41 protein-coding genes and 3 tRNA genes (1 of these 44 running past the window's edge) are annotated in these 57,671 nt (G+C 63.8%); 33 read left to right on the forward strand and 11 right to left on the reverse strand.

Features of this window, described 5'->3' with window-relative positions:
- Positions 1-17: 17 nt before the first annotated feature.
- From A8950_RS11725 to A8950_RS11745, 5 genes are all read left to right on the forward strand, one after another.
- Positions 18-8,675: a DUF5801 repeats-in-toxin domain-containing protein gene (locus A8950_RS11725; RefSeq protein WP_208109843.1), complete on the forward strand. Its 8,658-nt coding sequence runs from the start codon at positions 18-20 to the stop codon at positions 8,673-8,675.
- A 192-nt stretch (positions 8,676-8,867) separates the two neighbouring features.
- A complete protein-coding gene (locus tag A8950_RS11730; RefSeq protein ID WP_133613874.1) occupies positions 8,868-10,502 on the forward strand; it encodes a class I SAM-dependent methyltransferase in 1,635 nt (544 codons plus the stop codon).
- A gap of 201 nt (positions 10,503-10,703) precedes the next feature.
- A complete protein-coding gene (locus A8950_RS11735) occupies positions 10,704-13,238 on the forward strand; it encodes a type I secretion system permease/ATPase (protein ID WP_208109844.1) in 2,535 nt (844 codons plus the stop codon).
- Between the two features lie 20 nt (positions 13,239-13,258).
- Complete coding sequence (locus A8950_RS11740; protein ID WP_133613875.1) at positions 13,259-14,587, forward strand: HlyD family type I secretion periplasmic adaptor subunit; 1,329 nt, start codon at positions 13,259-13,261, stop codon at positions 14,585-14,587.
- A 192-nt stretch (positions 14,588-14,779) separates the two neighbouring features.
- Positions 14,780-16,168 (forward strand): TolC family outer membrane protein, encoded by a 1,389-nt coding sequence (locus A8950_RS11745; protein ID WP_133613876.1) that lies wholly within the window; start codon positions 14,780-14,782, stop codon positions 16,166-16,168.
- A gap of 137 nt (positions 16,169-16,305) precedes the next feature.
- Here the strand turns inward: A8950_RS11745 and A8950_RS11750 are convergent.
- A tRNA-Cys gene (locus tag A8950_RS11750) sits at positions 16,306-16,379 on the reverse strand.
- Positions 16,380-16,647: 268 nt separating this feature from the next.
- Here A8950_RS11750 and A8950_RS11755 point away from each other — a divergent pair.
- The 13 genes from A8950_RS11755 (at position 16,648) to A8950_RS11815 (ending at position 29,210) form a co-directional block, all read left to right on the forward strand.
- Positions 16,648-17,319: a protein-L-isoaspartate O-methyltransferase family protein gene (locus A8950_RS11755; RefSeq protein WP_243735619.1), complete on the forward strand. Its 672-nt coding sequence runs from the start codon at positions 16,648-16,650 to the stop codon at positions 17,317-17,319.
- A 10-nt stretch (positions 17,320-17,329) separates the two neighbouring features.
- Positions 17,330-17,671: a rhodanese-like domain-containing protein gene (locus A8950_RS11760; RefSeq protein WP_208109845.1), complete on the forward strand. Its 342-nt coding sequence runs from the start codon at positions 17,330-17,332 to the stop codon at positions 17,669-17,671.
- A gap of 44 nt (positions 17,672-17,715) precedes the next feature.
- A complete protein-coding gene (locus A8950_RS11765; protein ID WP_166645132.1) occupies positions 17,716-19,086 on the forward strand; it encodes a TolC family outer membrane protein in 1,371 nt (456 codons plus the stop codon).
- A gap of 273 nt (positions 19,087-19,359) precedes the next feature.
- A complete protein-coding gene (locus A8950_RS11770; RefSeq protein WP_133613878.1) occupies positions 19,360-20,103 on the forward strand; it encodes a DUF2497 domain-containing protein in 744 nt (247 codons plus the stop codon).
- Between the two features lie 93 nt (positions 20,104-20,196).
- On the forward strand, positions 20,197-22,848 hold the full coding sequence (locus A8950_RS11775) for a valine--tRNA ligase (protein ID WP_133613879.1): 2,652 nt from the start codon (positions 20,197-20,199) through the stop codon (positions 22,846-22,848).
- Positions 22,849-23,030: 182 nt separating this feature from the next.
- Positions 23,031-23,663: a hypothetical protein gene (locus A8950_RS11780; RefSeq protein ID WP_133613880.1), complete on the forward strand. Its 633-nt coding sequence runs from the start codon at positions 23,031-23,033 to the stop codon at positions 23,661-23,663.
- 126 nt (positions 23,664-23,789) lie between these two features.
- Positions 23,790-25,514 (forward strand): dihydroxy-acid dehydratase, encoded by a 1,725-nt coding sequence (ilvD, locus tag A8950_RS11785; RefSeq protein ID WP_133613881.1) that lies wholly within the window; start codon positions 23,790-23,792, stop codon positions 25,512-25,514.
- Positions 25,515-25,529: 15 nt separating this feature from the next.
- Entirely contained in the window at positions 25,530-26,174 is a 645-nt protein-coding gene (locus A8950_RS11790) for a glutathione S-transferase family protein (RefSeq protein WP_133613882.1), read from the forward strand.
- A 15-nt stretch (positions 26,175-26,189) separates the two neighbouring features.
- Positions 26,190-26,804, forward strand: coding sequence for a LemA family protein (locus tag A8950_RS11795; protein WP_133613883.1), 615 nt, complete (start codon positions 26,190-26,192; stop codon positions 26,802-26,804).
- A 3-nt stretch (positions 26,805-26,807) separates the two neighbouring features.
- On the forward strand, positions 26,808-27,047 hold the full coding sequence (locus A8950_RS11800) for a hypothetical protein (RefSeq protein WP_133613884.1): 240 nt from the start codon (positions 26,808-26,810) through the stop codon (positions 27,045-27,047).
- A 2-nt stretch (positions 27,048-27,049) separates the two neighbouring features.
- Positions 27,050-27,820 (forward strand): TPM domain-containing protein, encoded by a 771-nt coding sequence (locus tag A8950_RS11805; RefSeq protein WP_133613885.1) that lies wholly within the window; start codon positions 27,050-27,052, stop codon positions 27,818-27,820.
- Between the two features lie 41 nt (positions 27,821-27,861).
- The gene (locus A8950_RS11810; RefSeq protein WP_208109846.1) at positions 27,862-28,590 is read left to right on the forward strand and encodes a TPM domain-containing protein; all 729 of its coding nucleotides are present in this window, start codon (positions 27,862-27,864) and stop codon (positions 28,588-28,590) included.
- Between the two features lie 23 nt (positions 28,591-28,613).
- Positions 28,614-29,210: a TPM domain-containing protein gene (locus tag A8950_RS11815; RefSeq protein WP_166645133.1), complete on the forward strand. Its 597-nt coding sequence runs from the start codon at positions 28,614-28,616 to the stop codon at positions 29,208-29,210.
- Here the strand turns inward: A8950_RS11815 and A8950_RS11820 are convergent.
- Positions 29,202-30,257, reverse strand: coding sequence for a GGDEF domain-containing protein (locus A8950_RS11820; protein ID WP_166645134.1), 1,056 nt, complete (start codon positions 30,255-30,257; stop codon positions 29,202-29,204). The genes A8950_RS11815 and A8950_RS11820 overlap by 9 nt on opposite strands.
- 131 nt (positions 30,258-30,388) lie before the next feature.
- Here A8950_RS11820 and A8950_RS11825 point away from each other — a divergent pair, with 131 nt between their 5' ends.
- A complete protein-coding gene (locus A8950_RS11825) occupies positions 30,389-31,885 on the forward strand; it encodes a M81 family metallopeptidase (RefSeq protein ID WP_133613889.1) in 1,497 nt (498 codons plus the stop codon).
- Here A8950_RS11825 and A8950_RS11830 read toward each other — a convergent pair.
- Together A8950_RS11830 and A8950_RS11835 are read right to left on the reverse strand one after the other, a co-directional pair.
- Positions 31,882-32,691 carry a class I SAM-dependent methyltransferase gene (locus A8950_RS11830; RefSeq protein WP_133613890.1) on the reverse strand — a complete coding sequence of 270 codons (810 nt, stop codon included), beginning with the start codon at positions 32,689-32,691 and terminating at the stop codon, positions 31,882-31,884. The two genes, A8950_RS11825 and A8950_RS11830, sit on opposite strands and share 4 nt — an antisense overlap.
- The gene (locus A8950_RS11835) at positions 32,688-33,551 is read right to left on the reverse strand and encodes an alpha/beta hydrolase (protein ID WP_166645135.1); all 864 of its coding nucleotides are present in this window, start codon (positions 33,549-33,551) and stop codon (positions 32,688-32,690) included. Before A8950_RS11835 ends, A8950_RS11830 begins: the two co-directional genes overlap by 4 nt.
- Positions 33,552-33,788: 237 nt before the next feature.
- Here A8950_RS11835 and rplM point away from each other — a divergent pair, with 237 nt between their 5' ends.
- From rplM to A8950_RS11855, 4 genes are all read left to right on the forward strand, one after another.
- The gene (gene rplM, locus A8950_RS11840; RefSeq protein WP_133613892.1) at positions 33,789-34,253 is read left to right on the forward strand and encodes a 50S ribosomal protein L13; all 465 of its coding nucleotides are present in this window, start codon (positions 33,789-33,791) and stop codon (positions 34,251-34,253) included.
- A gap of 2 nt (positions 34,254-34,255) precedes the next feature.
- Positions 34,256-34,753, forward strand: coding sequence for a 30S ribosomal protein S9 (gene rpsI / locus A8950_RS11845; protein ID WP_133613893.1), 498 nt, complete (start codon positions 34,256-34,258; stop codon positions 34,751-34,753).
- Between the two features lie 92 nt (positions 34,754-34,845).
- Complete coding sequence (gene argC / locus A8950_RS11850; RefSeq protein WP_133613894.1) at positions 34,846-35,757, forward strand: N-acetyl-gamma-glutamyl-phosphate reductase; 912 nt, start codon at positions 34,846-34,848, stop codon at positions 35,755-35,757.
- An 11-nt stretch (positions 35,758-35,768) separates the two neighbouring features.
- Positions 35,769-36,299: a gamma carbonic anhydrase family protein gene (locus A8950_RS11855; RefSeq protein ID WP_133613895.1), complete on the forward strand. Its 531-nt coding sequence runs from the start codon at positions 35,769-35,771 to the stop codon at positions 36,297-36,299.
- A gap of 6 nt (positions 36,300-36,305) precedes the next feature.
- Here the strand turns inward: A8950_RS11855 and A8950_RS11860 are convergent, their stop codons facing one another.
- From A8950_RS11860 to A8950_RS11870, 3 genes are all read right to left on the reverse strand, one after another.
- On the reverse strand, positions 36,306-37,976 hold the full coding sequence (locus A8950_RS11860) for a methyl-accepting chemotaxis protein (protein ID WP_166645136.1): 1,671 nt from the start codon (positions 37,974-37,976) through the stop codon (positions 36,306-36,308).
- 173 nt (positions 37,977-38,149) lie between these two features.
- Positions 38,150-39,559 (reverse strand): type I glutamate--ammonia ligase, encoded by a 1,410-nt coding sequence (gene glnA, locus A8950_RS11865; protein WP_133613897.1) that lies wholly within the window; start codon positions 39,557-39,559, stop codon positions 38,150-38,152.
- 42 nt (positions 39,560-39,601) lie between these two features.
- Positions 39,602-39,940 (reverse strand): P-II family nitrogen regulator, encoded by a 339-nt coding sequence (locus A8950_RS11870; RefSeq protein ID WP_133613898.1) that lies wholly within the window; start codon positions 39,938-39,940, stop codon positions 39,602-39,604.
- A gap of 363 nt (positions 39,941-40,303) precedes the next feature.
- Here A8950_RS11870 and ilvD (A8950_RS11875) point away from each other — a divergent pair, with 363 nt between their 5' ends.
- Positions 40,304-42,151 carry a dihydroxy-acid dehydratase gene (gene ilvD / locus A8950_RS11875; RefSeq protein WP_133614123.1) on the forward strand — a complete coding sequence of 616 codons (1,848 nt, stop codon included), beginning with the start codon at positions 40,304-40,306 and terminating at the stop codon, positions 42,149-42,151.
- Between the two features lie 61 nt (positions 42,152-42,212).
- Complete coding sequence (locus tag A8950_RS11880) at positions 42,213-45,329, forward strand: CHAT domain-containing protein (protein ID WP_133613899.1); 3,117 nt, start codon at positions 42,213-42,215, stop codon at positions 45,327-45,329.
- A 6-nt stretch (positions 45,330-45,335) separates the two neighbouring features.
- On the opposite strand, the gene A8950_RS11885 is transcribed toward A8950_RS11880, so the two are convergent.
- On the reverse strand, positions 45,336-48,356 hold the full coding sequence (locus A8950_RS11885; RefSeq protein ID WP_133613900.1) for a hypothetical protein: 3,021 nt from the start codon (positions 48,354-48,356) through the stop codon (positions 45,336-45,338).
- Positions 48,357-48,591: 235 nt separating this feature from the next.
- Positions 48,592-49,776, reverse strand: a complete 1,185-nt coding sequence (locus tag A8950_RS11890) for a pyridoxal phosphate-dependent aminotransferase (RefSeq protein WP_133613901.1) — start codon at positions 49,774-49,776, stop codon at positions 48,592-48,594.
- Positions 49,777-50,007: 231 nt separating this feature from the next.
- Between A8950_RS11890 and A8950_RS11895 the strand changes: the two genes are divergently transcribed.
- Positions 50,008-50,084 (forward strand) — tRNA-His (locus A8950_RS11895).
- 614 nt (positions 50,085-50,698) lie between these two features.
- Here the strand turns inward: A8950_RS11895 and A8950_RS11900 are convergent.
- Both A8950_RS11900 and mce read right to left on the reverse strand, forming a co-directional pair.
- Positions 50,699-50,959 (reverse strand): DUF1467 family protein, encoded by a 261-nt coding sequence (locus A8950_RS11900; RefSeq protein ID WP_133613902.1) that lies wholly within the window; start codon positions 50,957-50,959, stop codon positions 50,699-50,701.
- A 27-nt stretch (positions 50,960-50,986) separates the two neighbouring features.
- Positions 50,987-51,391, reverse strand: a complete 405-nt coding sequence (mce, locus tag A8950_RS11905) for a methylmalonyl-CoA epimerase (RefSeq protein WP_133613903.1) — start codon at positions 51,389-51,391, stop codon at positions 50,987-50,989.
- Between the two features lie 311 nt (positions 51,392-51,702).
- Here mce and A8950_RS19480 point away from each other — a divergent pair, with 311 nt between their 5' ends.
- The 7 genes from A8950_RS19480 to tig all read left to right on the forward strand — a co-directional run.
- Entirely contained in the window at positions 51,703-51,864 is a 162-nt protein-coding gene (locus A8950_RS19480; protein WP_166645137.1) for a hypothetical protein, read from the forward strand.
- Between the two features lie 122 nt (positions 51,865-51,986).
- Complete coding sequence (locus A8950_RS11910) at positions 51,987-52,817, forward strand: FecR family protein (RefSeq protein ID WP_133613904.1); 831 nt, start codon at positions 51,987-51,989, stop codon at positions 52,815-52,817.
- Positions 52,818-52,849: 32 nt separating this feature from the next.
- Positions 52,850-53,272, forward strand: a complete 423-nt coding sequence (locus A8950_RS11915; protein ID WP_133613905.1) for a nuclear transport factor 2 family protein — start codon at positions 52,850-52,852, stop codon at positions 53,270-53,272.
- 128 nt (positions 53,273-53,400) lie between these two features.
- On the forward strand, positions 53,401-55,023 hold the full coding sequence (locus A8950_RS11920; RefSeq protein ID WP_166645138.1) for a tetratricopeptide repeat protein: 1,623 nt from the start codon (positions 53,401-53,403) through the stop codon (positions 55,021-55,023).
- A 9-nt stretch (positions 55,024-55,032) separates the two neighbouring features.
- Positions 55,033-56,586, forward strand: coding sequence for an NAD(P)H-hydrate dehydratase (locus tag A8950_RS11925; protein ID WP_133613907.1), 1,554 nt, complete (start codon positions 55,033-55,035; stop codon positions 56,584-56,586).
- 242 nt (positions 56,587-56,828) lie between these two features.
- Positions 56,829-56,913, forward strand: a tRNA-Leu gene (locus tag A8950_RS11930).
- Positions 56,914-57,049: 136 nt separating this feature from the next.
- On the forward strand, positions 57,050-57,671 hold the 5' end (the start) of the coding sequence (gene tig, locus A8950_RS11935; RefSeq protein ID WP_133613908.1) for a trigger factor. The gene runs 725 nt beyond the window's last position; 622 of the gene's 1,347 nt are visible here — the first part of the coding sequence; the start codon lies at positions 57,050-57,052; its stop codon lies off the right edge, out of view.

Consider the following 57,671-nt stretch of genomic DNA (forward strand, 5'->3'; position numbering starts at 1 on the left):
TGCCGGCGGGCGAGCCGGTGGTGCGCATCCAGGTGACGCCGGGCGAGACGATCCAGCTGCCCTTCCCGCAGGACGCGATGGTGGCGCGGCTTGACGACGGCAACGGCAATCTGGCGGTGCGCGTCGGCGACATCACGGTGATCCTGCAGGGCTATATCGCGGCGGTGGGCGAAGCCGACGTGACCCTGCTCGACAATACCGGCCAGCAGATCGACGTGGCCGCGGTGGTGGCGGCGACCGATCCCAATCTCGACATCCAGACGGCAGCCGGTCCGGCCGCCGGTGCGCCGGGTGTGGACAATACCGGCGGCGTGTTCGATCCCTTCGCCCCGCAGGCGGGCCTGGGCGGCCTCAATGCGGTGGGCGGCCTCAACCCGACGGCGCTGCAATACGGCCTGATCGAGCGCGAGGGCATCCTCACCGACGCGGAAGAAGAGGAAGAGGACACCACGCCGATCGTGGTGAACATCACCCAGGCGCCCCCGGTCAACGAGGACGACCTGCATGGCGAGCAGTATGACCGCAACCTGATCAACCGCCTGGAAGGCGAGGGTGGCGAGCAGTCGCCGGAAGGCCCGTCTTTTGAAGCGGCCGCGATCCTGGTCGACCAGGGCGGCGAGCCGAAATGGGTCCTGGCGCATCAGTATTCGGACGGCAACGATCCCTTCGACCGCAAGGACCACGAGGAAGGCAGCCAGACCGACACCTGGTTCGGCAGCCCGGCCGACGGCAAGAGCGGTCTGTTCCCCTTCATCTCCGACGACAATAACGGCCCGTTCCCGGGCGGCATCGACCAGGATCGCGAACCGACTTCGGTGACCGCGATCGTCGAGGCCAATTTCTTCGCCGACCTGCCCGGCAAGCTGGTGCTTGATGCCAATGGCAACGGCATCGACGATGGCGGCGCCGATGTGCCGCTGATGCGGCAGCTGGAAGCGATGGGCCTGACCTCGCATGGCCACGAACTGACCTACAAGCTGCTGCCGGAGGTGCCGGAAAGCGCGCCGGGCGCCAATGACGGCCAGGGCCAGATGGTGGTGGCCTATTATACGGTCATCAAATACGGCTGCCCGGTCAATGTGGTGGTCTTCACCATCGGCGTCGATGACGACGTGGTGAATTCCGGCGAAACCAACCTCGCCGGCAATGCCGAGTTCGGCATCACCTACACGATCTATGGCGTGCTGGACCACCCGGAGAAGGGCGGCGGCACCGAGGTCGGCAACGGCGTCGAGGACATCCTCAAGATCGAGGTGCCGTTCTTCCTCGATGATTCCGACAGCCCGCCGGTGCCGGGCACCTTCCCGGATCCGCTGGTGTTCCAGAACATCGACGACATGCCCTTCCTGGGCGAGGTCTGCTATGCCTCGTTCTGCGGCTTCGACGTGCCGGTCGCCATCGTCAAGGCTGACCTGACCATCGGCCATGACGAGACGCCGGGCGTGCAGGACACCAATTACGACACCAATGGCTGGCTGCCGGGCGGCCAGAACGAGACCGACGATGTCGGCGGCGGCCTGGCCAACTGGCTGGCCTGGATGGCCGACAACCAGCTCGACGGCATCGGCAACGGCTTTGCCTCGGGCGAGGACGTCAACATCGACTACCAGCAGGGCATCCTTGCCCAGCTGTCGAACGAGTTCCTCAACAACGGCAATTTCAAGGCCGACGTGCTTGGCGTCGCCAAGACCTACCTCACCGTCAGCTTCGGCGCCGACGGCAAGGCCAAGGGCAACGACCAGGCCGGCGACACCCTGTTCCGCCACGACAACGACACGCCGACCGACAAGGACGGCAACTATGTCGACGATCCGAACATCGAGGACAACAGCAACTGGAACAACAAGTCGGACGGCACGCCGACCCAGCCGAAGGACGGCACCGACAAGCGCGCCTTCGAACTGTTCATGAAGGACACCGACTGGAACAGCGACACCAAGGGCCAGGTGCTCGACAAGTCGGCCACCAACTGGACCATCAGCATGATGGTCAATGGCGAGCCGGTCGTGCTCACCGTCTATGCCTTCCAGCTCGACGCCAACACCATCATCGGCATGGCCTCGCCGACCGATTTCGAGGGCGGCAATGAAGGCGGCGGCGGCAACGACTATTCCGACACCGCGCGCCTGCTCCAGGGCGGCGAAGGCAATGGCTATGGCTGCGATATCGACGGCGAGGGCGATGGCATCCCCGTATTCATGCTGCGCCTCGATCCGGATACCGGCCAGCTGGTCTTCGTGCAGTACCACCAGATCAACAACCCGCAGGGCGGCAATGCCGCGCATCCGGATTGGGACAATTCCACCAACGACCCGATCCACCTGAAGGACGAGGACGGCAACCCGCTGGTCTTCTTCCAGGCGACCGATTTCGACGGCGACACCGTGACCGCGCATCTGCAGGTCTCGGTCATCGACGACGCGCCGGATGCCAAGGACGACAAGGCGGTCCTCAACGAGGAATCCTATCATCCCGACGGCACGCTGAATTCCGTCAGCGGCAACCTGGTGCTCGGGAAGAGCAATGACGGCATCAACAACGACAACAAGGGCGACAAGCTGTCGGTCGATGGCGACCACACCATCTCGGCGCTGAAATACGGCAACACCGTCATCAGCTTCGACTTCGACAGCGACACCGCGACGCCGACGGTCTATGGCGGCGGCGCCAGCGACGTCTCGAACATCACCTTTGACGGCCATGTGGTCGAGTTCGACACCCCGCACGGCCACTTCAAGGTGGTGGTCGATGCGTTCAATCCGGATCCGGTGGCGCCGGGCGACAATTCGTGGGAGACCCACGAGCTCGGCTATTACGAATACACCGCCAATCCGGGCAATAATTCCGAGAAGGCCTATTACGGCCTTGAGCAGAATGCCGGCGGCACCGAGCTGCCCGGCAACACCAATGCGATCCTCGCCAAGTTCGAAGTGGGCGGCCTCGACATCACCTCGTCGGCCGGCCTCAGCTCGAAGGTCGTCAATGCCGGCGGCAAGACCTATGCCGGCCTCGGCGTCGGCGGCGGCATCGATGGCGGCGAGACCGACGGCAACGAGTGGATCAAGATCAACCTGCCCGAAGACGTGAAGGCGGCCAAGATCACCGTCGGCGCGCTGTTCGACTCCAAGCCGGATGACGGCGTCTCGCCGAACTTCGACGATTTCAACGCCGAGGTGCTGGAATGGATCGCCTATGACGGCAACACCGAAGTCGGCCGCGGCAAGATCTTCGGCGACGCCGATGGTCTGGTGGACTTCTACGTCAATGTCGGCGTCGAGTTCGACAGCATCAAGCTGAAGCCGGTCGACAACGGCCAGGGCAACAGCGGCAGCAACTCGGACTTCCTGCTGGTCGGCGTCAAGACCTGCGACGAGTTGTGCATCGAGGAGAAGCTGCACTACGCCCTCGAGGACGTGGACGGCGACTATGACTGGGCCAAGCTGACCATCGACGTGCTGGATGGCGAGCCGAAGATCAGCCGCCATCACTCGACCCTCGAAATCACCATCGACGAGGACGGCCTGCCGGAAGGCAACAACAACAACACCAAGAACCCGGAAGGCGACAAGTTCGACAACGAAGGCGGCACCAGCAAGGGCGCCGACGAGGATGGCAGCGAAGCCACCGCCACCGGCCATATCAGCTACAACACCTATGCCGACGGCCTGGGCATGATCGCGCTCAGCTCGAACGCCAATCTCACCACCATCGACGGCAAGCAGGTGGTGTTCGCCTGGAACCCGGCCACCAACACCCTGATCGGCTATGCGGCGCCGGATACCGACCGCATCGTGATCACGGTCGAGGTCAGCAACATCACCAATAACGGCCTCGATTTCGAGGTGTCGCTGCTCGAGCCGCTGGATCACCCGGTCAACCACTACGAAGACAACCTCTATTTCGACTTCAAGGTGACCGTCGCCGACAAGGATTGCGACGTCGACATCGTCAACGTCCAGGTCAAGATTGACGACGACGTGCCCGAGATCTGCGCGCCGGGCTGCTCGAACCTGGTGGTCAATGGCAGCTTCGAGGATCTGGGCGGCCAGACCTTCGAAGGTGCGCGCGGCAATTGGGACGTATTCGCCTCGATCCCGGGCTGGAAGTCCGGCCTCTATGACGACCAGAACGGCATCCCCAACGGCGGCAGCTTCACCGGCATGGAGATCCAGGCGGGTGCGGTGACCAAGGCCAGCGACGGCAAGAACGTGCTGGAACTCGACTCCGACTCCACCAACGAGAACCAGCCGGAGCCGCAGAACACCAACACCTATGTCTACCAGGACATCGCCGGCACCAAGACGGGCAACAGCTATCTGCTGAGCTTCGACTATCAGCCGCGCGTCCATGAGCAGGGCACCAACACCAACGACGTCGAAGTGTGGTGGAACGGTGTCAAGATCGGCACGATCTCGGGCGACACGGCCGGCTGGCAGAACTACCAGTTCGTCGTGCCCGGCGGCCCCGGCGACTCCAGCCGACTGATGTTCAAGGCGGTCGGCAGTGACGACACCACCGGCGGCTTCATCGACAACGTGTGGGTCAGCTCCTGCGCGGTGGTCGACGAGGACGATCTGCATGACGGTTCCGACAGCTCGAAGGAGAGCCTGACGGTCCACGGCCAGACCGGCGTCAAGTTCGGCGCCGACGGCCCCGGCGGCTTCGGCAATCTCGGCATCGCCAGCCCGCAGGGCCTGGCGCATAACGGCACGCCGATCATCATGGTGGCGGGCCCGGCCGGCATCTTCTACGGCATGGCCGGTGCGACCAAGGTCTTCACCGTCGAGTTCACCAAGTCCGGCGGCGAATACGATGGCGGCTACAAGTTCACCCTGAACAACGAGATCGACCATCCGGAAGGCCAGGGCGAGAACATCACCAACATCGTTCTCAACTACACCGCCTATGACAAGGACGGCGACGGCGCCCAGGGCCAGATCGGCGTCAAGGTGGTGGACGACCTGCCGGAAGCCAACCTCGAGATCGACACCCGCGGCACCGTCGACATCGACGAGAGCCCGTACAACCAGCGCGACGACCAGAACGATGCCAACGTGCCGGCCAAGTTCCTGGTCCATGGCCCGATCATCGAATGGGCCAGGGACGGTGACTCGGCGGTCGACGTCTTCGCCGACTACAACGCCGACACCCCCGGCACCGCCGTGCTCTCGGTCGAAGTCGCGGCCCCCGGCACGGATTCCGGCATCGATTTCGTCGACCAGAACGGCACCCACCAGAATGTCGTGCTGACCAAGGAAGGCGATCTGGTCGTCGGCCGCGTCGGCGCGGGTCCGGATGCCGGCAAGGTGGTCTTCGCCATCGGCATCAGCGCGGATGGCAAGCTGGAAGTGGCGCAATATGCGCCGGTCCAGCATGACAACACTAAGGACCACGACGACAGCACCGACCTCATCAACAGCGCCCTCAAGATCAAGCTGACGGTGACGGATTACGACGGCGACGTCGCGACCGACACGGTCGATGCGGGCGACCTGGTGAAGTTCTATGACGACGGTCCGTCGGTCGACAGCCGGAAGAACGCGAAGGTCGTGGTCGAGGACGACGATCTGCCGCCGTTCGGCCAGGACGGCGGTCCGGGCGACGACAATGCCCCTTCCAACACCAAGGGCACGCTTGACCACAATTATGGCACCGACGGTGCCGGCACCACCCTGCTGACCTCGGCCAGCCTGCCGGGCGGCATGGGCTTCACCCAGGCGCTCAGCAATGGCGGCAAGACGCTGACCATCAAGCAGAACGGCGTCGACGTCATCCGGATCGACCTCAGCGACGATACCAGCGGCAACTACACGGTCACCCAGCTGGCCCCGGTCAAGCATCCCGACCAGAACAACAACTGGGAGAACAACGTCGATTTCACCGTCAACTATGTGGTGACTGACGGCGACGGCGACACCGCCAATGGCTCGTTCAAGATCGATGTCGACGATGACAGCGTCGATGCGAACTATGACGGCACCCTGGCGATCACGCAGCTCGACGTGCCGCAGGCGGGTGTCAACCTGCTGGCGAATGACGACGTCGGCGCCGACCAGCCGGGCCGTGTTACCGAGGTCAAGCTGGGCAACACCTGGTACGCTGTCGAGCAGGATGCCGATGGCAGCACCTTCAACATCAATGCCGATGGATCGAAGGATGGCGATGACAACTATGTCGGCAAGCTGACCATCGACAAGAACGGCAACTGGACCTTCGAACAGACCGAATCCTCCGAGGCCAATGACATCACCTTCCAATACCGGATGGAGGATGCCGACGGCGACACCGATACGGCGGCGTTCAAGGTCGATCTGCTGGAACGTCCGGATCTCGCCCCGGTTAACTACAACGACGCTGACTCGGGTAACGAGAACGCGCCCCAGAAGAACAACGTCATGATCATCCTGGACCGTTCCGGCTCGATGTCCGACGACATCGACCCGAACACCCCGGGCGACCAGACGCGGCTCCAGATTGCCCGCGCGGCGATCGAGAACCTGCTGGCCAAGTATGACCAGCTGGGCGACGTGAAGGTCATGATCGTGCAGTTCGCGACCGACGGCCAGCGCATGGAGTTCTGGGGCACCCCGCAGGAGGCCCTGGACTACATCAACAACAACGCGCCAACCGGCCAGTACACCAGCTACTCCGATGCGCTCGCCTTCGGCGCGGCTGGCCTCGGCGACGCGGACGGCAAGATCCCGGGCGCCCCGACCACGGTCTACTTCCTGTCCGACGGTGTTCCGACGGCGGATGGTGCCAATTCCGGCACCGACGACAACGAAGACCACTCGCTCACCAACGGCCAGATGACCAACTGGAACACCGCCCTTGAGAACAATGGCGTGACCAAGGTCTATGCGGTTGGCGTCGGCCCGGGCCTCAACGCCAATGACGACGATCTGAACGACGTCGCCAACCCGAACGGCAACGGCAACAACAACCCGGTGGGCGAGGTCATCATCGTGACCGACGAGAACGGCTTGGCGGCCGAGCTCGAGGATACGGTGAATGCCACCTCCATCGAGGGCAACGTCCTCGACGGCAGCCATACCTCGGGTGTGGGTGACACCGGTGTGCCGGGTGCGCCCGGCACGGCGGACACCGCCGGCGACGGTCCCGCGCATATCTATACCTTCAGCCACAACGGCGACGGTTCCGCCTTCGATGTCGAGTTTGCCTGGGATGGCGTCTCGGCCAATGCGACCCAGGTTGGTGTCGGTGGCACCAATGTGGTGATCAGCGGCCTGATCGTCAGCTTCGACACCGAGTTCGGCCGCATGGTCTTCAACATGGGCAATGGCGATTACGAGTTCACGCCGGGCTCCGTGACCGAGACCGAGAATGTCGTGTTCCACTACGGGACCAAGGACTCCGACGGCGATACCGATGCGGCGGGTGGCGACGATGCCGACAACGCCAACTCGGTCCCCGGCGGCGCCGACCTGGTCATCACGATCAACAACGTGAACCAGGCCCCGGTGGCGAATGACGACAACGCCGAGGGTTCGGAAAATGATCCGATCTTCATCGACTTCGCGACGCTGCTCGCGAACGACAATGATCCGGATGGCGATACGCCGCTGACCATCACCGGCGTCAGCAACCCGAGCAACGGCACGGTCGAGATTGTCGGCAACCAGGTGAAGTTCACGCCGAACGCCAACTACTCGGGCCCGGCCAGCTTCCAGTACACGCTGTCCGACCCGCTGGGCCTGACGGCGGTTGCCACCGTCAACCTGTCGATCGTGGCCGACAACACGGCGCCGGTGGGCAATAATGACAACATCATCACCAGCAACACCGGTAACTTCGTTGTGCCTGACGAGTGGCTGCTCCGCAACGACACCGACGCGGAAACGCCAAACCAGCTGGTGATCGACAATGTCACGGCCGGCGGTTTCTCGGGCTACTTCGAGAGCGGTACGCCGAGCCATGCGGGGACCAATGTCACCCTCAATCTCGATACGGATTGGAACTTCCCTGGTGACAACTATGTCCCGAACGGTGGGTCTACGCAGTTCGACTACACTGTAAAGGATCCGTCCGGCCTGAGTGATAATGCCACCGTCGGCGTGAAGTATGTGTCGACGGGTGGTGGCGCTGCGGCGTCCAATAAGCTGGAGGGTACTGACAGCGACGACATCATCATCGGTGACGGGTCAAATGAAACGCTCAACGGCGGCAAGGGTGACGACATCCTGGTCGGCGGCGGCGGCAATGACGTCCTCAACGGCGGCGATGGTGACGACTGGCTGATTTATGACAGCAGCGACACCTTCGACGGTGGCACCGGGTTCGACACGCTCAAATTCCTGAGCGGTGTGGATATCGACATCGACAATGAAGGTGGCAGCAACAACTTCATTGGCCGCGTGGACAATATCGAAGCCATCGACCTGCGCAACGGCGCGAATGATGACTTCGGTAACTCCGGGGAAAGTGGTGAAGGTGGCGAAGGCAATGGCCTGAGCGCGCAGGACGTCATCGACATCACGGATGGAGACAACACGCTCTACATCTATGGTGACAATAGCGGTGACGAGGTCCGCTTCCAGGGCAACTGGAGCCAAGGTTCCGACTATGTCGCCGGCGGCATCACCTTCACCACCTGGACCAATGGCGGTGCGACCGTCTATATCCAGAACACGGTGGATGTTGACAACAACGTCTAACCCTCCGACCTTGAGGGAATGAACAGGGGCGGGGCCTTCGGGTCCCGCCCTTTTTCTTTGTGGGGGGGTGGCTTCACTTAAACTTTTGCTTAACCAAACCGCTCTATCTCTTTATATATACAGCAAGTTTACTGGCGGGCCGGTTTTGGGGACGGGGCGGCGTGCCTGGCAGGGAAGGGGAGCCCGCTATCCATGGCGATTTCTTCGGTCTGGTCGCAGGGTTATGTGACCGACACGCTCTATACCGACAACATCTTCCGCGAACAGGCGCCTTCCTGGATCAATTACGTGGCGGCCCTGAACGGCTGCGTGCCGCGGCCGCTCGACCGGCCCTTTTCCTATCTGGAACTGGGCTGCGGCATGGGCCATTCCATCACCATCTTCGCCGCCGCCAATCCGGAGGCGCGCTTCGTCGGGGTCGATTTCAACCCGGCCCATATCGACCACGCCCAGCGCCGTGCCCGGGCGCTCGGCCTCTCCAACCTGACCTTCGTCGAGGCCAGCTTCGAGGATCTGGCGGCCGATCCCGCCGGCCAGGGCATCGCCCGGCCGCTGGGCTTGGTCACCGGCTCGGGTGCCGCGGGGCAATACGATTTCATCACCTTCCACGGCATCTATAGCTGGATCCGGCCGGCGGCGCGGGCCGCCATGCAGCGCATCTGCTTCGACCGGTTGCTGCCGGGCGGCTTCGTCTACAACAGCTATAACTGCCTGCCGGGCTGGGCGGCCGAGGTGCCGGTGCAGCGCCTGGTGAGCGAGTTCGCCCGGGTGGGCAGCGGCGATTCCACCGCCCGCGCCAGCTTCGCCTTCAGCCGCATCGACGAGATGGCCAAGATCAAGTCGGGCTTCTTCGCCGCCCTGCCCAACCTCGCCCGGCAGATCGGCAATCTGCAGAAGAAGCCGGGCAACTACCTGGCGCATGAATATCTCAACGGCGACTGGAACGCCTTCTACGCCACCGACGTCGCCGAGGAAATGGCGCGGGCCAAGCTGGATTACGTGGGTGCCGCGACCCTGGCCGAGAACCATGCCGATCTGGTGCTGACCGAGGAGGCGCGCAAGGCCGTGGCCGCCCAGGCGGACCCGGCGCTCCGCGTGCTGATGCGCGATTTCCTGGTCAACCAGCGCTTCCGCCGCGACGTCTTCGTGCGCGGCCATGCCCGCCTCGGCACCCGCGCCCAGCAGCGGGCCAAGGCGGATCTGCCGCTGGCGGCGGCCAAGCCGCTCGGCGACCTCAAGCCCAGCTTCAAGGTGCCGCGCGGCACTGTCACCTTCGACATCCCCAATTTCGACAAGCTGGTCGCCCTCATCGGCCAGGGTGCCGCCAGCGAGCGCGAGCTTGCCGCCGCCTTCGTCGGGCAAGGCGGCAAGGTGCAGGATTTCGGCCGGCTGCTCAACATCCTGGTGGCGACCGGCACCCTCTCGCCGGCGGCGCGGTCGCATCAGCCGGCCCCGCTCACGCGGCAGAAGAACGGCGCCACGCCGCGCCAGCGCCTGACCCTGAAATCGAACGCGGCGGAATTCCAGGCGGCGCAAGAGAACGGCACCGGCGCCGCCTTTGCCAGCCCGGTTTCCGGCAACGTGGTCCAACTCGCCGCCAGCGATCTGCTGGCGCTGCAGGAATGCCTCACCGGCAGCCAGACCGCCGCGGCACTGGCCGAAAAGATGCAGGTCGCCATGGGCAAGCGCGGCATGCGCATCCTGCACGAGGGCAAGGTGGTCTCCGAGCCGGCCGCCCAGAAGGCGCGGCTCGAGGCCCAGGCGACGACCTTCCTCGACCAGACCCTGCCGTTCCTGCGCGCCACCGGCGTGCTGGAAACGGCATGACGGCGCCCCCGCCGGGCGCAACGCCGGGTTAACGAATTGCGCCTAGAATTGCCGTCCCGACATTTTGCTGCGGCGCGGAAAGTGAGGTTGATCACTTTTTGCCCGGTTTGGGTAAAAGGTCACAGCCGCCGGACTTATCATCCGGTCCGAATATGGTAAAAGTCGCCCCCGGAACGCCCTGAAAGCACTGGACCAAGCGTCATGTCGTCAAGCCAGAACACCGGTACCAGCCCCGCCCAGCCGGCCGCCAAGCCCGTCACAGCTTCACCCGCGCCCACCAATCCGGGTGTGAACCCGAAGGCGGCTACGGCTGCGCCGGCAGCAGGCCCGGCAGCGGGCCAGGCGACAGGACAGGCAGCGGGCGCCCAGCCTGCCGCCGGTGGCAACCCGGCGGGTGGCCAGGCCGATGCGCAGGCGGCGGCCCTGGCGGCCAAGCTGCAGGCAGCCATGGCAGCCGGCAACGCCCAGGCCTCAGGCGGCCAGGCCTCAGGCGGCCAGGCTGCGGGTGGCCAGGCTGCGGGCGCCCAGGCGGCGCCCGGCAGCCAGGTGGCGCCCCAGGCGGCGGCTGGCATGCCGGCGGAATATTCCGGCCCGACCATGCGCGAGGACGCGCTCCTCACCTGCCTCGTCATCGTCACCCGCATCTTCAGCAATCCGCGCTCGCCGGCCGCCATCGCCCATGGCCTGCCGATCGGAGAGGACGGGCTCAGCCCCGATCTCTTCCTGCGCGCCGCCGACCGCATCGGCCTCGCCGCCAACAAGCTCAAAAAGCGCCTCGATCAGGTCGATTCCATGACCCTTCCGGCGGTGCTGCTGCTGAAGGACCGCAAGGCCTGCGTGCTGCTCTCGGTGCCGAAGGACGGCAAGGTCGAGGTGGCGACGCCGGACACCATGGATGGCTCGCACACCATCCCGGTCGCTCAGCTGGCCGACCTCTATACCGGCCAGATGCTGGTGGTGCGGCCGAAGATCCGCCTCGACACGCGCTCCTCCGAGATCAGCGAGGCCAAGCCCCGGAACTGGTTCTGGGGTGCCGTCATGCGCTACACCCCGGTCTATTTCGAGGTGATCGTCGCCGCCCTGCTGGTCAATTTCTTCACCATCGCCACCTCGCTCTTCTCGATGCAGGTCTATGACCGCGTCGTGCCGAACAAGGCCGAGGATACGCTCCTCATGCTGGCGGTCGGCGTGCTGCTGGTCTTCGGCTTCGATTTCGCCTTGCGCACGCTGCGCGCCTATTTCCTCGACGTGGCCGGCAAGTCGCTCGACCGCAAGGTGTCGTCGGCCATCTTCCAGCAGATCCTTTCCATTCGCATGTCTGCCGGCCCGCAATCATCCGGCGCCTTCGCCAGCAACATCCAGCAATACGAAACGTTGCGCGACTTCTTCACCTCGGCGACGCTCTCGGCCATCATCGATCTGCCCTTCGTCATCATCTTCCTCGTCATCATTTTCGTCATCGCCGGCAATGTCGCCATCGTGCCAGCGGTGCTGATCCCGGTCGTGATCCTGGTCTCGATCCTGGTGCAGTTCCCGATGAAGAAGGCGGTCGAGCGCTCGTACCGTGAAAGCGCGCAGAAGCACGCGACGCTGGTCGAGGCGATCAACGGCCTCGACATGATCAAGGCGACCTCGGCGGAAGGGCAGTTGCAGCGCGATTGGGACGGTTATGTCGCGGCCAGTTCCGAATCCGCCAAGACCTCGCGCTTCTGGTCGACCATCGCGGTCAATTTCGTGATGATGTCCTCGAACCTCGCCTTCGTCGGCGTCATCCTGGTGGCCTGCTACCAGATCTTCACCCACGATCCCGCCTCCGACGTGGCGCCGCTCACCACCGGTGCCATGGTCGCCGCCTCGATGCTGACCAGCCGGGCCATGGCGCCCTTGGGCCAGATCGCCGGCCTCATTGTGCGCTTCCACCAGTCCTGGACCTCGCTGCAGGGTCTCAACCGCATGATGGCGCTCCCGGTCGAGCGTCCGCAGGGCAAGGTCTTCCTGCGCCGCCCGGTGATCGAGGGGGCGATCGAGTTCCGCAATGTCAGCTTCAAATATCCCAACGCGCAGACCAACGCCCTCGAAGGCGTCTCGTTCAGGATCCAGCCGGGCGAGCGGGTCGGCATCGTCGGGCGCATCGGCTCCGGCAAGACGACGATCGAGCGCCTGGTCCTGGGCCTGTTCGAGCCGACCGACGGCGCGGTGCTGATCGACGGCGTCGACATCCGCCAGCTCGACCCCACGGATCTGCGCCAATCGGTGGGCTGCGTGCTGCAGGACCCGCATCTCTTCTTCGGCTCGGTCAAGGACAACATCACGCTGGGCGCCCCTTATGTCGACGAGGCCTCGGTGATCCGCGCCGCGACCCTGTCCGGCGTCGACCAGTTCGTGCGCCAGCACCCGTCCGGCTATGACATGCCGGTGGGCGAGAACGGGCGCTATCTCTCCGGCGGCCAGCGGCAATCGGTGGCGGTCGCCCGCGCGCTCCTGCTCAACCCGCCGATCCTGCTGCTCGACGAACCCACCTCGTCGATGGACAATTCGACCGAGAATGCCTTCAAGGCGCGACTCTCCGAGATCACGCAGGGCAAGACCATGCTGCTGGTGACACATCGCAATTCGATGCTGTCGCTGGTCGACCGCCTGATCGTGCTGGATCGCGGCAAGGTGGTGGCGGACGGGCCGAAGGCGGGCGTGCTCGACGCGCTCATGAAGGGCCGCATCCGGGCGAACGAAGGCTGAGAACAGCGAGGTCAAGGACCATGTCGATCACCAACAAGGACCTCTGGGTCGATCCCGCCGCTGCCGAGCGGGAAGGGACCAAGATGTTCGGTCATTTCCTGCTGGCGGCCATCTTCATCGTCGCGGCGGCCTTTCTCTTCTGGTCGCATTGGGCGATCCTCGATGTCATCACCCGCGGCGAGGCCAAGGTGGTGCCCAGCAGCCAGACCCAGGTGATCCAGAGTCTCGACGGCGGCATCCTCGAGGACATGAAGGTGCGCGACGGCGAACTGGTCGAGAAGGGCCAGCCGATCCTCATCATCCGCAACGACACTGCGGTGGCGAGCCTCGCCGAGCTGACGCAGCGCTATTACATCGCCGCTGCTGCGGTGGCGCGTCTCAAGGCCGAGATTGCCGGCGTGCAGGCGCCGGAGGAAATCCCCTTTCCGGAGGACGTGGTCGAGAAGGCGCCGGAAAAGATCGAGGCGGAGAAGGCGCAGTTCACTGTCCGCTTCGCCCAGTTGCGCTCGCAGCAGGCGACCCTCAACGACGAGGTGAACCAGCGCGAGCAGCAGGTGCGGGCGATCGACACCAAGATCAAATCGGCGCGCAGCCTGATCGGCACGGCGCAGAAGCGGCTCGAGAACCTGATCAAGCTGCGTGCGGCGGGCGGCGCCGGCGAGAACGAGGTGCTGGAGGCGCAGCAGCAGGTGCAGCAGTTCCAGGCCGATATCGAGAACGCCCAGGCCGAGCGGCCGGGGGCGGTGGCGGCGTTGGAAGCCGCCAAGTCGAAGAAGGACGAAGCCGTCGCCACCTATCGCGCCCAGTCGGCGCAGGAACTGGCCAAGCACCAGTCCGACCTCGCCACCGTGCGCGAATCGATGAAGGACGCCGGCGCCAAGGTGCGGCGTACCGAGGTCAAATCGCCGGTCAAGGGCACTGTCAAGGACATCAAGATCCGCACTATCGGCGGCGTCATCCAGCCCGCCCAGGACATCATGGAAATTGTTCCTATCGAGGACAACCTCCTGATCGAGGCGCAAATCCGGCCACAGGATCGCGGTTTCATCGCGCCCGGCCAGCCCGCCAAGGTGAAGATCACGGCCTATGATTTCTCGATCTATGGCGGCCTCGACGGCGTGGTCGAGGACATCAGCGCCGACGCGATTGAAAATGAAAAGAAAGAGTTGTATTTCCGGGTGAGGATAAGGACCGACAAGAGCTTTCTGGTGGGGAAGGAGGGCGAGAATCTGCCCATTATTCCCGGCATGACCGCGTCGGTCGACATCCTGACAGGAAAGAAAACAGTCCTAGAATACCTGCTGAAGCCGATCCTCAAGGCCAAGGAACAGGCCCTGACGGAGCGCTAGTTGGGCAGAAACCTTCCGAAATCCGTCATCAACCGGACTAGAAAAAGTTGCTGCATCAACAGGCTAAATCGGGTAGAAGGATTTCGTGGAATTGCATTAAAATATGCTTAACGGCGCGAAGGCGCTGAGTATCCCGTGCACGAATCGGGACGAATTGGTGGACGGGGACAAATCTCTCTTGGGGGTAGACGCATGATTGAAGTAACTCGCAAGCGCGTTTCGAAGGCGCTTCTGCTGAGCGCCGCTGTCGGTCTGACGGTGGGCGTGGGCTCAACCGGTGCCCAGGCCATGTCGCTGCAGGAAGCCGTGCAGCTTGTGGTGACCACGAACCCGGTCGTGGGCGAGCAGGTCAAGAACCGCCGCTCGATCGATCATGAACTGCGTCAGGCGCGCGGCCTCTACCTGCCGCAGATCGATGCGCAGTTCAACATCGGCCCGGAATTCTCCGAAAATGGCAGCGTGGATCGTCCCGACCCGGTGCTGGACCAGGGGCCGCATGACAACGGCCGCTGGCTGGTGCGTCGTGACGCGCAGGTCAGCCTGCAGCAGCGCATTTTCGACGGCGGCTTCACCGATAGCGAAGTCGAGCGTCAGATCAGCCGAATCAAGTCGCAGGCCGAGCGCATTCAGGACGAGGCCCAGGTTGAATCGCTCGAGGCGGTGCGCGTCTATCTCGACGTGCTGCGCCACCAGGAGCGCGTCACCAATGCCGAAGCCAATGTGCGTGCGCATGAGGAAATCCTCGGTCTCGTGCAGTCCCGCGCCGAACTTGGTGGCGGCAACATTGCTGATGTGCGCCAGGCCGAAGCCCGTCTCGCGACGGCGCGTTCCAGCCTGATCCAGATCCAGGGCGATCTGCGCAACTCGCAGGCCGAATTCGTCCGCATCGTCGGCCAGCCGGCGTCCGAACTGCAGCCGGTCATGGCCGGCCCCGACATGCCGATCCCGGCCGATGTCGAGCAGTCCGTCGCGCGCGGCCTGCAGATGAACCCGAAGATCCGCCTCGAGAAGCACGACATCGACGTCGCGCAGTCGGAACTCGACAAGGAAGATTCGGTCTTCTGGCCGCAGGTCAACCTCGAGGTCACCGGCAACGCCAACCGCTGGAACAACGGCGTCGAAGAGCAGACCTACAACGCCTCGGCCCAGGTCTTCGTCCGCTACAACCTCTATCGCGGCGGCGCCGACATCGCCCGCTCGAAGGAGTTCAAGGAGCACATCAACGAGCAGCTGGAACAGCTTCGTCAGCGTGAGCGCGAAGTCGAGGAGGATGTGCGTACCTCCTGGGCTGACCGCCAGACCCAGCAGGAGAGCGTCGAAAACCTGACCAAGCAGGTCGACGCCAACCAGCAGACTAAGGACGTCTATCAGCAGCAGTTCGATATCGGCCAGCGCGGCCTGCTCGATCTGCTCGATGCGGCCAACGACCTGTTCAACTCGCAGGACGATCTGATCACCGCCCGCTCGCAGGAGATCTTCACCAACTACCGCATCCTCGCGGCGCAGGGTGAGATGGTCCAGTATGTCGGCGCGGTGATGCCAGTCGAGGCGACGCCGGATGAGGTTACCTACGCCGAATAAGCGTCGGTATCTGCCGGAAGGAATTGCCCCGCGGCCCTGGCCGCGGGGTTTTTCTTTGCGCCACGGGCAAGTGCGCCGCCAAGCCCTTGCCGGCAGCGTCGTCCGTTTGCCATGGGTAGATCGTCTGGGCTGGAAAGTGGAGGCCCGGGCCGGAATCGAACCGACGTACGAGGATTTGCAGTCCTCTGCATGGCCACTCTGCCACCGGGCCCCGGGGCCGCCGCGCACAAGGAAGGGCAGGGAACGAATCCTGCAATCGCTGGCTGAGCGCCAAAAGGCGAGGGGACGTATAGAGCGGTGAGGGTGCAGGGTCAAGGGTGCGCCGGCGCTGCCCGATCCCGCTTGTCACCAACGCATTTCTTGTGGCGATGCGGCATTAAGGTTATATATCGCAACAAGATTCAACGGGCCGGCCGGGCTGGAAGTGCCAAGCATTTCAATGCAGTGCCAGCTCGACAGGCAGAATGGGGACGGGACAGATGATGACCGCAGCAACCGGGGATTTCGCGGCCGCGCGGCGCTTTATGGTGGATGGCCAGATCCGCACCAACAAGGTGACGGACGAGGCCCTGCTGGCCGCGCTGGCGGCCCTGCCGCGCGAGCGTTTCGCTCCGGCGGCGCAGCGGGCGCGGGCCTATGTCGATGACGACCTGCCGCTCGGCAATGGCCGATTCATGATGGAACCGATGGTGGTGGCGCGCCTCATCCAGGCACTCCAGCCGGTCGGGGCGGCGAAGGTTCTGCTGGTTGGCGCCAATACCGGCTATGCGGCGGCGGTACTGGCAAGGCTGGGCGCGCAGGTCATCGCCCTGGAAAGCGACGGCAGCCTGGCGGAGAACGGCCGCGCCGCGCTGGCGGGGCTGGATTTCCCGGGCTCGGTGGAATTTGTGGTCGGCAGCCTTGTGGCCGGCCATGCCGCCCGGTCGCCCTATCACGCGATCCTCGTCGAGGGCGCCGTCGAGGCCGTGCCGGATACCCTGACGGAACAATTGGCTGATCAGGGGCGCCTGGCGACCGTGGCGATCGAAGGCGGCGTCGGCCGGGCCGTGCTGATGACGCGAACCGGCAGGACCGTTGCGCGCCGCGTTCTGTTTGACGCCAACGTGCATCTGTTGCCGGGCTTTTCGCTGCCGCGTGGCTTTACCTTCTGACGGTGGCGTGATGTTGGGGGCGGACGGGCTGCAGATCGACGCAATGTCGCTCCGCGCCATGATGGAAGCGGGCGTCGCGGTAGAGGTGCTTGATGTGCGCGAGCCTTGGGAGACCGCGATCTGCAGCATCGGGTCGAGCCGGAACATTCCTCTGGCCGAACTGGCTGACCGCTGCGACGAGTTGACCGAATGCGCCGGCGAGACGCCGCTGGTGGTGGTCTGTCACCACGGCATGCGCAGCCTCCAGGCGACGCTCTGGCTGCGCCAGCAGGGCTTCGGCAACGCCGTCAACCTGGCCGGCGGGATCGATGCCTGGGCATTGCGCGTCGAGCCAACCATGCAACGATATTGAATTGGACGTAGTCAGTGATGAACACGATTGGACGGGTGGCAATCATGAAGCGGCGGTTTTCTGGTAATTTCCTCACCGGCGTACTTGCCCTGCTCCTGACTGGCTCTGCGGCCGCGTCGGCGCAGGCAGTCGAGCTGACCGAGGCGCTGGCCCAGGCCTATTCCGGAAACCCGACGCTCGACGCGGCGCGGGCATCGCTGCGCGCCACCGACGAAGGCGTGCCGGAGGCCCTCAGCGGCTGGCGCCCCACGATCATCGGGCAGGCCGAAGCCGGCAAGACATGGGTCGACCAGAACACGCCCATGCTGATGGATGATGATTTCGAACCGCGGCGCTTCGGCGTGACCGTTTCGCAGCCGATCTTTAACGGGTTCGAAACGGTGTACAGCACGTCGGCTGCGGAGAAGCGCGTGCTGTCCGGCCGCGCCAGTCTCGAAGACACCGAACAGCAGGTCCTCTTCCAGGCTGTGCGGGCCTATATGCAGGTGGTGCGCGACCAGGCCGTGCTCGAGCTCAATCGCAACAACGAGCAGGTGATCGCGACCCAGTTGCAGGCAACAAATGATCGCTTCGAGGCGGGCGAGGTCACGCGCACCGACGTGGCCCAGGCGGAATCCCGCCTGCAGGGCGCCATCGCCGGGCGTATCGCCGCCGAGGGCAATCTGACGGCTTCGATCGCCGTCTATCGTCAGGTGATCGGCCAGGAACCGGTCGACCTCCGCATGCCGACGCAGCAGCTCGTCCTGCCCAGCAGCAAGGAGGAGACGGTCGCAGGTTCTGCCGGGGCGCCTCAGGTGATGGCCGCCAAATATCTGTCCGAAGCGGTAAAGGATGACATCGACGTCGCCTTCTCCGAATTGCTGCCGACGGTCTCGATTGAAGGTTCGTGGTTCCGCAACGAGGAACAGAACGCCAGCGACACCGGGCAGGATTCGGGTCAGATCATGGGCGTGCTGCGGGTCCCGCTCTACCAGGCGGGCGCACCTGATGCGCGCGTGCGTCGGGCCAAGCAGCTCTATCAGCAGTCGCGCCGCCAGATCGAGGAGGCAAGCCGAGCCAGCGAGCAGACCGCCGTCGACGCCTGGCAGGCCCTGGAAACGGCCGAGGCGCAGATCCTCTCCTTCGAGGAGCAGGTGCGCGCGACCGAAGTGGCGCTGGACGGCGTCAAGCAGGAGCAGCTTGTCGGCGCCCGTACCGTGCTGGATGTTCTCGATGCCGAGCTGGAAGCGCTCAATGCCAAGGTGAGCCTGGTGGAGGCGCAGACGACAGCGGTTGCCGCCCGATACGCCGTTCTGGGCGCCGTGGGACGCCTCACAGCCAAGGAGCTCGGGCTCGATGTGGGACTCTATGATCCCGCAGAGCATTACGAGGGCGTCCGGGACAAGTTCATCGGCACAGGACCCTCGGTAGATTAGCTGGGCAGGCCGGCTGCGCGGGATTCAACACGTCAATTTGGACGCAGCACGGCCCCCAACATCTGGTGCGGGTCATGCCGCATTTTGCCATTTCTTGAGAAATGCCAATAAAGACGTTAGGATAACCGACATGGCTGAGGGCGACTCGGCACGGCATGCTGTTTGCTTCGGGCTCGATACGGGCATGTTGTGGCCAGGGCGCAGCGGCGCTTGATCGACACGATGCTTTACCGGGGGGATGCCCCGGGCTTTACCCCGGTCAGGGATTGGTGAATGGCGGACGCCAAGGGCAATCAGGAACCGTCGATGGAGGAAATTCTAGCCTCCATCCGACGAATCATTTCCGAAGGCGAGGAGCCGCAGGACACGGAGGCCGCCGCCCCAGCGGCCAATGGCGCCGCCAATGGACATGCCGAAGAAGATGACGACGATGCGCTGGTTCTGACCGATATGGTAGTCGGCGACAGCAATGTCGTCGAACTGAAGGAGGAGGCGCCGGCACCGGTTGCCGCTCCGGAACCTGCTCAGGAGCCGGAACCGGAACTTGAAGCCGCGCCCGAACTCGCCCCTGAACCGGCCCCAGCGGCGGAGATCGAGGCGGAGCCTTTCCAGGCGGCAGAAGCCCCGGCCGACCTGGGATCGGACGAAATCGAACTGGACGAAGAGGCGAGCATGCCGCCGGCAGAACCGGCGCCTGCATCGCCGGGCGGATTTGCCGTGACGCCGCAACCTGCCGAGCCGGCCGCTGCGGCCGCGGAAAATGCCGAGGAAGCGCCGCTGGTGTCGCCGGATGTTGCTGCTGCCAGCGCCGCCACCATGGCGCAACTGGTGGCGCGCAAGGCCTCGACGGCGATGCCGCGAAACCAGACGCTGGACGGTCTTCTGGTCGAAACCCTGGTGCGCCAGGCCGTCGAGCCGATGCTGAAGGACTGGCTGGACCAGCATCTGCAGGAGATCGTCGAGCGCCTGGTGCGCCGCGAGGTCGAACGCCTGTCGCGCAAGGCCGAATTGAGCTGAATTCGGCAGGAATCCGCCCGTTTGACTAGCCCCCCGGGATCGGTATAACTCCCGGCAATCCTCGCATTTTCCTGACATGAAGGTTGGCCAGCGATGCTGGAAAAGACGTTTCAACCCGCCGAGGTTGAGAAAAAGCATTACGACGCCTGGGAGAAGGCCGGCGCCTTTGCCGCCCATCCCACCTCGAACAAGGCGCCCTATACCATCATGATGCCGCCGCCCAATGTGACGGGCAGCCTGCATATGGGCCACGCGCTTACCTTTACGCTTCAGGATATCCTCATCCGCTATCAGCGCATGAAGGGCCGCGATGCCCTGTGGCAGCCGGGCACCGATCATGCCGGCATCGCCACCCAGATGGTTGTCGAGCGGCAGCTGGGCGAAAAGGGCTTCAAGCGCACGGACCTTGGCCGCGAAAGATTCCTGGAAAAGGTGTGGGAGTGGAAGGCTGAATCCGGCGGCACCATCACGCGCCAGCTGCGCCGCCTTGGCGCCTCGCCGGATTGGCCGCGCGAGCGCTTCACTATGGATGAGGGGCTCAACAACGCCGTCCGCAAGGTGTTCGTCGAGCTTTACCGCCAGGGCCTGATCTATCGTGACAAGCGTCTGGTCAATTGGGACCCGAAGCTGCACACGGCAATCTCCGACCTCGAAGTCGTGCAGAAGGAACACAAGGGCCATCTGTGGCATTTCAAGTATCCGGTCGAGGGGCAGGAGGGGCGCTATCTCACGGTGGCGACGACTCGCCCCGAGACGATGCTGGGTGACACCGCCGTTGCCGTGAATGCCGAGGACGCGCGCTATCAGGATCTCATCGGCAAGCATCTCGTCCTGCCGCTGGTCGGCCGGCGCATTCCGGTCGTGGCTGACGACCATGCCGACCCGGAAACAGGATCGGGCGCGGTGAAGATCACGCCGGCGCACGACTTCAACGATTTCGAGGTTGGGCGCCGTCACAGCCTCGAGATGATCAACATCTTCGACAAGGATGCGCGGCTCAACGAGAACGTGCCGGAAGCCTATCGCGGCCTGGATCGCTACGAGGCACGCAAGCGGGTCGTGGCCGATCTCGAGGCATTGGGCCTGGTCGAGAAGATTGATGACCACACGCTGATGCTGCCCTACGGCGACCGTTCAGGCGTCGTCATCGAGCCCTGGCTGACCGACCAGTGGTATTGCGATGCGCATACCCTCGCCCAGCCGGCGATCAAGGCGGTGGAGGAAGGGCGCACCGTCTTCGTGCCGAAGCAGTGGGAGAACACCTATTTCGACTGGATGCGCAACATCCAGCCCTGGTGCATCTCGCGCCAGCTGTGGTGGGGCCATCAGATACCGGCCTGGTACGGTCCGGACGGCGAGGTCTTCGTCGCTGCCGATGAGGCCGAAGCCAAGGAGGTCGCCGACAAGCACTATGGCAAGGCGGTCGAGCTCAACCGCGATCCCGACGTGCTGGATACCTGGTTCTCCTCGGCATTGTGGCCGTTTTCGACCCTCGGCTGGCCCGAGCAGACCCCGGAACTCGCCCGCTACTATCCTGGTGACGTTCTCGTCACCGGATTTGACATCATCTTCTTCTGGGTCGCCCGGATGATGATGATGGGCATGCATTTCATGGGCGATGTACCGTTCCGCACGGTCTACATCCATGCGCTCGTGCGCGACGAGCACGGCCAGAAGATGTCGAAGTCGAAGGGCAATGTCATCGACCCGCTCGACCTCATCGACAAATATGGCTGCGATGCCCTGCGCTTCACTCTGACCGCCTTGGCGGCTCAGGGCCGCGACATAAAAATGTCGGAGAACCGCGTCGAGGGTTATCGCAATTTTGCGACCAAGCTGTGGAATGCGACGCGCTTCTGCCTGATGAACGAATGCCGCGCCGACCCGGCCTTCGACCCCGCCAGGGTAAAGGCGCCGGTCAATCGCTGGATGATCGGCAGGCTTGCCGCCTGCGCGCAGAATGTCGACCAGGCGATGGCGCAGTATCGCTACAACGATGCGGCGGCCGCGCTCTATCGCTGCATCTGGAACGAGTTCTGCGACTGGTATGTCGAGTTCACCAAGCCGATCATCCAGGGCGAGGACGAGGATCTGAAGGCGGAAACCCGGGCCTGCACGGCCTGGGTGCTGGGCCAGTTGCTGCATCTGCTGCATCCCTTCATGCCCTATATCACCGAGGAATTGTGGCCGCAGCTCGGCGCTGCCAATACATCCTTGTTGATCACCGAGCCCTGGCCGGATTTCGGAACGCTGAACGTCGATGCCGAGGCAGGCGCCGATCTCGACTGGGTTATCCGGCTGGTGTCGGAGATTCGCACCCTGCGGGCCGAGATGAATGTGCCGCCAGGGCCGCAGATCCCGGTCCTCATCCGGGATGCGGGCGCAAGGACGCTGGCTCGCCTCAGGGCCTATGACGATCTCATCCGTCGCCTTGGCCGCATCGAAAAGATCGATGTGCTGGCGGGCGACGGCCCAAAGGGGGCGGCCCAGATCGTCATCGACGAGGCGACGGTCCTGCTGCCCCTGGCCGGTCTCATTGACGTGGAGAAGGAGCGGGCGCGCCTTACGAAGGATCTCGACAAGGCGTCGGCCGAGGGTGAGAAAATCGCCAAAAAGCTGGCCAATGCCCAGTTCGTGGCCAAGGCCGATCCGGCAGTGGTGGAGGAACAGCGCCAGCGGCTGGCCGAGATCGAGCAGATGCGGCAGAAGCTCAATCTGGCCCTGGAGCGCCTGGCGGGCCTATAGCCGAGACTCCTTCGTCATTCCGAGGCACGACCAGCGGGATCAGGTATGGGCGGGCAAGTTGCGTCGGATTGAGGCTGACGCCCGGGTCGGGGCCGGCCGTGGCGATAGGGTTTTATGGGACCACTATCCCCCTTCAGTAGTCACCGGCTTGCCCGGCAGGGCCGCGGCGGCATAATGGCGGGATGCGTGCCAGCCCTGTCGTCGCCAGCCTGCTGATCCTCGCCGCCGCCTCGTTGGCCATGGCCGCGCCCGCGCAAGCCGAGCCGATCACCCATCTCGGCATCGAGTTCTCCGACGAGCTGGGCGGGTTTCGCCTTCTCTCCGTCTCCGGTACCGGGACGGTCGATGATCCGCTTACGGTGGTGGAGGAGATTACCGAACCGCAGCGCCATGTCATTTTGACGATTCGCGGATTCGGGCGCCATTTCGGCAATCGCGTCGGCTCGCTGCACCTTGCCGGCTTTGCCATGCGCAAGATCGTCCATAATCGCAGCGACAATGTCTGGCGCAACTACCAGATGGAACTGCGCGAGGTGACGACCCGCCGATCCAACTATGGCGACGGACTGAGCTTCGGCCAGAATTCGACCCTCGCGGAGACCTTTGCCTGGAGTACCTATCCCCGGATCCAGCGGACCGATGAGCCGGAGGACTCGCTCGGCTTCAGCGGTGCTGCCATCGATCCCGGAGAAAGTGCCGAATTCCGCTTCATCATTACCGACATGTCGCCGGTCTGGCAGTTCTATCTGGTGCAGATTCCATTGCAGCCGCTGTCGCGTCAGGATCAAGGCGGCGTCAATTGGGCCGCGCGCTAGGCCAGTACAATGCCGCAATGCAGCATCGCGTATGAATCTTGCGCCGGGGTAATGGCGCAAGGGGTGCCTCGCCCGCTATCCTGCTGCGCCTGATGCCCCAGACCAGACATTTGAGGGAAGTCCGCCATGACTGCCGAACGCTTCGACAAGTCCAAACTGCCCAGCCGCCATGTCTCCATCGGTCCGCAATCGGCGCCCCATCGTTCCTATTATTATGCCATGGGCATGACCGAGAAGGAGATCGCCCAGCCCTTCGTCGCCGTCGCCACCACCTGGAACGAGGCTGCCCCCTGCAACATCTCGCTTCAGCGCCAGGCCCAGGCAGTCAAAAAGGGTGTCAAAGCGGCCGGCGGAACGCCGCGCGAGTTTACGACCATCACGGTCACCGACGGCATCGCCATGGGCCATGCCGGGATGAAATCCTCGTTGGTCAGCCGCGAGGTGATCGCGGATTCGGTGGAGTTGACCATGCGCGGCCATTGTTATGACGCCATCGTCGGTCTGGCCGGCTGCGACAAGTCACTTCCCGGCCTGATGATGGCGATGGTGCGCCTCAACGTGCCCTCGGTCTTCATGTATGGCGGCTCGATCCTGCCGGGACGACACAAGGGCAAGGACGTGACCGTGCAGGACGTGTTCGAGGCCGTCGGCAGGCATTCCGCGGGCAACATGTCCGACGAGGAACTGCACGAACTGGAATGTGTCGCCTGTCCCTCGGCGGGCTCCTGCGGCGGCCAGTTCACCGCCAACACCATGGCCTGCGTCTCCGAGGCGATCGGCCTCGCGCTGCCGGGATCGGCTGGCGCCCCGGCCCCCTATGAAAGCCGCGATGCCTATGCCGAAGCATCCGGCCAGCAGGTGATGGAGTTGATTGCCGGCAATATCCGCCCGCGGGACATCGTGACGCGGAAATCGCTGGAAAACGCCGCGCGGGTGGTGGCGGCATCGGGTGGTTCGACCAATGCCGGCCTGCATCTCCCGGCCATCGCCCATGAATGCGGCATCGATTTCGACTTGCACGATGTCTGCCGCATCTTCCGCGAGACGCCTTATATCGCCGATCTCAAGCCCGGCGGTCGCTATGTCGCCCGCGACATGTACGAAATCGGCGGCGTGCCGGTCCTTCTCAAGGCTCTGCTGGATGGTGGCTATCTGCATGGCGACTGCTTGACCGTGACTGGCAAAACCCTGGCCGAAAATCTGGCGGGCTACCGCCTGCCGGAAGACCAGGATGTCATCCGCCCTGTTTCCAATCCGCTTTCGACGACGGGTGGTGTCGTCGGCCTGCGCGGCAATCTGGCGCCGGAAGGGGCAATCGTGAAAATCGCCGGTATGAAGAACCTCAAATTCACCGGCACGGCCCGCTGCTTCGATTGCGAGGAGGATGCCTTCAAGGCGGTCGAGCGGCGCGACTATCGGGAAGGCGAGGTGATCGTCATCCGCTATGAGGGACCGAAAGGCGGCCCGGGCATGCGCGAAATGCTGGCAACGACGGCCGCGATCTATGGCCAGGGCATGGGCGACAAGGTCGCGCTCATCACCGACGGTCGCTTCTCTGGCGCCACGCGCGGGTTCTGCATAGGCCATGTCGGCCCGGAAGCAGCGGTTGGTGGCCCCATCGGCCTGCTGAGGGATGGCGACCGTATCACCATCGATGCATCAACCGGCGAAATCTCTGTCGCCTTGTCGGAGGCGGAACTGGCCGAGCGGCGCAAGGCGTGGCAGCCGCGCCGGACGAACTATCAATCGGGCGCCTTGTGGAAATATGCCCAGACTGTCGGCACGGCCGAGAAGGGCGCCGTGACGCATCCCGGCGGCAAGGCAGAAACGCATGTATTCGCGGACATCTAGCAACAGGAAGGTATCATGTCGCTGACATTCTATTATGGATCCGGCTCGCCCTATGCGTGGAAAGTCTGGCTGGCGCTGGAGCACAAGGGCATCCCGCACGAAGCGAAGCGGTTGAGCTTCGACAATGACGATACCAAGACGCCGCAATTCCTGGCGGTGAATCCGCGCGGCCGCGTCCCGGCGATCCTGGATGATGGTTTTGCGATTTGGGAATCGGCGGCCATTCTCGAATATCTGGAGGAGCGCTATCCGCAAAATCCCCTGTTGCCGACGGACATTCATGGCCGGGCGACGGTGCGGCGCCTGGTCGCCGAGGCCGACAACTATCTGTCTCCGGCCAGTGGCGAGTTGATCGAACAGGCGGTTTATCTGTCGCCGGCCGAGCGTGACCCGGAAAAGTCACGCGCCGCCTGCCAGCGCATGGGTGACGAATTGCGGCGCTTCGAGGACTATCTGAAGGGAGAGTTCCTGCATGAAAGCCTGAGCCTCGCCGACTTCGCTGCCTTCCCCTATATCCGCCTGGCGCAGCGCGCCGACGAGCGGGCGCCGGGGCTCGGCATTGCCAGGGCGGACATGCCGGCCGGAATCCGCGCCTGGATGGATCGGATCGAGGCCTTGCCCTATTATGCCCGCACCATCCCGCCGCACTGGAAATCCTGACAGGAGGGAGCGCGCATGCGCATCGTTGGCTTCGTCATCCTGGGCCTGGTGATTGCCGTCCTGGTCTGGGCGGCGACCGGTATCAATGCCATTCCGACCAAGGAAGAAAACGCCGGCGCCGCCTGGGCACAGGTCCTGAACCAATACCAGCGCCGTGCCGAACTTGTGCCCAATCTGGTTGCCGTGGTGAAAGGGGCTGCCGAATTCGAAAAATCGACGCTGGAATCGGTGGTCGAGGCCCGCTCGCGTGTCGGCAGCATGCAGGTGCCGGCGGACATTCTGACCAATCCCGAGGCGATGCGTTCATTCGACGCCAATCAGGGGGCATTGACGTCGGCGCTTTCCCGCCTGCTGGTGGTGGTTGAGCAGTATCCGAACCTGAAGGCGACCGAGGGTTTCCAGACGCTCCAGGCCCAGCTTGAGGGGACCGAAAACCGCATTGCGGTGGCGCGGCGCGACTTCATCGAGGCGGTGCGCAGCTATAACACGGAACTGAAGACCTTCCCCGGCGTGCTGTGGAAGAACCTGCTCTATCAGGATCGTGCGTTGATGCAGCAGCTGGAGGTCGAACCGGCGAAGATGGAAGTTCCGATGGTGGATTTTGGTGCCGGCAATTCAGTCGAGCAATAACTCATGACGTGGCTACTCTGCCGCGGCGCCATCGGCGCGCCGATTTCCGGATCGTTTGCCTTCCTGGCGTGGCAAGGGAAGTGGCGCCATCGGCGCAACCCGATGGCCGATGTTCCCATCAATGACCTGCCGGAGGGCATCAGCCGCCGTGGCATGCCACTCGTCAAATCGGGCATGGCGGCGGGCCCCGACACTGGTGTGGGTGGTTTCGATGCCTGCGGTGGCGGCGAGGGTGGTTGCTAGACATGGGGATCCTGCCACGCGCCTTGCTTTTGTTGGGGTTGATTCTGATCGCACCGCTGCGCAGCGCCACAGCGGAGCCGGCGGTGCCCCCGTTGACCGGCCGGGTGGTTGATCTCGCGGCCATCCTCAGCGAGACCGAGGAACGCGACATCTCACAACAACTCGCCGTGATCGAGCGCAACAACGGGACGCAGATCGTGGTGGTGACGCTCGCGACCCTGGCAGGCTACGAGATCGAGGAATGGGGGCTGGCGCTTGGCCGCAACTGGAAAATCGGTCGGGCCGGCAAGGACGACGGCATCGTCATCGTCGTGGCGCCCCGGGACCGCGCCGTCAGGATCGAGGTGGGCTATGGCCTGGAGGGGCGCATTCCGGACGCGACGGCGCATCGGATCATCCGGTCCCATATGCTGTTGGCCTTTCGCGAGGCGCATTATGGAGACGGTATCAAGGCTGCGCTCAATGCATTGCAGCGCAGCCTCGCAGGCATCGAGGCACCAGCACCGTCCGCTGCCACAAAGCAAGGCGGCAAGCTGACGGTACTTCTGGTCGTGCTCGGCCTCTTTGGCTTTGTTGGGTTGTTCGGCTGGATCTTCTACCTCATCACCCGCAATTTCGATGAGAGTCAGGTCGGAACCGAGGAAAAAAGGTCGGAGCGGAGTGATCCGCCGGAGCGGTTCAGGTCATCGTCACGCTCGCTTGGCGGCAGAAGCGCCTCCTTTGGTGGACGCGGCGGTTCCTTTGGGGGCGGTGGGGCGACCGGGCGATGGTAGTCAATAATCTCTGGCATTTTCGGTTCATCCTGTGGCTGCTTGTGCTGCTGGCGTTCCTTTGCTCCGGACAAATCGCTGTGGCACAGGATGCCAGCCTGCCAGCCTTGACCGGGCGCGTCGTCGATCGCGCCGACATTCTGTCGTCCGCAGCCGAAGCCACGATTGCTGCGAAATTGGAGGCGCATGAAAAGGCGACCACGAACCAGATTGTGGTCGTGACGCTGCCCGACCTGATGGGGCGGCCGATCGAAGATTGGGGGCTGATGCTGGGGCGCGGCTGGGGCATCGGTCAGGCCGAGAAGGACAACGGCGTCGTCTTTCTGATCGCACCAAACGAGCGCGAGTTGCGTATCGAGGTTGGCTATGGCCTTGAAGGAGAACTGACCGACGCGCTGGCGGACCAGATCATCCGGGGCGATATCGTACCGCATTTCAAGGCGGGCGACATGGAAGCGGGGATTCTGGCGGGTGTCGACGCCATCACTGGCGTGCTGGGTGGAACCTATCGCCCGGCAGCCGAGGTGCCAGACGGCCAGGACCGGATCGGGTCGATCATCGAAGAATTCGTGCCATTCATTGCTATGGGTATCTGGCTGCTTGCGCTCATCGGCATTTCCGTACGCCGGCGGTGGAACAGGAAGAAGAACGCCTATGAATGGTATTGGCGCGCCGGCAGCGGCGGGCGATCGGGTAGCTCGTTCCGGTCGGGCGGTGGTTTCTCCGGCGGCGGCGGATCCTTTGGGGGCGGCGGGGCTAGTGGAAGGTGGTAGGAAAGATGCTTTCAGGAGAGGCGATGAGCCGGATCGAAACGGCCATCGGCGCAGTCGAGGCGAGGTCGCGGGCCGAACTGGTGGCGGTCCTGGCGCCGCGCGCCAGCGAGTACCGGGGAACTGGCCTCGCCTTGTCGGCCCTGTTGGCCTTGCTGGCCGGAATCCTCGCCTGGTACCTGCTGCCCTGGGCCGATGGGGGTGACGTCCTCTTGGCCGAGCTGGTGGTCTTTCCATTGACCCTGGCGCTGCTCGAACTCACCCCGCTGGGCGACCGGCTGACACTGCGTCCGCTCAAGGCCGAAGCCGCCGCCCGCCTCGCCCGCGCATCCTTCCTAGATCTTGGACTTGCCGGCACGCCGGAGCGCAATGCGGTTCTCTTCTTTGTCAGCCTGGCTGAGCATCATGTCGAGATCATCGCCGATGTCGCGATCCACAGTCGGGTTGGCACCGCCGCGTGGCAGCGCATCGTCGATGCCTTTGCCGCCGATGTCAGGTCGGGTCGACTGGAGGAGGGGTTTGCGGTGGCCATCGCCGCCATCGGCGATCGGCTGGCCGAGCAGTTTCCCGCCGATGGGGAACGGCGCAACGAGATATCGAACCGCTTTATCGTCCTAGCGTGACGGATCCGGTGCCGCCACGACGCGATTGCGGCCCTGACTTTTTGCCCGGTAGAGGGCTTCGTCCGCCCGATTGACGAATTCCTCCAGCGCTTCGCCATGCCGATAGCGCGCGACACCGATCGAAACGGTGACGGTGCCATAGCTCTGTCCGGTCGATCGGTTCTTCAGGTAGTGGCTGCCGAGGCTCTGGCGCAACCGGTCAGCGCGGTCGAGCGCGTCCGCCATCCGCGTCTGTGGCATCAGCAGGGCGAATTCCTCGCCGCCATAGCGCGCCGCCGCATCGGTGCCGACCACGCTGGCCTTGAGTTTGGCACCGACAATCTTGAGGACCTGGTCGCCGACGCGGTGGCCGAACTCGTCGTTGAATTTCTTGAAGTGGTCGATATCGAGCAGCATCAGTGCCAGTTCGCCCTTGTGCTCCGACGCCTGATGGGCACGGAACTGCAGGGCAATGTCGAAACTCTTGCGGTTGCCGATTCCGGTCAGTGCGTCGGTCATCGCCTCGCGCCGGGCTGTCTCGAGCCGCGTCTGCATGACCGCCATGCGCGCCGAACTCGCCTTCAGCTGCGCTTCCAGCGACTGGTTCTTCTGGCTCATCAGCCTGGTGGCGGCAATCAGATCGGCGACCAGGGATTTCATGGCGCCAGGATCGATACGCCCGTCAACCAGCGATCCGCTGGCGCGGTTGAGGGTGGCGCCGAAGGCACCGGCATCGATTCCGGCCTGGGAAACCTGCTTGATCACGTCGAGCAATGTTGCCTGCAACTCGTCGCCGGTGGATTGCAGGGTCTCGGCACCACCGTTCTCGCGGAAGTATTTGTCGAACAGTGCCTGCATCTGGCTGCCGGAGACGGTGTTGCCCTGGGCCAACAGGGCGTCCAGGTCCTGGCGCAGCGGCGGGGTCGTGCCGGCTAGATAATGGTACCAGACGCAGAAATTGCCCGGTGTCGGGGAGATGTCGCGCATGGCCATTTCGGCAATGGCCGTCGCCGCATGCTGCGTGGCAGTATCGACATCCTCGATCATGAAGATCGGCGCCTGGGCCAAGACCGTCCCCCTCAATCCCCTATGGCGGCGCGAGAATTCCATATTCCCGGAGTCGCGCCAAGAGTTGATTATGTTCCCAATTCATGGTGCTTTCTAAGCATCGTCGGCTTCGGTACAGGGCAAAGACAATCATGGCGCGCATTGCGATCGGCGGCTTTCAACATGAAACAAACACCTTTGCTCCGGTCAAGGCCGGCTTTGCCGATTTCGAGATGGCAGATGGCTGGCCGGGGTTGACGCGGGGCGATGCCCTGTTCGATGTTTTCGCCGGCATCAATCTGCCCCTGCCGGGTTTCATCGACCAGGCGAAGGCAATGGGGCACGAACTGCTGCCGCTCTTGTGGTGTTCCGCCTCGCCATCGGCCCATGTAACCGAGGATGCCTTCGAACGCGTCGCCGGCGAGTTGCTGGAACGGGTCGGGCGCCTTGAGCGCCTGGATGCCATTTACCTCGATTTGCATGGTGCCATGGTGACCGAGCACCAGGAGGATGGCGAGGGCGAGTTGCTGGAGCGGTTGCGCCGCATTGTGGGTGACGCCATGCCGATCGTCGTCAGCCTCGACCTGCACGCCAATCTGACGGAACGCATGGTCCGCCATGCTTCCGCCCTGGTCGTATGCCGTACCTATCCGCATGTCGACCTAGCCGAGACCGGTGCGCGTTCCGCGGAGTTGACGGATCGGCTGCTGCGCCATGGCCCGCTGGCAAAGGCCATGCGGCGCGCCGATTTCCTGGTGCCATTGCCGTGGCAATGCACGCTCATCGATCCCGCGCGGGCGCTTTACCAGGCGGTCGCCGCCAGCGAGGGACGTGATGGCGTTGCAAGCGCCTCCTTCGCCTTCGGGTTTCCTCCGGCGGACATCCATGAATGCGGACCGGTGATGGTAACCTATGCCGAGAACCAGCGCTCTGCCGACCACGCAGCGGATGCGCTGATCGGTGCGCTCAACGATGCCGAGCGCGACTTTGCCGGACGCATCTGGTCGAAGGACGAGGCCGTCGCCTATGCCATGGCGACGGGTGAAACGGGGCGGCCGGTCATTCTGGCGGATACCCAAGACAACCCGGGTGCCGGCGGCAATTCGGATTCGGTTGACCTGCTGGAAGCATTGCTGCGCCTCGATGCGGAAAAGGCGGTCTTTGCCAATCTTTTTGATCCGGAAACGGCGCGCATCGCCCATGAAGTCGGGCTCGACAACAGTTTCGAGCGCGCCATCGGCGCCTGGTGCGGTTCGCCTGACCTTGAAAAGCTGACCGGCCGCTTCCGCGTCCTTGCCCTCGGCGACGGCAGCTTCAAGGCGACCGGGCCGTTCTATCGCGGCAATCACATGCAATTGGGGCCGATGGCGCTGCTCGGCATCGGGGGCGTCCAGATCGTGGTGACCAGCCGCAAGCAGCAGGCGGCCGACCAGGCGATGTTGCGCCACCTGGGGGTCGAACCAAGTGCGCAGAAAATCCTTGCGCTGAAAAGTTCGGTGCACTTCCGCGCAGACTTTCAGGACCTGGCTTCGGAGATACTGGTGGTCGCGGCAGCGGGGGACAACCCAGTCGACAATGCGGCTCTGCCCTATCGCAATCTGCGGAGGGGCGTGCGCCTGATGCCCCTTGGCAGCGCATTCGCCGGCTAACGGCCCTTCTCGCCAATCACCAATACGTAATCGCCATGGCTGCTGTCGAAGCCGGCCGCCACTTCGGCAAAGCGCCCGCTGGTCAGGTCCTCGTCCAGCTTGGCAAGACCCATGCCGACTTCCTGCGCCAGGTCGAGCGCCGTGAAGGCGAAAATGTTGCCGCGCACGCGGGCGTCGAAGTAAACCTCCGGCCGGTGTCGCCCGCAATAGAGGACAAAGTCGACCGGGTCCTTCGGTACGTCGAAGGGCACGATTTCTGCGAGGCGAAGGCCGCTCCTGGCGAAGGCGGCCGCGATCTGTGCCTCGCCCGGCATGCGCGCGGCGGCCCGGCGCATCAACTCCGGAAAGTAGGCGTTGAGCCAGAACTGCTGAGCCTGCTCGGGAAAGGCCGTGAAGGCCACGAAGCGGCCGCCGGGCCGCAATACCCGCGCGATCTCGGCGAACACGGCATCGAAATCCGTGAGGTGATGCAGCGTCATGGTGCAGAAGGCGCCGGCAAAGGCAGCGTCGGCAAAGGGCAGGGCCTCCGCTTGCCCGGCGACCCAGTTGATGCGCGGTTCCTTGGCACGGGCGCGCCGCAGCATCAGGGTCGACTGGTCGAGGCCGATCGCGCGCACATTTCGGTTTGCGACGGCGATGGTGTAGTTGCCGGTGCCGCAACCGATATCAAGGACGGGATCCGGATGCTGCACATGCAGAAGGCGGGCGATCTCGGCAGCAAGATTGGGGTCGGCGCGACGTGTCCGGTCATACCCGATGCCGATGCGATCATAGATTGGGCTGCTGCCCTTGGGTTTGTCGATCATGTCTCGAGCAGCCTGACCATGGCGCGGGTGAGCGGAGCGGTGGAATCGGCAAGATCGCGGGTGATTGAAAAGTGATGGCGGTCGGCAATGCACATATACTCCGCGGGCATGCCGGCCTCGCGAATCTTTGCGTGATAGCGTGCCGACTGTTCGATCCACAATTCCGGCTCTTCAGCGCCGACCGCGACCAGGGCAGGCACGTGAGTGTGGATGGGCAGGTGCATGGGCGACAAATTCCCTATATCCGCCTCTGTCAGGCGCAATTCCTCCTGCACCGGGATCCGCGGCACGGGAGCGAGGTCGTAGATGCCGGTAATTAATGCGGCCGCGCGGATGGCCGCCAGCGGTGCCGGATCGGCCGAAGCGGCGTATTGCAAGGCCATGGCACTGATATGTGCGCCGGCGGAATTGCCGGCAAGGATCAGGCGGTCGCCGCTGCCCGACATTTCCGAGGCATGGGTGCGCACCCAATGCAGGGCTGAGCGGGTCTGGGCGAGGAGGTCAGCCAGGGTGACGAGCGGGCAGAGGTCGTAGTTGACGAGCACCACCGCGGCCCCGGCCGACTGGAACGCCGGTGCGAGGAAGGCATAGTAATCCTTGGACAGCGCCCGCCAGTAGCCGCCATGGAACCAGATCAGGATCGGCGCCCCCGGTGTGGCGGCCGGGAAAACGTCCAGGACCTGGCGCTGGCCCGGTCCGTAGCGCAGATCGCGCCCGACGCCGGGTAGCTGGCGCAGGGGGGCTGACCGGGCGAGATCCTCTGCGAGCCAGTTTTCGTGGTCCGGAACCGCTATCCTCGGCATGAAATGCTGAGCCAGCACCGCGTTCGAGAGCGTGGCATAGTCGACTTTCGGCGCCATTCCCCACCGTAAGTAATTGATTTGCGGCATAATTGGCGGCGGAATTGAAATTGTCCAGAACAACATAGAGATATGTAGAGGTATCATGATACCGTAATTTTAACTTATTGATTTTATTGCCTTAGAAGCCGACCTGAGAAACTTGCTGATTGACACGGCGTGCGACTGTTTGTATGACCCCGGCCTGAGAGCGAAGGGGTGGTCCCTTCGACGGCAATTTCGCTTGAGTGATGAGTCATGAAGACCTATTCCGCCAAGCCGGCCGAGGTGGTGAAGAAGTGGGTCCTGATCGATGCCGATGGCGTCGTCCTGGGCCGTCTGGCGTCGGTAATCGCCAACCATCTGCGCGGCAAGCATAAACCGACCTATACCCCGCATGTCGATTGTGGCGACAACATCATCGTCATCAATGCCGACAAGGTGCGCGTCACCGGCAACAAGCTGGAAGACAAGGTTTTCTACTATCACACCGGCCATCCGGGCGGCATCAAGGAGCGCAGCTGGGGCAAGATCCTGGGCGGCAAGCATCCCGAGCGCCTCATCATCAAGGCTGTCGAGCGCATGGTTCCGCGCGGCCCGCTCGGCCGCCAGCAGATGAAGAACCTGCGCGTCTATGCCGGCACCAACCATCCACATGAAGGGCAGCAGCCGGTGACGCTCGACGTTGCGGCGATGAACCCGAAGAACAAGAGGACTGCGTAATCATGGCGCAAGAACCGCAGAAGATTTCGGATCTGAAGGATCTCGGTGCCGCGACGCGTGGCGTGGCCGCTGCCGAAGTGGCCGCGCCGAAGCACGAGCGCAAGGTCGATGCGCAGGGCCGCGCCTATGCGACCGGCAAGCGCAAGGACGCCATTGCCCGCGTCTGGATCAAGCCGGGCAGCGGCAAGATCACGGTCAACGGCCGTGACTCGACCGTCTATTTCGCCCGCCCCGTGCTGCGCATGATGATCAACCAGCCGTTCGGGATCGTGAACCGTGCCGGCCAGTTCGACGTCAACGTGACTGTTGCCGGTGGCGGTCTTTCCGGCCAGGCCGGTGCCGTGCGCCACGGCATCAGCAAGGCGCTGACCTATTTCGAGCCTGACCTGCGCGGTGCGTTGAAGGCCGAGGGTTTCCTGACCCGCGACAGCCGCACCGTCGAGCGCAAGAAGTACGGCCGCGCCAAGGCGCGCCGCAGCTTCCAGTTCTCGAAGCGCTAAGCGTACTGGCCAAAAGGTACTGGCAAAGGGGTGCGCTCTGGCGCACCCCTTTTTCTTTGGGCAATATCCAGCGGAACCGGGAAAGAACTGAGATGGCGACAATCTTCATCGATGGCGAAGCTGGGACCACGGGCCTTGGCATTCGCGAGCGCCTGGTGAGTGTGCCAGGGGTGGTCCTGAAGAGCCTGAGCGGGGATCGCCGCAAGGATCCGGCCGCGCGGCGTGACCTGATGGCGGAAGTCGACCTGGTGGTTCTCTGCCTGCCGGACGATGCGGCCAAGGAATCCGTCAAGCTGGCCTGCGATCTCGGTGATCGCGCGCCCAGGATCCTGGATGCCAGCACGGCGCATCGCGTGGCGCCAAACTGGGTCTATGGCTTTCCGGAAATGGTACCGGGACACGCCGAAGCCGTAGCCAAGGCGCGGCAGGTGGCCAATCCTGGTTGCTATCCGACCGGCGCAATCGCCTTGCTGCGTCCGCTGACCGATGCCGGCCTGCTGCCGCCGGATCACCCCGTCACCGTCAATGCGGTAAGTGGCTATTCGGGTGGCGGCAAGGCGATGATCGAGGCGCATGAGCGGGATGGCGGGCCGGCTTTTGAACTCTACGCCCTTGGGCTTGCGCACAAGCATGTGCCGGAACTGATGAAATATGCCGGGCTGAAGCGGCGCCCCATCTTCGTCCCCTCCGTCGGGCATTTCCGCCAGGGCATGCTGGTTTCGATCCCACTGCATCTCGACACATTGCCGGGGCGGCCGCGAGCGGCCGACCTTAGCGCGGCCCTGGTCGAACACTATGCCGGCAGCGACCTCGTGTCTGTTGTCGCTCCCGAGGCTGACGGTAAGCTGGAGCCGGAGGCGCTCAACGACACCGACCGGCTGGAACTCCGGGTCTATGCCAATGAAGTAGCACGCCACGCCGTACTGGTGGCGCGCCTCGACAATCTCGGCAAGGGGGCTTCGGGTGCTGCCGTGCAGAACATCAGGCTGATGCTGGGTCTCTGAGGGAGAAAGTCATGGCCGCGCTCGTCATGCCGTACAAGGGTATCCATCCCAGGATCGCGGCGGATGCGTTCGTCGCACCCACTGCGGTCATCATCGGCGATGTCGAGATCGGTGCCGAGGCATCGGTGTGGTTCGGCTGCGTGCTCAGGGGCGATTCAAATTCGATCCGTATCGGTCCCAGAACCAACGTGCAGGACGGGACTGTGATCCACGTCAATCACGAGCGGGAAGGGGCGGCCGGGACCAGGGCCATGATCGGCGCCGACGTTACCATCGGCCATATGGCACTGCTGCATGCCTGCACCGTTGAGGATGGCGCATTCATCGGCATGAAGGCCTGCGTCATGGACGGTGTTATCGTCGAAGGCGGCGCGATGGTGGCCGCGGGTGCATTGGTTACGCCGGGCAAGCGCATCCGCAAGGGGGAACTCTGGGCCGGATCGCCGGCCAAGCTGATGCGTCCGCTCAGCGACAAGGAAATGGCGTACTTCGCCTATTCGTCGGAACATTACTGCCGCGTGGCAGCCAGCTACCGCGACTGAAGCGCCTCATATGGTCCGGATCGTCGCGAGGAACTGCTCGACCTCCTGGCGCAGGTCCTGGGCATCGCGCGACAGCGCATTGCTGGATTCCAGCAACTGGCCGGCCGCGGTGCCGGTTTCGCTTGCGGCGCGGCTGACTGTGGTGATGCGGGTCGACATTTCCTGATTGCTGCCGGCCGCCTGCTCGACGCTGCGGGCGATCTCCTTGGTGGCCGCACTTTGCTGCTCGACGGCAGCGGCGACGCCGCCGGTGATCTGGTTGATCTCGTCGATGGTGCCGGCAATGCTTTCGATGGCGGCTACTGCCGCACCGGATTCATTCTGGATCCCGTTGATCTGCTGCGCGATCTCGTCGGTGGCCTTGCCCGTCTGGGTCGCCAGATTCTTGACTTCGGACGCCACAACGGCGAAGCCCTTGCCGGCTTCGCCGGCGCGTGCTGCCTCGATCGTGGCATTGAGTGCCAGTAGATTGGTCTGGCTGGCAATGTCGGTGATGAGCTGGACTACCGCACCGATACGCTGCGCGGCATCTGCCAGTTGGCGAATCTGCGCGTTTGTGTTGCTTGCCTGGGTCGAGGCTTGGCCGGCGATCTCGCGCGAGCGCCCCATCTGCTGGCCTATCTCGGCAATCGAGGCGGCGAGTTGCTCGGTCGCGGCCGCCACGGCGTTGACATTGCCGGTGGCCGCTTCGGAAGCCTGGTTGACCTGACCGGCCTCGGCTGCCGTGTCCTCGGCAACGCGGGACATGGATTGTGCCGTTCCCTCCACTTGGGCCACGGCGGCAATGACTGATTCCAGACGTGCCGTAACGTGGCGATCGAAGTCGCGGCACAATTGCTCCAGCCGCTGCGTGCGCTCCTCCCGCGCTGCCAGGTCCCGGGATTGGGCGGCCTTCAGTTCTTCGGTCTTGATGGCGTTTTCCTTGAAGACTTGCACGGCCTCAGCCATGCGGCCGACCTCGTCGCCGCGCTGGAGACCGGGAATCTCCACTGCCTGGTCGCCACGGGCGAGGCGCTGCATGGCGTCCACCATGCCAAGTATCGGGCGCGAGATGCCGCCGGCGGTGAGCCAGTTGACGATAATCAAGAGGATCATGGCGATCGCGGATACCGCCAGCAGAACCTGGATCAGGCGGTTGTTCGTTGCGGTGGCGGCGCTGCCGGCGCTGTTGCCGAATTGCTCGATCAACTCGCCGAGCGTTTCCATGCGCTCTTCAAGGTCGGTGAAAGCCGTCATGAAGTGGGGAAAGTCCTCCCGGCCGGCGGTCACGTCGCTGAGGCCCAGCGCGACATTCTCTTGCGCGGCGACGATATAGGCCTCCAGGGCCGGCACGACCTCGTCGACCGCGTTGCGGATTTCAGGTGCCAGGGGAAGGGCCTGCAGGGCAGCGATCGATTGCTCGAAATCGGCGACATGATCGGCAAGGTCGGCGCGGATCGAATCCCGGTCGGCGGCATCGCCGTCCGGTCCGGTCACCAGGGCGAACAAGACGTCGCCGCGCAAGGCGTCGTGCATCATGTCGGCGTGCTTCTGATGAAGGACGGCGGTGGTCGACGTGATCGAGGTTTCGAGGCCGCTGTTGCTGCGCGACATACCGAACAAGCCAACGCCTGCGGTGACGACAATCGCTGCGACCGCAGCCAGACCGGCCAGCAGCAGGCGGGTTTTCAGGGACATTCGGTTGCTCATCGTCGTTCCCCCTCCGATGCCAGCCCGGAATCTTGATCGATGTTAGTGAAAGGAGGGTTAACCCGGCTTGAGCGACCTAGGACGAATATCCTCGATTCTCGACAAAAAAAGGCGGCTGGGTTGCCCCAGCCGCTTCAGTTCGTACTGCCGCAAGGAACTCTTTAAGACGAGTAGTACATCTGGAATTCAACCGGATGCGGTGTGTGCTCGAGGGCGTAGACCTCTTCCCATTTCAGTTCGAGATAGGATTCGATGAAGTCCTTGGTGAAGACGTCGCCCTTGAGCAGGAAGCCGTGGTCCGCCGACAGGGATTCCAGGGCCTCGCGCAGACTGCCGCAGACGGTCGGCACCTGCTTCAGTTCTTCCGGCGGAAGGTCGTAGAGGTTCTTGTCCATCGGATCGCCCGGATGGATCTTGTTGGCGATGCCGTCGAGGCCCGCCATCACCATCGCCGCGAAGGCGAGATAGACGTTGGCTGTCGGATCCGGGAAGCGCACCTCGACGCGCTTGCCCTTCGGGCTCGCCGTATAGGGGATGCGGCAGGAGGCCGAACGGTTGCGAGACGAATAGGCGAGCAGCACGGGCGCTTCGAAGCCGGGGATCAGGCGCTTGTAGCTATTGGTCGACGGGTTGGTGAAGGCATTGAGTGCCTTGGCGTGCTTGATGATGCCGCCGATATAGAACAGGGCCGTTTCCGAAAGGTCGGCATAGCCGTTGCCGGCAAACAGCGGCTGGCCGTTCTTCCAGATCGACTGGTGGACATGCATGCCGGAACCGTTGTCGCCCTTCACCGGCTTGGGCATGAAGGTCGCCGTCTTGCCATAGGCATGGGCGACGTTCTTGACCACGTACTTGTACTTCTGCATCGCATCGGCGCACTGCACGAGCGTGCCGAACTTGACGCCCAGTTCATGCTGCGACGGGGCCACCTCGTGGTGGTGCTTTTCGACTTCGACACCCATGGCTGCAAGGGTGGTCAGCATCTCGGCGCGCAGGTCACCGGCCGAGTCCAGCGGCGCTACCGGGAAGTAGCCGCCCTTCACCTTCATGCGGTGACCGTGATTGCCTTCCTCGAAACGCTTGTCGGTGACATAGGGCGCCTCTTCGGACGTGAACTCGACCGAGGTCTTGTTCATCGACACCTTGTAGCGCACGTCGTCGAACACGAAGAATTCGGCTTCGGGACCGACATAGATGGTGTCGCCGACGCCGGAGCTCTTCACGAAAGCTTCGGCTCGCTTGGCGATCGAGCGCGGATCGCGGCCGTAATTCTGGCCGGTCAGTGGCTCAAGGATGTCGCAATAGATGATGAGCGAGGTCTGCGCGGCAAAGGGATCGAGCACGGCGGTGCTGCAATCCGGGGCCAGCGTCATGTCGCTCTCGTTGATGGCCTTCCAGCCGGCGATCGACGAGCCGTCGAACATGACGCCTTCGGTCAGCAGGTCCTCGTTCACGGTGGAGATGTGGTGGGCGAGGTGGTGCCACTGGCCCAGCGGATCGGTGAAACGGAAGTCGACGTACTTCACGTCGTGTTCCGTGATCAGATCCAGCACTTTCTTGACGTCAGACATGGGTGTTTCCTTGCGTTCTCGGGGTGATGTTTTGGGTTACTTTCAGATGGCGTCGAGGCCACGCTCGCCGGTGCGGATGCGGACCACTTCCTCGATATTGGTGACGAAGATCTTGCCGTCGCCGATGCGCCCGGTCGCCGCCGCCTGACGGATGGCCTCGATGGCGCGCTCGACCAGGGCATCATCCAGCACGACCTCGATCTTCATCTTGGGCAGGAAGTCGACCACATATTCCGCGCCGCGATAAAGCTCGGTGTGGCCCTTCTGGCGACCAAAGCCCTTGGCCTCGGTTACGGTGATGCCTTGTATGCCTACCTCGTGGAGGGCGTCTTTGACTTCATCGAGCTTGAACGGCTTGATGATGGCTTCGATTTTCTTCATGGGGTTCCCCAGTATTTGTTGCCGGTACTCAAATGCCTCGCATCGAGGGTGCCCACGCGCATCAGCAAGGCGCATGCCACTCTTCAACTTGTTGATTTACCTACACTTCAGGTGAGAGCCCCGGTGGTCGTGCTCAAAAAAGCGTCGACACAGCACAAAAAATGGGCAGCGGCCGGATGATGCCGCCATGCATGGGGTGAAACCCCGCCTGGGCTGGCCGCATTGCCCCCTTTCTTGACCGGATTTCCCCTATCCAATAAGAGTTTAGGCCCTGTTTTATGCGAACGGTCCGTTATTTCCGGACGGGATGCCGGAAATATGACCACCAGGCCGGCCTGCGCCGCCGGTACCGAGGAGATCTTGATGCCCGCCTATCGTTCGAGAACCACCACCCATGGCCGCAACATGGCCGGCGCCCGCGGCCTGTGGCGCGCCACCGGCATGAAGGACAGCGATTTCGGCAAGCCGATCATCGCGGTGGTCAACTCCTTCACCCAGTTCGTGCCCGGGCATGTGCATCTCAAGGATCTCGGCCAGATGGTCGCGCGCGAGATCGAGGCAGCAGGCGGGGTCGCCAAGGAATTCAACACCATCGCCGTCGATGACGGCATCGCCATGGGCCATGACGGCATGCTCTATTCGCTGCCTTCGCGCGAACTGATCGCCGACAGCGTCGAATATATGGTCAATGCCCATTGCGCCGACGCCATGGTCTGCATCTCGAACTGCGACAAGATCACGCCCGGTATGCTGATGGCGGCACTGCGCATCAATATTCCGGTGGTCTTCGTCTCCGGCGGCCCGATGGAAGCCGGCAAGGTGGTCCTGAAGGATAAGGAAGTGGCACTCGATCTGGTCGACGCCATGGTCGCCGCAGCCGACGACAAGTTCACCGATGCCGAGGTCGCCACCATCGAGCGGTCCGCCTGTCCGACCTGCGGTTCCTGCTCGGGCATGTTCACGGCCAATTCGATGAATTGCCTGACCGAGGCGCTGGGCCTGTCGCTGCCGGGCAATGGCTCGACACTTGCCACCCATGCCGACCGCAAGAACCTGTTCCTCGAGGCGGGGCGCCTCGTCGTGGACCTCGCCCGCCGCTATTACGAGGAAGAGGATGCCAGCGTCCTGCCGCGCAACATCGCCAATTTCAAGGCGTTCGAGAATGCGATGAGCCTCGACATCGCCATGGGCGGTTCGACCAACACCGTGCTGCATCTGCTGGCGGCGGCCCATGAAGGCGGCGTCAATTTCACCATGGAGGACATCGACCGGCTGTCGCGCAAGGTACCGTGCCTGTGCAAGGTGGCGCCGGCGAAGTCGGACGTGCACATGGAAGACGTGCATCGAGCCGGCGGCATCATGGCGATCCTGGGTGAGCTTGACCGCGCCGGGTTGCTGCATACCGATCTGCCGACGGTCCATAGCCGCTCGATCGGCGATGCCCTGAAGCGCTGGGACATCCGACAGACCAACAGCGAAAGCGTCCAGAAGTTCTTCCTGGCAGCGCCGGGTGGCGTGCCGACCCAGACTGCCTTCAGCCAGGACAAGCGCTGGAAGGAACTCGACCTCGACCGCAAGGCGGGTGTCATCCGCGATACCGAGCATGCCTTCTCGAAGGATGGCGGACTTGCAGTTCTCAAGGGAAACCTCGCCCTCGACGGCTGCATCGTGAAGACCGCCGGCGTCGACGAGAGTATTCACGTCTTCGCCGGCCCGGCGCGGGTCTATGAGAGCCAGGACGATGCGGTTTCCGGCATCCTGCTGGGCGAAGTGAAGGCGGGTGACGTGGTGGTGATCCGCTATGAGGGTCCGCGCGGCGGTCCCGGCATGCAGGAAATGCTCTATCCGACCAGCTATCTGAAATCGAAGGGGCTGGGCAAGGCCTGCGCCCTCATCACCGATGGTCGTTTTTCGGGTGGCACCTCCGGCTTATCGATCGGCCATGTCTCGCCGGAAGCAGGCGAGGGCGGCCTGATCGCGTTGGTCCGCGACGGCGACCGCATAGAGATCGACATCCCCAATCGCGCGATCCGGCTCGCCGTGTCGGATGCGGTGCTGGCGGAGCGGCGGGCGGAGATGGAAGCGCGCGGCGACAAGGCCTGGAAGCCGGCCAGTCGCAAGCGCAACGTTTCGACGGCGCTCAGGGCCTATGCGGCGTTCGCGACCAGTGCCGCTCGTGGCGCCATTCGCGACGTTGACCAGCGACGCTGATCCGCTTGCCGGGGGACAGCAAGCACAACCCAGCGTTTCCGGCGGCCATCGGCTGTCATGAATGGCGCGGCCTGGCGGCCTTGCCGGCATGCTAGCCCATCGCCGACTGGCATCGTTCCTCGCCATTGCGGCGATGGCGCTTTGCCTTGGTTCGGCAGGGCCAGCGCGGGGTGACGACATTGCAGCACCCTCCCTCGACGAAGAAGCGACCCGGCAGGAAGCGGACACCCTGCTCGGTGCCGGTCATCCGGCACAGGCCGCCGGCCTGTTGCGCGATCTCGCGCAGCGCCTCGCCGGAAACGACGAGAAGATCCGGCTGCGCTACGAAGTCGCCCTGCAGCTATCGCGGATATTGCGGCTGGCTGGCGATTTTTCCGGCGCCGAGGGCCCGCTGCTGGATGCCATCGGCCTGCCGGCGGCAGCGGCCGGTGAAGCCGCGGCTTTGGTCTATGCCGAACTCGGCAAGATAGCTCTGGCGCGCGGCGACCTGACGCGCGCCCAGATATCGCTGCTGAAGGCTGGCGCCCTCGCCAGGGCCGTGCCGGGAATTGCGCCGGCCGTCGTGCTTGATATTGAAATCGCCCTGGCGACCGCCGAGATCCGGGCTTTCCGGCTGGAGTCGGCGGGCCAGCGCCTGGAGGCAATCACCCGCGATGCAGCTATTGCCGGCGACCAGCCGATTCTTGCGGCGGAAATCGAAGCCGTGCGGGCGGAGTTCCATTTCCGACAATATCGCTACGCCGAGGCGCTGGGTGCGCTCGAAAATGCCTACCGCCTGACGGTCGCCCATTTCGGGCCGGCGCATCCCGAAACGGCGCGGGCATCGACCTCCTTGGCTGCCGGCCAATTCAACGCCGGTCGCTATAGATCGGCCGAGGCCATGCTGCTGCACGCCATCGGGGTCTACGAGGCCGACAGCGCCTTTTTCGGACCGGCATTGGCGACGGCGCTGGTCAATCTTGGGCAGGTCTACTATGTCACCGGCCGAACCAGCCTTGCCATCGCCGCGTTGTCGCGCGCCGACGATCTGGCGCACCGGAGTTTCGGCGGCCCGAGCCTGGTGGGTGCCGCCGCGCTGCTGCATCGCGGTTACGCGCAATTGCGCGCCGGTTTGCTGGATGCGGCTGCTGCCGATCTCGGCCGGGCCCGGACAGTCTGGCGGAGTGCCGGCACGCTCAACCAGCGAGCAGCGGCGGGTGCTGGCACCTGGCTGGCAGAGGCCTTGCGGCGGCTTGGTGAGTTGGATGCCGCGGCTACAAGCCTGGCGGAGAGCGCGGACGTTCTGGGCGAAATATTCCAGCCGGGCAGCTATCCGCTCAGCGATGTCCTGATCGGGCAGGCGCAGCTTGCATTGGCTGCCGGGCAGCCGGATGCTGCTACAGAACCTGTGCGGCAGGCTGTTGCCATTCGGCAGGGCACGCTCGGGCCGGATCATCTCGCGACGCTGGAAGCACGGGCCGTGCTGATCCAGACACTGGCCGAGGCCGGCCGTTTTGACGAGGCCCTCGGTTCCCTGCGGGAGGATGCCGAACGCCTGCGGGGACGCATTGCGGCAATCCGGGCGGTGCCGTCGGAGAGTGCGCTGGAGGAGATCGCCAGCCTGCGGCGGCTGGTCGAGCGCTATCTGAGATCGATTTCGCTGGCGCTAGAAAACGAGGCGGCACCCAGGGACGATCTCCTGTCGTTGTCACTTGAGCTCGCGCAGTTGTCGCGGGCCTCGGCCGCCGGCACGGCAATCGCCGGCATGAGCCAACGGATCCTGGCGGGCGGGACCGCCGGGGCAGAGGGCTTGCGCCGGTTTCAGGAGGCCGTATTGCGCTGGCAGCTGGCCGCGCGTCAACTGACGGCACGCGTCATTGGCGGCGAGGCGGCAGAGGGGCTGCGCAACGAGGTTGCGGCTCGTGCCGCCGAGGTCGCATCGGCGCAGCGGGCCCTGCTGGCATCGTCGCCGGACGACGGCACCGACCTGATCATGCCGCAACCGCGCCGCCATCCGGAACTCGCCGCGATGCTGGCGCCGGATGAGGCGCTCGTCGCCTACATGTCCTTCGAGGAACAGGCCTATGCCTGGCTCCTGACAGATGGCGATCTGGAGCTGGTCCCGATTGCGGCCGACGCGGCCACCTTGTCGGCGCGGATCGCGGCGTTGCGCGCCACAGTCGACCCGAAGGGTGTCGGCAGTCTTGGCGACATCAAGCCGTTCGAAGTTGCCGCAGCTAGCTGGCTCCATGACACGCTGATCGGACCGCTTGCCATCCCGGACCGGATCAAGCGCCTGATCATCGTCCCCGATGGCACGCTGCAGAGCCTGCCATTTGCGGCAACACTGTCGAAGAAGTCGCAGGCGGCAACGGATTTTGCCGATTACCGGGACATGCCCTGGCTGGTCAAGCGATACCACCTGGCCGTCCTGCCGGAAATCGGCACGCTCGCAGACCTGCGCGGGATTGCCGCCGTCAGTCGCGCGACGCAGCCGTTTCTGGGTATCGGCGACCCGGTCTTCGACATCGGGGGGAACGCCCAATCAGGCGGCGAAACGGAGCCGGCCCTGGCGACGGCACAATTGATCGCCGGCCTCTCGCCCCTGCCGGAATCGCGTGACGAATTGTTGTCGCTGGCGGCAACGCTCGGCGCTCCCGCCGAAGCCGTCGTCGTCGGATCGGCGGCGACCGAACGCAATCTGGCGGCACTGCCTCTGGCCGATTACCGGGTTGTCGCGTTTGCGACCCATGGCCTGATGGCCGGCGATTTCGGGCGGTTGCGGGAACCAGGCCTTGCGCTGACGCCGCCCGCCGATCCGACCGGCGAGAATGACGGCTACCTTACCATCGGCGAAATCGCGCGCCTGCGGCTGGACGCCGATTGGGTGGTGCTGTCGGCCTGCAATACTGCCGCCGATGACGGATCGCCTGGGGCGGAAGGCTTGTCGGGCCTTGCGCGCGCGTTCTTCTTTACCGGCGCCCGCACGCTGCTGGTCTCGCAATGGGAGGTCCTGTCGGTCGCCGCCGTCCAGCTTACCACCGGCGTGTTCGACGCCCGATCGAAGGACCCTCACATCAGCCGTGCCGCGGCATTGCGCCAGTCGATGCTGGCGATGCTGGCCGAAGACCAGCCCGACTATTTCGCCCATCCCATTTTCTGGGCACCGTTCCAGCTGGTGGGCGAGGGTGGCCTCTGACCGCAATCAGATCGGCAGCGCCGGCTGGATCAGGGTCTGGTCGATGGCGACCTGGGCCGTCACATCGCCCGCAGGATAATGGATGGTCACCTGATAGAGACTGAACGGATTGCTGCTCACCGCCGAATTCGTGACAGTCGTCCCCAGGTCCTGCCATTCATGCAGCCCGTCGATTACCGAGCTGGGATCGAGGTAGACGCTGTCCTTGGCATCGCCGGTGATATAGAGCGGCCCTTGAATGCCGTTGTTGACCAGTGTCGAGGCGGCGATCGCAAACGAGTTTGCCGTCCCGTTGGAAAGGTCGATCGCTTCGATGTTCCTTATGAAATCCAGCGATGGCTGGATCATGCCGCCATCGAGAATCTGCAGGGTATCGAAGCCGCCCTTGCCGTCTATATCCATATACTGGTCGACGGACAGCAAATCCGCCACCAGAGCCCGGTCGTCGCCATCAGTGAACGAAGGCAGCAGGGTCGGACGGATCAGATCGACATGCAGGCGCAGCGTGGTGGCACTGCCACCATCCTGGCCGGAATAGACGAAGAAATCTCCGTCCCGCCCCAAGATCTGCCAGTTTCCGTGGTCGGCGAAAGCAATGGTATCAAGCCCTGAATCGCCGATGACCGAAACCTGCTGGTTGGTGCCGGCGAGCTTGCCGGCGGTTTCGACGTCGAGCAGGAGGAAGTCTTGTCGGCCATTGGTTAGGTCGGCGACGTCGAGGTCGCTGCCGGCGTCGCCCGGCAACAGGGTCGGTTGCAGGAGGTCGGTGGCGATGCGCAGGGTTGTGACCTCGCCACCGGCGGCGGTGCCTTCGTAGAGGGAGAAGCCGCTTTCATCGCCTACGAAACGCCAGTTCGGCATATCGAGAAGGTGCAATTTGTCCAGGCCAAAATCGCCGACCAGTGTGATCGCACGATCGGGGCCGGCGAGCCTAGCCGCGTCTACGGCCGTCAGGCCGATCGAATTGCCGAGATTGTTGTCGAGATCGATGACCGACAGGGACAGTTCGACCGTGACCGGCGGCAGCGAAACCCAGCCGTCATGTTGCACAAACCAATGGTCCATGGCGGTTGTAGAGCCCACGATGGGCTGCGCAATACCGACATGCACGACCAGGTACACATTCTGTCCACTGACGGTGGCGCCGTAGACGGCCCCCATTCTGGTTTCGGCAAACGAGTGCACGCCCGTCTGCATCGAGACATAGCCGAGGCCGGTCCACAGCGCTGGATCCAGCAGTTGGACCTGGCCGATACCACCCAGATCGTAAAGCGGAAGATCGCTGCTGGCGAAGCTGACCCCGGCACCGGCGCCAGTCACCCACAGGGTCTTACGCGCATCGGTCATCGTTCCAACGCCGGCTGCCGACAACACAAGTGCGTCGGTTGGCGCGCCAAGGACGAACTGCTCGATATTGCGGTAGGGAACCAGTTCCGGATCTGCGAGATGAAGGGTGCCGAGGGGGATTGGCTGCAATCCGCTGGCCTGGTCGCCGTCGAGCCTGCCGCCGATCTGGTCGTTGCCGGCGCCGCCATCCAGCAAATTGAAGCTGATACCGCCAAGGAAGAACCGGTCGTCATCCGGTGTGCCGACGATCCGGTCGGCGATCGGCTGCGGGGCGGTGGCAATGATGGAAAGCGTAACCTCAGCGCCGTCATGGACCGCCTGATATCGCACATAACCGGGATCTGCCGGGTCTTCGGGCAGACGCTGCCAACTGGCGAGGTCGGCCAGTCGGATATCCGCGGCCGTGCCGTCGATGGTCAGTTGCCCACCCCAACTGTGGATCGAGGCGGCGTCGAGAACAAGTTGCAGGTGGCTCTTGACGATCCGGCCGCTGGCGAAATCGTCGTTGAGATAATCCGAATTGTCGTTTGACTGCGGCAGCAGGACGAGACGTTCGACACCTGTAACATTGCCGAGATCCTGAAGCCGGAAGGCAAAGGTTTCGTTATCGACCACGAAGATCAGGGTATCGTCGCCGTCGCCACCGTCGATCACGGCTGATTGCGGGCCCTGGCTCGTGATCAGGATATCGTCGCCGGCACCACCTGAAAGATGGTTCGCTCCGCCATAGCCGACCAGGATGTCGTTCCCGGCGAATCCAAAGAGAAAGTCTTTGCCTTCCCGTGTGCCGACGATGAAATCATCGAAATGGAAAATGTCGGCGGGGCTCGTTCCTGGCGGCAGGTGATCGGTGAGGTCGTTGCGCCGGTCGGGGGGGGTATCCTCTGCGGGTGTCAGATTGGCCCAGATCGTCCTGCCGCCGGCCGCGGTCAGCCACTCGGTACGCGCTTCGAGATAGGCCCGGTAATCGTCCCGCACAGTGGAAGGTCCAACATATCCGATCTGGGCGAGGCGCAGCGCAAATGCGCCAAGATCCAGTGGCGCTGCCATCGGCAAGAGCCGGTCGAGACCAGGAAACCAGCCATCTGCAACCGGATCCTTCAGATCCTCGAGCCGCACAATGAGGCGGATATCGAAGGCGTTCTGCCAGGTCGGGGCGGCGGCACCGCCTGCGGCGATGGAAATGGTGCCGATCGAAAAAATGCTGAGCGGCAGCGGGCCGGAACCGGATGCGGCGCCGGGGACCGGATTGTTGGTATCGGTGGTGCGGCCCTCGGACCTTGCCGGCGATTGAAAGGCGCCACGCGTCTCGTCCTCCGCCTCGTCCTCGCTTTCCACCGGCGCCGCCGCCTCGTCGATGGATGGATCGACCGGATCGAAGGGCGTCAGGCCGATCCCGGCACTCTCGGGGGGCGGAGCGGGCGCTTCGCCTGCCGCCGTCGCGATATCCGGCGCCGCCAGGAGGAGGTCGGCAATTTCGGCGGAAAGCTGGATGGCGCCGTCCAGCGGGGGCATGCCGTCGCCTATCCCGTCGGGTGCAAAAAAGCCGTCGATGAAGAAGTGTCGGCCATCAGCCAAGCGGAGGACGAGATCGTCGCCGATCTGGTCCGGGATTGCCATGCGCAATGCCGCCAGAAGTTCCGGGTCCAGGTCAGCTGCCGTCAGGGCCGGTCGCGCCATAGTCTTTTCCCCATGGCGCCTGGTTCATAGATCGATCTTTCGTCGATCTCATGCAGACGCCGACAGCCCCGTTCAAGGGTTATGCGTGGGTTGCGGCGTTCGCAAGGGCCTCTCGGCTGATCGGATGGAGTTTTGTTAAAAAGCTACATAAATGTGTGGTGGCGAGCCCAAAACGAAGCGGGGCGCCGATTGGCGCCCCGCTCCCGGTTTTTCGCGGGTGCGAAATTTGCCGCAATCAGGCTGCCTTGCGCTTCTCCAGGAAGCTGCCGATACGCTTGATCGCCTCGCCGATATTCTCGATCGAATTGGCGTAGGAAATGCGCAGATAGCCCTCGCCAAAGGCGCCGAAGCTGGTGCCGGCGATGCTGGCGACACCGGCCTCGTCGAGGAGCGCCACTTCCAGCGCCTTCGACTTGAAGCCGGTGCCCTTGATATTGGGGAAGGCATAGAACGCGCCATAGGGCGTGATGCAGGAGATGCCCGGCAGCTTGTTAAGCTCTGCGACCGTGAAGCGGCGGCGCTCGTCGAAGGCCACCATCATCTTCGCAACCTCGTCCTTCGGGCCGGTGAGGGCGGCAAGGCCCGCCCACTGGGCCGAGGCGTTGACGCAGGAATGCACGTTGATGCACAAGCGCGTCGCCTGCTCGATCAGGCTCTTCGGCCAGACCGAATAACCCATGCGCCAACCGGTCATGGCGTAGGTCTTCGACCAGCCGTCCAGCATGATCAGGCGGTCGGCGATCTCCGGGTATTTGAGGAACGAGGTGTGGATCTTGCCGTCATAAAGCATCTCGGAATAGATCTCGTCCGACATGATGGCAACATTGGGGTGCTTCTCGAGCCCCTTTACCAGCTTGTCGATCTCGTCCTTCTCGACGATACCGCCGGTCGGGTTGGCCGGCGAGTTAACGATGATGAGGCGGGTCTTCGGCGTGATGCGCGACAGCACGTCTTCGGCCTTGAAGCCGAAACCGTTCTCCTCGAGGAGCGGCAGCGGCACCGGCGTGGCACCCGAGAACTTGATGGTCGATTCGTAGATCGGGAAACCCGGGTTCGGATAGATGATCTCGGCACCCGGCTCGCCGAACATCATGATGGCGAAGAACATGGTGACCTTGCCGCCCGGCACGATCAGCACATTGTCGGGATGCACCGTATTGATGCCGTGGCGGCGGTTGAGGTCGTCGGCAACGGCCTGGCGGACTTCAGGAATGCCATTTGCCGGGGTATAGCCGTGATGGCCGTCGCGCAGTGCCTTGATGCCGGCTTCGACGATGTGGGCCGGGGTCTGGAAATCGGGCTGGCCGATCGACAGGGCGACGATGCTGCGGCCCTGGGCGCGCAAGGCATTGGCACGGGCCAGCACCTCGAAGGCGGATTCGGTTCCAAGGCGGCTCATGCCGCTGGCGAGCTGAAGCATAGGTCTATCCCCGGTCAAATGGTTAAGCCGGCGCTGTTTTCCAGCCCGGAACAGGGCCGCAGTTTAGGTCGGAAATGGGCGATTGAGAGGCTCTGCGCGACGGATTGTTATACCTAGGCGACAAGGGGCTTTTCCGTGCCGCTACCGTCCCCGCGTAATCCTTGACGCCGCCCGATGGGTCGTTTACACCGCAGACCGCGCGCCGGCCAGTCTCCGGCAGCGCCCTCGGTGGCGGGTGTAGCTCAATTGGTTAGAGCGCCGGATTGTGATTCCGGAGGTTGCGGATTCAAGTTCCGTCACTCGCCCCATACCCTTACCGGAAATTGTTATGTTGTACGGCTTTAGGCGGGTTTCCGCCTATACTTCGCTATACCGGCAATAGATGGTCACTGGTCATTCGACCGGACACAGGCGACGTTTGCCCCGGGCCATAGACATCATTGGACGCTGGATGCCTGCGTCTCGAGGCCGTGCTCAGCCCGAACTTGGCGCCCTTGTCCAAACTGCTGCCGCCATGACTCCTTGCGATGAAGCAGCCGCCGGGGATGATGCGCATGTTTGGCCGCATTCGAAATCGGTTTCGTTTCTTTCGCTTGAGGCATGACAAAAAACGCCGTCCGTTCAATGTTCTGGGCGCGAAAAAGCCATCGTGACATCATGGCCGAATTTGGTTAGGTTACTGCCCACCAGCAGGGAATCTGCTGGCAAAAAAATGCAAGACCGCACGGTCCAAGTTCTGGGACGACTGGCAACAAGTCTTTTTGTTACGGTGGGGGGGACCTGTTTATTCAGGTCCGAGAGGCAGATCCGATGGATCTGCCTCTTTCCGTTTCTGGCCCCTGCTTTCGGTATCGCCCAGTTGCCGAAGGCAACGCCAGCACATGGCGCGCGCCCGGCCCGGATGGACCGGCGTGGGGTTGCGTCAGCTTGGTCGAGCGACGCCGGCAAGTTCCAGGATGCTTAACCCGAAATATTGCGAGGCAACAAAGAAGGCGCCCCAAACGACGAGCGCGACACCGGTCGTGATCAGGGCCTTGCGGCCCAGATGCGGGTTTGCCGGAGCGCCAGGGTCGTGCCCGGCCTCGTCATTCTCCTGTCGCCTGATACCCCAGGGCAGGACCGCGAACAGAGCCAGCCACCAGATGATGAGAAAGATGAAGAACTGCGTGGCAATGGCGGACATGATTCGGCATTTCCCGGTTGATGTGCGCTAGGCCTGTTCCAGTTCGACCAATGTGCCCAGGAAATCCTTGGGATGGAGGAAGAGGACCGGTTTGTTATGGGCACCGATCTTGGGGTTGCCGTCGCCCAGCACGCGCGCACCCTTGGCCTTCATCTGGTCCCGGGCGGCGAGAATATCGTCAACCTCGTAGCAGACATGGTGAATGCCACCACTCGGGTTGCGTTCGAGATAGCCGGCGATCGGCGACGCCTCGCCTAACGGATGCAGCAACTCGATCTTGGTATTCGGCAGTTCGACAAAGACCACGGTGACACCATGCTTCGGCTGCGGCACCGGGTCGGAGACCTTGGCGCCCAACGTGTCGCGGTAGAGAGAGGCGGCCTGGGCAAGGTCCGGGACGGCAATGGCGACGTGATTGAGGCGGCCGATCATTCAACGAGGTCCTTTCGCGCTTCTTAACCTTGCCGGCTAGCGGGCAGGCGGGTGTCGGCGAGGATGTTGCGGCGCAAAAGAAATTCGGTCAAGGGGCCTGCAAAGGCCGTCAATTGCAGCGCTAGGGAAAAATTAACAAATTGAAATATAATAGAAAACATGCCGCGAGCTCGATTTCGGGCGGTGGTGCGATCTCCAATACGACCACCTGTGCGCCCAGTCACTTCGTTTTTCCAGCGGATGCGCCAAATTCACTTCAGTACGCAATTGCATGGCCCCGGCATCGGGCCGGGCTAGAGGGACCGAAGAGCATGCTTACCCGCTATCGGCATTGGCTGGCGTTGTGGGGGATCGGTTGCATCCTGCTGATGGACCACCTGCCGGAACGGACCCCCGAATTGTTGCTGGCCTCCCTGGCCGGCGAACCGGCGGTCGCCGGCGATTGGGACAGTCTGCCGATCATGTATGAATGACGGTCGCCCGCGCATTCTCTCGGCGCGGCCGTGAGCCCGCATTGAACCGCGCCCGGGGCAAAATCGACTGATCAGTCAGTCAATCATCCGACGAACGACAAGTTCGCATCACAGGATCTGTTATGAAAACGGCCGACTTCTGCTGGCGCCGCATGGCGCCGTTCGCTCTGTTTCTGCCCTTGCTTGCCGTTGCCGCCGGCAGCTTGCCTCCTGCCGACGCCTTGGCACAAGGCAGCCGGCAGATTGGCCAGGTTATCCTGCCGGAATACCGCGGCGCCGTGGCGCGCCCGGAACAAGGCCAGAATTTCCACAGGATCGACTTTCGCGATCCGGTATTCGCGCTGGATACGGTCAGAACCGGGTCGAAAGCGATGACGGCGCTGGAATTCCTTGACCTTACGCGCATCGACATCGGTCCCGGTGCCGAAGTTCGTCTGGACGACTTCGTCTATGATCCCGGCAGCGGCGAAGGAGCCGGCACCGTCAATTTTGCCGTTGGCGCGTTTCGCTATGTCGGCGGCACAATGACCACCGAGGAAAACGTCAGGCTGAACACGCCAACCACGACGATGGTCATCCGCGGCACGGAACTGGTCATCTTCGTCTGGCCGGATGGCAGCACCGAGGTGAACGTGATCTCCGGCGCCGTTGAGGTGAGTGCCTGCCGGTCGGGTGGGGGGCAGTTGCTGATGTCCGGCATGCGCGGGCTGGTCAGGGCGAACTGCGAAATGAGCCGGGCCCCGGTCCGCGCGATGACCGATGATGTCGTTGCCGCCGGTCTGCCGGATGCCGAAGGGGATGAAACCGGGGGTGGAACAGAGCCCGGTGTCGATCGAGATGGCGGCCGGGGCGACGGTACAAGCCGCGGCAGAGGCGGTCAGGGGGGAACAGAAGGCGGCACCGAAGGTGGCGGCGGAAATCAGAACGGTGGCGGTGGCAACATCAAGGGGTAGACTGGGCCCCACCCTGGACCAGGACCCCAGCCATGTCAGATGCGGAGCCGGGCGGGCTGCTTGCCGCCAATGACGCCTTCTATCGTGCCTTCACCACGGGCGATATCAGTGCCATGCAGGCGCTATGGGCGGGAAACGGCCCGGCTTTTTGCTGTCACCCGGGCTGGCCCCCAATTGTTGACCGGGAGCAGGTCCTGAGCAGCTGGCAGGACATCCTCGGCCAGGGCGGGGCCTCTGACATCGTCTTCATGCTGCTGCAATCGGCCGAATGGGGGGAGACCGGCATCGTTTGCGGGATCGAGCTCTTGGGCTCGGCCCAATTTTCGTGCACGAACGTCTTTGTCAGGGCGGGAAGGGATTGGCGCATGGTCCACCACCATGCCGGACCATTGGCGCCAGCGGCCCGACTGAACCTGAGCGGTACGGCCGATCCGGGAAGAAGCGTGCGCCACTGATCCGGATACCGCTGGAAGGCTCGCCGGCAGATTCGCCCTCGGATCCGGAGCCAATGCCCACCACCACGCATGCAGCCGAGCCAGCGGCCGCGTTGCGCCCTGGATCGTCGGGCGTCATATTAACGAACATGAACCGGAGTCGACCTTTCCCGCCACGATCTAGGCTGCTGCATTGCATTCGCATCGCGGTGGTTGGCCTCTGCCTGTCGCTCGCCGCCGGTACGTTCCCTGCGCGGGCCGATTACCGCGCCGGCCTTGACGCCTTCAATGCGGGTGCCTTCGAACAGGCCTACGCAGAATGGCAGAAGGCGGCGCTGGCGGGGGACAAGCGGGCGCAGCATGGCCTTGGCCTGCTGCTGGAAAGCGGCCGCGGGACAAAGCAGGATATTGCCGCCGCCCGCCAATGGTATGAGGCGTCTGCCGAACAGGGCTTTGCGGCTGCAATGAACAATCTGGCCATGATGTATGCTGAGGGCCGTGGCGTCGACAAGGACCAGGGCAAGGCCATTGCCTATTGGCGCCAGGCTGCGGATGGCGGCAACGCGACCGCCCAATACAATTTGGGCGTCCAGTACATGCTTGGCGAGGGTGTCACGCGCGATCCGGCGGAGACTGCCAAGCTGTGGACGGCGGCAGGCAACGGCAACAATGTCCAGGCGCAGTACAATCTTGGCCTGCTCTATGCGCGGGGTGTCGGCGTCGCGGCTGATGACAGGCAGGCTGCCTTTTGGATTGCGAAGGCGGCGGAGGCCGGCCTTGCCGAGGCGCAGATCGACCTTGCCGAACTCTACCGTTCCGGCCGCGGGGTCACGCAGAATCCCGATCAGGCATATTACTGGCTCGAAAAGGCGGCCGCCTCCGGCAATCTGCTGGCCCGCCAGAGGCTGACGGAATTGCCGAAACCCAAGACAACGGTGGCGCGAGAGGCGCAAGACGCTTCTGCGTCCGAAACAGCAGTGCCGGCAGCTCCGGCTGAGGCGGCGCCAGATGACGGTAACGCGGAAGCAGCAGCGGCGGATTCCGAACCCGGCGATCATGGCGATCAATCTGCGGCGGCGGCTTTGGTTCCAGTGGAAGGCGACCTCACCGCCGAACAAGAGACGGCCGATACGGCCCCCGCGACGGACGAAGAAGCGAGCGAGGCGGCCACAGCCACATCGCCGGTACCCGAGGCGGATGGCCAAGCGGCGTCGTCAACGGACGCAGCCGACACCCACGAGCAGGTCGCCGAAACCGATGAGACCGTCGCCGAAGCGACTGGCATGGCCACCGTCGACGTACCGGAAGACGGGCAGGACGGCGCGACGCTGCCGGCGGCCGAATTAGGCGACGCGGCATCCGAGGAAGTCGTCGCCGAGGAGGCAACCGGCACAGAAGACGAGCCGGTTGACGGCGAAGTAGCGGAAGAAGCGGGTGAAGCGGAAGAGGCGATTGAGCCGGAGGGTGTCGTCGCCCTTTTGCCGCTTGGTGAAATCCTGTCGCCAAGGGCCAAGGTCTTCCGTATCTGGCTGGGCGAGCGGAACACGCCGGAATCCGCCCGCAACGAATACAGCAACCTGGTCGGCAAATACCGGCCGATGCTCGACAACCTTGCCTTCGAGATCCGGCCATTCGTGGTGGGGAGCAGCGAGGAGGGACATCACTACCGCATTTATGTCGGCGATTTCCCCGCACTCAAGGATGCCCAGGCCATGTGCGACCGGATCCGGGCACGGTATAGCGAGCAATTCTGCCGCAGCGTGATCAACTGAGCTGTCGCGATGGCCGCGACATCGACAACCGCCAAAGCAGACCCATCCGGCCCCGGCGACCGTGTCCTGACCGCGGCGCAGATGCGTGCCGCCGAACAGCATCTGTTCCAGCATGGTGTCGACAGCTTCGCACTCATGTGCGGAGCCGGGGAAGCTGTTGCCGGCCATGTCGCACGGCATTGGCCAGGCCGGGATGTCGTCGTCCTGTGCGGGCCGGGCAACAATGGCGGCGACGGCTTCATTGCCGCAGAAGCGCTGCGCCGACAGGGGTGCGGGGTGACATTGCTGGCGCTGCGGCCGATCGAGGCCTATCGCGGCGATGCGGCCAGGGCGGCGGCGGGCTGGCAGGGTCAGTGGCTGGCGCTCGACGCCGCCAATCTCGAAACCGCCGTTCAGCCCAACGCGCTTGTGGTCGATGCTCTGTTCGGTATTGGACTGGACCGCAGCCTTGACGGCGCCGCTGCCGCGGCCGTCAATCGCTGTCGGGAAGCGGGTGCGATGGTTGTGGCAGTCGACATGCCAAGCGGCGTCAGTTCGGATACCGGCCTGGTGATGGGTGCAGCGATGCTGGCACGCCAGACCGTAACGTTCGGCTGGCTGAAACCTGGGCATTTGCTGCTGCCTGGGCGGCTTCATGCCGGCGCCTTGGAAGTGGTGCCCCTGGCTTTCGACGAGGCGAGCGGTCGGGCCGGCCAGCAGGCGGGTGGCCCCGATATCCGCTGCAACGGGCCGGCAAGCTGGATTCTTTGCCTGCCCCGACCCGGGGCAATGGACCACAAATACAGCCGAGGCCATGCGCTCGTGATCGGGAGCGCGGCGATGTCGGGCGCCGGGCGGCTCGCCGCCCGCGCAGCGAGGCGGATCGGCGCCGGCATGCTGACCGTGGCGGCGCCGGCTGAGGCTCTGCCGCTCTTCATGGCCGACCAGCCGGGGCTGATTGCACGGCCTCTCGGCCGCCCGGAGGATCTGGTCGAAATCCTCCTGGACAGCAGGATATCGGCGGTTCTGGTCGGTTCCGGCATGACGCCCGATGCCGGCACCCGCGAGGCAGTGCTCAATGCGCTGGCCGGCGGCCGCCCCGTCGTCGTCGATGGTGGTGGCCTGACGGCCTTTGCCGATCGCCCGCAGGACTTGTTCGTGCTCGGCCGGCCTGATGTCGTGCTGACTCCTCACGAGGGGGAATTTGCTCGCCTTTTCCCCGATCTCGGGCCCGAACTGGGCAAGGCTGCCCGGGCGCAGCAGGCGGCGCAACGCTCGGGCGCCACCATCGTGCTGAAGGGAAGTGATACCGTGATTGCCTGCCCCATTCTGCGGCATGATGGTGTGAGCGGGCGCGTCCTGGTCAATCGCGAGGCCTCGCCGCATCTGGCCACGGCCGGTTCCGGCGATGTGCTGGCAGGATTGGTGCTTGGCCTGCTCGCACAGCGCATGCCGGCCTTCGAAGCCGCCGCCGCCGCCGTCTGGTTTCATAGTGAAGCCGGCTTTGCCGCCGGCCCAGGGCTCATCGCCGAGGACCTGCCGGAACAGATCCCCGGAATCCGGCGGTTGATCGCCGAAGTATGATTTTATATTTTAAAAACAATTTATTATACCAATTTATTGAGATTCGTCTGCCGGCCGGCTGGCCGGTCGATGTCCGCCATGCATGCGGGTTTTCCGTGCAGTGCGTCAGTGGCCGGAAGGGGGCTCCTTCGGCAGGTTCCTTTTTCTCTTGTGACGCGGGTTTAGGTGGGTTACATCCCCGGCCCGGACCCGGTACTGCGCCGGGGCCGCGGGCTATGCTTTGGCGGCTCCCTTCGACCTTTGCGGGCGTGGCGAAATTGGTAGACGCGCGGGATTTAGGTTCCCGTGACGCAAGTCGTGTGGGTTCAAATCCCTCCGCCCGCACCAAGTTTCGTCCGTGATCCTGGCGCGATCATGTTTCGCGCAAGATCCTGCCGGCAAGCGGTCGCAGCGAGCGCCGGGACGAGTCCGCCGGCCCCACCAGCGCCGATCGATAAACCTCAAAGTCTGAAAGTGTACAGTCATGCAGGTCACCGAAACCCTGAACCAGGGCCTCAAGCGCGAATACAAGATCGCGATCCCGGCGTCCCAGTTGCGCAGCAAGGTCGACGGCAAGCTGAACGAGCTTGGCCAGAAGCTTCGGATTCCGGGTTTCCGCCCCGGCAAGGTGCCGATGACCCTGCTGAAGCAGCGTTATGAGACGGCAGTGATGGGCGAGGTGCTGGAAGAGAGCGTCCAACAGAGCTCCCAGCAGCTGATGACCGAGCGCAGCCTGCGCCCTGCCAGCCAGCCCAAGGTCGAACTGATCGGCGAGTTCAAGCCGGAGGCCGATCTGGAATTCTCGGTCGCCCTGGAAGTGATTCCCGACATCACCCCGATGGATTTCACCACGATCAGCCTGGAGCGCGTCGTCGTCGAGGTGCCCGACAACGAGGTGGATGACAGCCTCAACCGAATTGCCAAGCGCCAGCGCTCGTCGGAAGCGGCGGCGGATGACTATGTGGCAAAGAATGGCGACATCGCCGTGATCGACTTCGTGGGGTCGATCGGTGGCGTCGAGTTCCAGGGCGGCAAGGCCGACGGTCATTACCTGGAACTGGGCTCCGGCGCCTTCATCCCCGGCTTTGAAGAACAGCTGGTCGGCG

Origin of the sequence: Dongia mobilis (genome assembly GCF_004363235.1) — a bacterium.
Classification (GTDB): Bacteria; Pseudomonadota; Alphaproteobacteria; order Dongiales; family Dongiaceae; genus Dongia; species Dongia mobilis.

Excerpts from the sequence above, each read along its gene's own strand:
- A8950_RS11730 (WP_133613874.1), top strand. The coding sequence starts at position 8,868 with ATGGCGATTTCTTCGGTCTGGTCGCAGGGTTATGTGACCGACACGCTC.
- A8950_RS11735 (WP_208109844.1), top strand. The coding sequence starts at position 10,704 with ATGTCGTCAAGCCAGAACACCGGTACCAGCCCCGCCCAGCCGGCCGCC.
- A8950_RS11740 (WP_133613875.1), top strand. The coding sequence starts at position 13,259 with ATGTCGATCACCAACAAGGACCTCTGGGTCGATCCCGCCGCTGCCGAG.
- A8950_RS11745 (WP_133613876.1), top strand. The coding sequence starts at position 14,780 with ATGATTGAAGTAACTCGCAAGCGCGTTTCGAAGGCGCTTCTGCTGAGC.
- A8950_RS11755 (WP_243735619.1), top strand. The coding sequence starts at position 16,648 with ATGATGACCGCAGCAACCGGGGATTTCGCGGCCGCGCGGCGCTTTATG.
- A8950_RS11760 (WP_208109845.1), top strand. The coding sequence starts at position 17,330 with ATGTTGGGGGCGGACGGGCTGCAGATCGACGCAATGTCGCTCCGCGCC.
- A8950_RS11765 (WP_166645132.1), top strand. The coding sequence starts at position 17,716 with ATGAAGCGGCGGTTTTCTGGTAATTTCCTCACCGGCGTACTTGCCCTG.
- A8950_RS11770 (WP_133613878.1), top strand. The coding sequence starts at position 19,360 with ATGGCGGACGCCAAGGGCAATCAGGAACCGTCGATGGAGGAAATTCTA.
- A8950_RS11775 (WP_133613879.1), top strand. The coding sequence starts at position 20,197 with ATGCTGGAAAAGACGTTTCAACCCGCCGAGGTTGAGAAAAAGCATTAC.
- A8950_RS11780 (WP_133613880.1), top strand. The coding sequence starts at position 23,031 with ATGCGTGCCAGCCCTGTCGTCGCCAGCCTGCTGATCCTCGCCGCCGCC.
- ilvD (WP_133613881.1), top strand. The coding sequence starts at position 23,790 with ATGACTGCCGAACGCTTCGACAAGTCCAAACTGCCCAGCCGCCATGTC.
- A8950_RS11790 (WP_133613882.1), top strand. The coding sequence starts at position 25,530 with ATGTCGCTGACATTCTATTATGGATCCGGCTCGCCCTATGCGTGGAAA.
- A8950_RS11795 (WP_133613883.1), top strand. The coding sequence starts at position 26,190 with ATGCGCATCGTTGGCTTCGTCATCCTGGGCCTGGTGATTGCCGTCCTG.
- A8950_RS11800 (WP_133613884.1), top strand. The coding sequence starts at position 26,808 with ATGACGTGGCTACTCTGCCGCGGCGCCATCGGCGCGCCGATTTCCGGA.
- A8950_RS11805 (WP_133613885.1), top strand. The coding sequence starts at position 27,050 with ATGGGGATCCTGCCACGCGCCTTGCTTTTGTTGGGGTTGATTCTGATC.
- A8950_RS11815 (WP_166645133.1), top strand. The coding sequence starts at position 28,614 with ATGAGCCGGATCGAAACGGCCATCGGCGCAGTCGAGGCGAGGTCGCGG.
- A8950_RS11825 (WP_133613889.1), top strand. The coding sequence starts at position 30,389 with ATGGCGCGCATTGCGATCGGCGGCTTTCAACATGAAACAAACACCTTT.
- A8950_RS11830 (WP_133613890.1), bottom strand. The coding sequence starts at position 32,691 with ATGATCGACAAACCCAAGGGCAGCAGCCCAATCTATGATCGCATCGGC.
- A8950_RS11835 (WP_166645135.1), bottom strand. The coding sequence starts at position 33,551 with ATGGCGCCGAAAGTCGACTATGCCACGCTCTCGAACGCGGTGCTGGCT.
- rplM (WP_133613892.1), top strand. The coding sequence starts at position 33,789 with ATGAAGACCTATTCCGCCAAGCCGGCCGAGGTGGTGAAGAAGTGGGTC.
- rpsI (WP_133613893.1), top strand. The coding sequence starts at position 34,256 with ATGGCGCAAGAACCGCAGAAGATTTCGGATCTGAAGGATCTCGGTGCC.
- argC (WP_133613894.1), top strand. The coding sequence starts at position 34,846 with ATGGCGACAATCTTCATCGATGGCGAAGCTGGGACCACGGGCCTTGGC.
- A8950_RS11855 (WP_133613895.1), top strand. The coding sequence starts at position 35,769 with ATGGCCGCGCTCGTCATGCCGTACAAGGGTATCCATCCCAGGATCGCG.
- A8950_RS11860 (WP_166645136.1), bottom strand. The coding sequence starts at position 37,976 with ATGTCCCTGAAAACCCGCCTGCTGCTGGCCGGTCTGGCTGCGGTCGCA.
- glnA (WP_133613897.1), bottom strand. The coding sequence starts at position 39,559 with ATGTCTGACGTCAAGAAAGTGCTGGATCTGATCACGGAACACGACGTG.
- A8950_RS11870 (WP_133613898.1), bottom strand. The coding sequence starts at position 39,940 with ATGAAGAAAATCGAAGCCATCATCAAGCCGTTCAAGCTCGATGAAGTC.
- ilvD (WP_133614123.1), top strand. The coding sequence starts at position 40,304 with ATGCCCGCCTATCGTTCGAGAACCACCACCCATGGCCGCAACATGGCC.
- A8950_RS11880 (WP_133613899.1), top strand. The coding sequence starts at position 42,213 with ATGGCGCGGCCTGGCGGCCTTGCCGGCATGCTAGCCCATCGCCGACTG.
- A8950_RS11885 (WP_133613900.1), bottom strand. The coding sequence starts at position 48,356 with ATGGCGCGACCGGCCCTGACGGCAGCTGACCTGGACCCGGAACTTCTG.
- A8950_RS11890 (WP_133613901.1), bottom strand. The coding sequence starts at position 49,776 with ATGCTTCAGCTCGCCAGCGGCATGAGCCGCCTTGGAACCGAATCCGCC.
- A8950_RS11900 (WP_133613902.1), bottom strand. The coding sequence starts at position 50,959 with ATGTCCGCCATTGCCACGCAGTTCTTCATCTTTCTCATCATCTGGTGG.
- mce (WP_133613903.1), bottom strand. The coding sequence starts at position 51,391 with ATGATCGGCCGCCTCAATCACGTCGCCATTGCCGTCCCGGACCTTGCC.
- A8950_RS19480 (WP_166645137.1), top strand. The coding sequence starts at position 51,703 with ATGCTTACCCGCTATCGGCATTGGCTGGCGTTGTGGGGGATCGGTTGC.
- A8950_RS11910 (WP_133613904.1), top strand. The coding sequence starts at position 51,987 with ATGAAAACGGCCGACTTCTGCTGGCGCCGCATGGCGCCGTTCGCTCTG.
- A8950_RS11915 (WP_133613905.1), top strand. The coding sequence starts at position 52,850 with ATGTCAGATGCGGAGCCGGGCGGGCTGCTTGCCGCCAATGACGCCTTC.
- A8950_RS11920 (WP_166645138.1), top strand. The coding sequence starts at position 53,401 with ATGAACCGGAGTCGACCTTTCCCGCCACGATCTAGGCTGCTGCATTGC.
- A8950_RS11925 (WP_133613907.1), top strand. The coding sequence starts at position 55,033 with ATGGCCGCGACATCGACAACCGCCAAAGCAGACCCATCCGGCCCCGGC.